Raw genomic sequence first — 44,447 nt, 5'->3', positions numbered from 1 at the left:
CATCGACGAAGGCGTCGTCGATATAGGCGCGGGTCTCGAGGCTCGCCTTCAGGGAGTCGGCCTCGTCCTGCCAGTCGGCCAGGCATTGGGGGCGGTTCATGCGGGCATCTCCTCGGTTGCGTGGATGGTTGCCCCTTGAGCCACGAGGCGACGCGCCGTCTCGTCGAGCGCCGCCCAGGCCAGGCGCACCAGTTCGTCGATCTCCTCGCGCGTGATGACCAGGGGGGGAGAGATGACCATGATATCGCCCACGGAGCGCATCACCAGCCCGGTCTCGAAACAGATATCGCGACACAGGTTGCCCGCCGACAGTGACTTGTCGAAGCGCTCGCCGCTGGCCTTGTCGGCGACGATCTCCAGGGCGCCGATTAGCCCCAACGAACGGGCCTCGCCGACCAAGGGATGCCGCGCCAGCTCCGCCCAGCGCTCGGCCAGGTAGGGGCCGACGTCGTCGCGCACGCGCTCCACCACGCCTTCGGCTTCCATCAGCCGCAGGTTCTTCAGCGCCACCGCCGCGCAGGCCGGATGGCCGGAGTAGGTGAAGCCGTGATAGAACTCGCCGCCATCCTCGATCAGCGTCTCGGCGACGCGATCCCCCACCAGTACGCCGCCGATCGGCAGGTATCCGGAAGAGAGCCCCTTGGCGACCGGCATCAGGTCCGGCTCGAGACCATAGTGAACACTGCCGAACCACTCGCCGAGGCGACCGAAGCCACAGATGACCTCATCGGCCACCAGCAGGATATCGTACTTGGCCAGCACCGCCTTGACCGCCGGCCAATAGCTCTCGGGCGGGATGATGGCCCCACCGGCACCCTGCACCGGCTCGGCGATGACCGCCGCCACGCGCTCTTCGCCGAGTTCGAGGATCTTCGCCTCGATGGCCTCGGCGCAGGCGCGTCCGAAGTCATCCCGGCTCATGTCGCGGCCTTCGCCGAACCAGTAGGGCTGGCGCACATGGGTGATGCCCGGCACGCAGGGGCCGCCCTGGTCATGCATGGGCGCCATGCCGCCCAGGCTCATGCCCGCCACGGTGGAGCCGTGGTAGCCGTTCTCGCGGCCGATGATCCACTGCTTCTCCGGCTTGCCCTTGAGCGCCCAATAGCGACGCACCATGCGCAGCATGGTGTCGTTGGCCTCGGATCCCGAGCCGGTGAAGAACACCCGGTTCATGTGGGCCGGCGCCAAGCGACACAGCGTCTCGGCCAGCTCCACCGCCGGTGGATGGGTGGTCTTGAAGAAGGTGTTATAGAAAGGCAGTTGCTGGAGCTGCTCGGTCGCCGCATCGACCAGCTCCTGGCGACCATAGCCCAGGTTCACGCACCACAGTCCGGCCATGCCATCGAGGATGCGATGGCCGTCGGCGTCCTCGATGTATACGCCCTGGGCCGCGGTGATGACCCGGCAACCTTCCTCGCCGAGCGCCTTGAAGTCGGTAAAAGGATGAAGGTGATGATCGCGATCCAGCGCGTTGAAGCGCGCGGAGACTGACTGAGTCATGGCCGTTTCCTCCCGTTAAGAACGCCAACCCGAAATGTTATTGTTTACTCAACATATAGGGTCTATCTCGATCTGCCAACCCCTTTCCCTTCCTCGTGCGCAAAACGCCAATAACCCCTTGATTAATATAAACCACCTAAATTAAAAATATCGACACTATAACAAAACAACAACAAAATCGTTGACACCTCACACCACAACGACCAAATTTCATTGACGCCGGAAGCGCCTCCACGGCGCCCGACCTCACCCTGCTCACCAACAACAATCCAGGGACACGCTCATGACACCCTACCTCCCCACCCTACGCCGGGCCCTGAGCCCTGCGTTGCTGCTGCTCTGGCTATGCGTCTCGGCCGCACAGGCTGCCCCCACTCTCTCGGTGCCGGACGTGATCCTCGCAGGCGTCGACACCGAGATCACCGTGGATGGCCTCACCCCGAAGCAGCGCGTTCGGGCCGAGCTGGACGGCCAACCCATCGCCTTGAGCCCGGTCGACGCGGGTAGCGCCACCCTGACGCTGACCCTGCCCGGCGAGCCGGCCCGTTTGCGCCTGATGGATGACGCCGACCGCATCGTGGCCGAACGAACCCTCGACGCCCTCCCCGCCTGGCTATCGCTGTTGCCGGCGCTGACCGCCATCACCTTGGCGCTGGCCTTCCGCCAGGTCATCATCGCCCTGTTCGCCGGCCTGCTGCTCGGCGGCTGGGTGCTGCACGGCATGAGCGCCGGCGCCCTGCTCAGCGCCTTCGGTGATTCGGTCAACGTCCACGTGCTCGAGGCCGCCAGCGACAGCGGCCACATGTCCATCGTGCTGTTCTGTCTGCTGATCGGCGGCATGGTCGGCATCATCTCGCGTAATGGCGGGACCCGCGGCATCGCCGAACGCATCGCTCGCCTCATCCGTGGCCGGCGCCAGGCCCAGAACTCCACCGCCCTGCTCGGCCTGGCGATCTTCTTCGACGATTACGCCAACGCCTTGATCGTCGGCAACACCATGCGCCACATCACCGATCGACTGAGGATTTCCCGCGCTAAGCTCGCCTACCTGGTGGACAGCACCGCCGCCCCGGTCTCGACGATCATGCTGGTCACCACCTGGATCGGCTTCCAGGTCGGCCTGATCAGCGAGGCCATGGCCGGCATCGAAGGCTGGTCCGAGTCGGCCTATTCGGTGTTCGTGAACGCCATCCCCTACAACGCCTATCCGCTGCTGGCGCTGGCCTTCGTATTCCTGGTGGCCTGGACCGGGCGCGACTTCGGCCCGATGCTCCAGGCCGAGCGACGCGCGCTCTCCGAGCCGGGGGAGCGCACCGGGCTGACCAACCGCGAGGCCATCGTCGAGGAGGCCGACATCCCGACCAAGGAGGGCATCCCCACTCGCGCCCTCAATGCCATCGTGCCCATGCTGGTACTGGTGGCCATCACCCTGGGCGGCATCTACACCACCGGCCTCGCGGCACTGGGCGGCGGCGAGCACGACCTGCGCGACATCTTCGGTGAAGGCGATTCCTTCAGCGCCATGATGTGGGGCTCTTTGGCTTCCTGCGTGGTGGCGGTGATCCTGACCCAGGCCCAGCGGCTGATGAGCATGACCGAGACCGCTCACTACTGGTTCGAGGGCGTCAAGTCGATGCTGCTGCCGATCACCATCCTGATGATGGCCTGGGCACTGGCCAACGTGAACGAGGCCCTGCATACCAGTGACTTCCTGGTCACCGCCCTCGGCGACAGCCTGTCGCCCCAATGGTTGCCGGCGGTGATCTTCGCCCTGGCGGGCTTCACCGCCTTCGCCACGGGCTCTTCCTGGGGCGTGATGGGCATCATGATGCCCCTGGTGGTGCCCCTGGCCTGGGCGGTGCTCAGCCATCATGGCCTCGCCGGCACGGCCGAGGGCATGCCGCTGCTGTATGCCTCGGTGGCCGGGGTGCTCGCCGGCGCCGTATGGGGCGATCATTGCTCTCCCCTGGCCGAGACGACCCTGCTCGCCGCCATGGCCAGCGGCTGCGACCTGATCGACCATGTGCGCACCCAGCTCCCCTATGCCCTGCTGGTAGGCCTGGTGGCGATGGTCTTCGGCAACATCGCGGTGGGCTATGGCATCAGCTGGTGGGTCGGGCTGGCCGGCGGTGCCGCGGCACTGACCGCCACCCTCTTCGTCTTCGGCCGACGGGCCACCGAGGGAGCGCCCCAGCCCCAACGCCTCGAGACGCAACCGCGCGCCTGAGACCCCAGCCAAGCCGCCGCCGGGACCGAGCCCGGCGGCGGCCTATGCGTCACACACCATGCCCCGCCTCGAGCCCTGCCCCCACCCCAAGCCCCTGTCTTCCATCGCCGGCGCCTCTTTCGCGAGGCTCCCGCCACGACACTTCGCCAACAGCACTCCACCGACGACCCTTCACCAACAGGAAGGGCCCGCTGCATGGCGGGCCCTTCTCGCGTTACGACACTATCAGCGGGGAATACGACATCCCTCGCGGCCGGCCTCAACCATGACAGGCCTCGGCGAAGCCACGGAAGATGGCGTCATAGAGTGCGTGCTCACGGGGCTGCCACTCGGGATGCCACTGCACCGCCAGGGCGAAGTTCGGGGCATCGGTCACCGAGAAGGCCTCGACCAGGCCGTCCGGCGCCACCGCCTCGACGCTCAAGCCCTCGCCCAGGCGATCGATGCCCTGTTGATGCAAGGAATTGATCCGAGCACTCGGCTCACCATGCAGCCGCGAGAGCCACCCGCCCGAGAGGATCTCCAGATCGTGGGTGGGGGCGTACTGCGCCGCCTTTTCGCCACCGGGTTCACGATGGTCCAGCTTTCCGGGCACGCCCTGTACCGCCTGGTAGAGACTCCCTCCGAAGGCCACGTTGAGCTCCTGGAAGCCACGGCAGATGCCCAATAGCGGCAGCCCGAGCTCCAGGGCCGCGGGCACCCAGGCCATGGCCGCGGCATCGCGGTCGAGGTCGCCCCGGGTATTTTCCGGCGCGCGCTCCGCGCCATAGCGGCCCGGCTCGACGTTGGTATAGCTGCCGGTTAGCACCAGGCCATCCAGCCGTGACAGCAGCGGCGCTACGCCGGCGGCATCGAGATCTTCCCAGACCGGCAGGATCACCGGCTCGAGCCCGTAATCCCGCAGGGCATTCAGATACTTGTCGGTGACCATGTGCGACGGGTGGCCTTCCACCTCGCGACGACAGGCGATCACCCCCACCAGGGGTCGGGTCTGCATGGCAGCCTCCTCGATCATGCACGAAACCAGATTCGTCATTCTTTGATCAACATACATGGGTCGATTTATCTTGCCAAGTCAGCCACGAAGCAGTCACGCCGAAAAACTGTTAACACACTACTTTAAAACATAAAAATCATGATTTTCCGAAAGCCCTTCATGCCTCTAACGGCCCAAAACTGTAAAAGATTTGACAACAACGACTGTTGATTAAATGATGTCACCATTGCCAACGATCACAATCCAACAGGTGCCCTCATGTCGCTCACCCCCTCCGATGAAGCCCGCGACTTCCTGGAACGACACCCCGATGTCGATAGCATCGACCTACTGATCAGCGACCTCAACGGCGTGCTGCGCGGCAAGCGCATTCCCCGCGACAATCTGGAGAAGGCCTTCCGCGACGGGGTCAATCTGCCTGCCTCGGTGTTCGCCCTGGACATCACCGGCAACACCATCGAGGAGACCGGCCTTGGCCTGTCCACTGGCGACAGCGATCGCGTCTGCCGTCCGGTGGCCGGCACGCTGATGCCCACCCCTTGGCTGCGGGGCGGCAAGCAGGCTCAGCTACTGATGGACATGCGCAACGGCGAGGACGGCCCCTTCTTCGCCGACCCCCGCCACGTGCTGACTCGCCAGGCCGAACGCCTCTCTGCCGTGGGGCTGACCCCCGTGGTCGCCCTGGAGCTGGAGTTCTACCTGATCGATCGCACCCGCGACGAGCTCGGTATGGCCCAGCCACCCCGCTCGCCGGCCACCGGCGAGCGCGCCACCGAGAGCCAGCTCTACTCGATCAACGAGCTCGACGAATACGCCGACTTCCTGGAAGAGGTCCAGGCCGCGGCCCAGGCCCAGCGACTGCCGCTGGACACCGCCCTCAAGGAGTGCGCGCCGGGCCAGTTCGAGATCAACCTGATCCACTGCGACGACGTGCTCAAGGCCTGCGACAGCGCCGTACTGCTCAAGCGCCTGATCAAGGGCGTGGCCATCCGCCACGGCTTCGAAGCCACCTTCATGGCCAAGCCCTACGGCGGCGAGGCCGGCAATGGCATGCACGTGCACATGAGCCTGCTCGACGGCGAAGGGCACAACGTCTTCTCCGCCGCCGACGAGCAGCCGCTGGGCACCGCGACCCTGCAGCATGCCATCGCCGGCCTGATGGCCCTGATGCCGGCGTCCATGGCGCTTTTCGCCCCTAACCTCAACTCCTTTCGTCGCTTCCAGCCGGGCCTCTACGTGCCCATGACCCCGACCTGGGGATACGACAACCGCTCGGTAGCCCTGCGCATCCCCTCGGGCCCCAACGTCGCCCGTCGGGTCGAGCATCGGGTCGCCGGCGCCGACGCCAACCCCTACCTGCTCCTGGCCACCCTGCTGGCCTCGGTGAACCATGGCATTCACCGCCAGCTATCACCGGGCGAGGCGGTCACCGGCAACGCCTACGACCAGTTCGCGCCGACCCTGACCAACAGCTGGCATCAGGCCCTGGACCTGCTGGAGGACAGCGAGGCGCTCACCGAGGCCCTGGGGCCAGAGTTCCTGCACGTCTTCATCGCCAACCGCCGGGCCGAGCGCACGGCGGCCATGCAGACGGTGAGCAAGCTGGAGTACGACTGGTACCTGCGCCACGTCTGAGCCACGACGCCAGGCCCGTCGACCGCGCCGCTTCCCCTGAGCGCCCCGTCATCGACGATCCCGGTGATTCACCGGCGGGCGTCCGGTCCGCCTCGTGCCCCTACCCCACCAAGGGAGCCCCGCAATGACAATGACAATCACAATGTCTGCTGCCCCGGTTCATACCGCGCGATCCACGACAACACACCACGGAGGTCACGCATGAACCAGCCCACTCACCCCTTCGCCCCCTCGCTGCCCACGCGACGCGGCACGGGCCGCACCCTACTGCTGATGCTGAGCGTGCTGGGCACGGTGGTCAGCCTGACACTGACCCACCAAGCTGGCACGGACTTCGGCTGGATCAGCCTGGTGCCCTCGCTGATCGTGCTGGTGGTGGCCATTGCCACCCACCGCACCCTCGAGGCCCTGGCGATCGGCGCCATCTCGGGCCTGATCCTGCTCCAGCCTCAGGACTTCATCGGTGAACTGGCCGACATCTCGCTCTCGGTGATGATGGACGAGACCATCGCCTGGCTGATCCTGGTCTGCGGCCTGATGGGCGGCTTCATCGCCATGCTGGAGAAATCGGGCTGCACCCTGAGCTTCAGCCATTTCATGACCCGCCTGGTCAAGACGCGCCGCCAGTCGCTGCTGAGCACCGCCGGCCTGGGCGTGATGATCTTCATCGACGACTACCTCAACGCCCTGGCCACCTCGGCGGCCATGAAGCGTCTCACCGACCGCTTCGGCGTCTCCCGCGAGAAGCTCGCCTATATCGTCGACTCCACGGCGGCGCCGATCTGCATCCTGGTGCCACTCTCTACCTGGGCGGTCTACTTCGCCGAATTGCTCGAGACCAACGGCGCGGTCGAGGGCTCGGGCATGTGGCTCTACATCCAGTCGATCCCCTTCATGCTCTACGGTTGGGTGGCCATGGGTCTGGTCGTGCTGGTGGCCATCGGCATCATGCCCGACATCGGGCCGATGAAGGCCGCCGAAGCGCGTGCCAAGAACGGCCAGCCGATCCCCGACGAGGCACCCGATGTCGCCCTCGGCGAGGACGATGTGCCCACGACCCAGCCGTGGGTCGGCGTGATCAACTTCCTGCTGCCGATGGCGGTGCTGATCGGCGCCAGCGCCTGGTTCGAGATCGACCTGCTCAAGGGCGTGATCGTGGCGATCATGTTCACCATCCTGCTCTACCTGATCCAGCGCCTGGCCACCTTCGCCACCCTGATGGATGCCATCATGGACGGCTTTCGCACCATGATGCTGCCGCTGGCCATCGTCGCGGTGGGCTTCGTGCTGCGCGAGATCAATGATCAGCTGGGCATGACCGCCTTCATGATCGACTCCCTGACGCCCCACCTGACGATAGCCCTGCTGCCGGCCATCGTGTTCCTGTCCATGGCCGTGGTGGTCTTCGCCACCGGCTCCTCCTGGGGGGTGTTCGTGATCTCGATCCCCATCGTGGTGCCCATCGCCCAGAGCATGGGCGCCCCGATGCCGCTGGTCGTCGGTGCATTGCTCTCCGCCTCGAGCTTCGGTAGCCATGCCTGCTTCTTCTCGGACTCCTCGGTGCTCTCGTCCCAGGGCAGCGGTTGCCAGCCGATGCAGCACGCCCTCACCCAGTTCCCCTACGCCCTGATCGGGGCCGGCGTCACCGCACTGGGGTTCCTGGCACTGGGCTATGCACTGAGCTAATTCCCATCACCACCGGTAGCGCGGCCCCGGAGCGCCGCGCTGCCGGGTTCATGACCCTTTTCCTGACAACAGCGCCTCGATGCCCTCCACCTCGCCGCAACGATCCGGCGTATATCCCGGCAGTTCGGCCACCGCCGCCTGGAAGGCCTCGCCGGCCAGCACCCGGCGCAGCGTCGTGAGCTTCGGCTCCGCCAGGCTGCGTCGATGTCCGATCAGCAGGTAGTCCTCCAGCGCCAGCGGCACGAAATCGAGTCCGAAGCGCCGGGCCGCCGCCTCGACCCCGAACCCCGCCTCCGCCATGCCCGCGGCGACATAGGCCGCCACCGCCGAGTGGGTATATTCCTCGATCTCGTAGCCACGAATACGCCGCCTCGACAGGCCTTGCCCCTCCAACAGGCCATCCAGCAGCGCCCGGGTGCCCGAGCCTGCCTGGCGATTGATGAAGCGCACGTCCGACCGCACCAGGTCCGCCAGGCCACCGATTCCCAACGGATTACCCGGCGCTACCATCACCCCTTGGCGCCGGGTAATGAAGCGTATGACCCGGTAGCTGCGCGGCTTGAGCAGATCGCGATAGCCATGGATCACCCGCTCGCCGACCTCGCCGCGCGGCAGGTGCAGGCCGGCCAGGTCACAGGCCCCACGTTGCAATGCCGCCAGCGCCTCACGAGAACTACAATATTGGAGGTCGAGGCCGAGTTCATCGAGATGCGCCGGCAACAGCTCGATGGCATAACCGTGGGTGGCATACAGCCGCAACACCGGCTTGACGCCCTCCAGGGTCTGCTGGATGGCCAGGTTGAGCTCGGAGCCGAGGCTTTCCAGCTGCGGGCCCAGCCGGGCGATCACACGCTGCTCGGCCCATAACAGCTTCTCGCCCAAGGGCGACAGCCGCGCGCCGCGACCGCGCTCGAGCTCGACCAGGGGGATACCGAAGAAGTCGCTCCACTTGTTGAGCAGGTTCCAGGCATGGCGATAGGAGATGCCCACCGATGCGGCGGCCCGGGTGAGCTTGCCATGCCGATGCACCGCCTCGAGCAGGCCGAACAGCTTGGGGTCGAGCTGGTGACCGGCCTCGTCGCTGAAGTGCCAGGCCGGCGTGATGTGGATGCGTTTCATGTGAAGTAAGTTTCATATTTTGCCATCGAGGCACCGATGCTAGCGTTATCTGGACCGTGGCGCACGCCCTACCCCACCTATGAACCAGCGTGCATATTCCACCAGAACGACAACGAAACAGGGGGACTCGATGCGTGATTCCCGAGAGTGGACGCCCCAGGCGATCCAAGCCGAGATCGACGCCTTGCAGCACAAGCCCGGCGCCCTGCTGCCGATCCTGCACGCCCTTCAGGACCGCTTCGGCCATGTCCCCGACGACGCGGTGCCGATCATCGCCGAATCGCTGGGCCAGACCCGTGCCGAGGTGCACGGCGTGATCAGCTTCTATCATCATTTCCGTACCTCGCCACCCGGGAGCCACGTGGTCCAGGTCTGCCGCGCCGAGGCCTGCCAGGCCCGGGGCGCCCGTACTCTGGAGGCCCACGCCAAGGCCAGCCTCGGCATCGACTACCACCAGACCACCGCCGACCGCGAGATCACCCTGGAGGCGGTCTACTGCCTGGGCAACTGCGCCTGCGGCCCCTCGGTGCGCATCGACGACCGTGTCCTCGGCCGGGTCTCCCCCGCGGCCTTCGACGTCCTGGTCGATGAACTGCGCACCCAGCCCCTGGAGGTGATCGGATGAGCGTTCGTGTCTTCGTTCCCCGTGACACCACCGCCCTCTCGTTGGGCGCCGACGCCGTGGCCGATCGGCTCGAGCGCGAGGCCAAGCAACGCGATCTCGAGCTGACCATGGTGCGTAACGGTTCCCGCGGTCTGGCCTGGCTGGAGCCGCTGGTCGAGGTCGAGACCCCCGCCGGCCGGGTCGCCTTCGGGCCGGTGACGCCCGACGATATCGCATCGCTGCTCGATGCCGGGCTGCTCGAGGGCCGCGACGACCATCCGCTGGCACAAGGGCTTACCGAGGCGATCCCGTATCTCGCCCGCCAGCAGCGTCTGACCTTCGCCCGCATCGGCGTCACCGAGCCGCTGTCGATCGACGACTACCGCGCCCACGACGGCTTCCGGGGCCTGGAGGCGGCGCTCACCCGCGAGCCCCAGGACATCGTCGAGGAACTCAAGGCCTCCGGCCTGCGCGGCCGCGGCGGCGCGGCCTTCCCCACCGGCATCAAGTGGCAGACGGTGCTCGATACCCCGGCGGATCAGAAGTACATCGTCTGCAACGCCGACGAAGGTGACTCCGGTACCTTCGCCGACCGCCTGATGATGGAGTGCGATCCCTATGGGCTGATCGAGGGCATGGCCATCGCCGGGCTCGCCGTGAACGCCACCCAGGGCTACATCTACCTGCGCTCCGAATACCCGTTGGCCAAGCAAGTTCTCGATGACGCCATCGCGCGTGCCGAGGCCGCCGGCTACCTGGGCGACGACATCCTCGGCCATGGCCGCGCCTTCCACCTGGAGGTTCGCCTGGGCGCCGGCGCCTATATCTGCGGCGAGGAGACCTCCCTGCTGGAGAGCCTCGAGGGCAAGCGCGGCATGGTGCGCTTCAAGCCGCCGCTTCCGGCCATCGAAGGACTGTTCGGCCGCCCGACCGTGGTCAACAACGTGCTGTCGCTGGCCGCCGTGCCCTTCATCCTCGCCGAAGGTGCCCAGGCCTACGCCGATCATGGCCTGGGGCGCTCGCGTGGCACCCTGGCCCTGCAGCTGGCCGGCAACGTCCAGCGCGGCGGGTTAGTCGAACTGGCCTTCGGCACCCCACTGCGCACGCTGATGGAAGACTTCGGCGGCGGCACCGCCAGCGGCCGGCCGCTGCGCGCGGTGCAGGTCGGCGGCCCGCTATGTGCCTACCTGCCCGAGAGTCAGTGGGACCTGCCGCTGGACTACGAGGCCTTCTCCGAGGTCGGCGCGGGAATCGGCCACGGCGGCGTGGTGATGTTCGACGAAACCGTCGACATGGCCGAGCAGGCACGCTTCTCGATGGAGTTCTGCAAGGTGGAATCCTGCGGCAAGTGCACCCCTTGTCGCATCGGCTCGACCCGCGGCGTGGAGGTCATCGACCGCATCCGCGCGGACGACAACCGCGAGGCCAACCTCGCGCTGCTCGGTGAACTCTGCGAGACCATGGAAGACGGTTCGCTGTGCGCCATGGGCGGCATGACACCCTTCCCGGTGCAGAGCGCCCTGCAACACTTCGCCGGCGACTTCCAGCGCGCGCCGCAAGGAGACCGCTCATGATTCAGCACTTCGATCCCCGCCAGCACGACAAGGCGCTTGCCAAAGATCTGGGCACGCCTCCTCCCGCGGCCGATGCGGCCCCGGTAAGCCTCGAGATCGACGGCGTCGAGATCCGCGTGCCCGAGGGCACCTCGCTGCTGCGTGCCGCGGCGCTGGCCGACATCAACATCCCCAAGCTGTGTGCCACCGACAGCCTGGAAGCCTTCGGCTCCTGCCGGCTGTGCGCCGTCCAGGTGGAAGGCAAGCGCGGCACACCGGCGGCCTGCACCACCCCGGTGGCCGAGGGCATGAGGGTCACCACTCAGAACGAGCGCCTGGCCCGGCTGCGCCGCAACATCATGGAGCTCTACATCTCCGACCACCCGCTGGACTGCCTGACCTGCCCCGCCAACGGCGACTGCGAGCTCCAGGACATGGCCGGCGCGGTAGGGTTGCGCGAGGTGCGCTACGGCTTCGAGGGCGAGAACCACCTGGCCGCCGAGAAGGATCATTCCAACCCCTACTTCAGCTTCGACCCCAGCAAGTGCATCGTCTGCTCGCGCTGCGTGCGCGCCTGCGAGGAGGTCCAGGGCACCTTCGCGCTGACCATCGATGGCCGCGGCTTCGATTCCAAGGTGGCGGCCGGCCAGGACGAGGCCTTCATGGACTCCGAGTGCGTGTCCTGCGGTGCCTGTGTCGAGGCCTGCCCGACCTCGACACTGATGGAGAAGAGCGTCATCGATGCCGGCCAGCCCGAGCACAGCGTGATCACCACCTGCGCCTACTGCGGCGTGGGCTGCTCCTTCGAGGCCCAGATGAAGGGCGATCAGCTGGTGCGCATGGTGCCCTACAAGGGCGGCGATGCGAACCACGGCCATTCCTGCGTCAAGGGCCGCTTCGCCTTCGGCTACGCGACCCATCCGGACCGCATCACCACGCCGATGATTCGTGAGTCCATCGACCAGCCCTGGCGCCCGGTCGGCTGGGAAGACGCCATCGCCTTCGCCGCCGAGCGACTCACGGCGATCCAGGCCGAGCACGGCCGCGAGAGCATCGGCGGCATCACCTCCTCGCGCTGTACCAACGAGGAGACCTACCTGGTACAGAAGCTGATCCGCGCGGCCTTCGGTAACAACAACACCGACACCTGCGCGCGGGTCTGCCACTCACCCACCGGCTATGGCCTCAAGACCACCCTGGGCGAATCCGCCGGCACCCAGACCTTCGACTCGGTGATGCAGGCCGACGCCATCATCGTGATCGGCGCCAACCCCACCGACGCTCACCCGGTATTCGGCTCGCTGATGCGCAAGCGGCTGCGCCAGGGCGCCTCGCTGATCGTCGCCGACCCGCGGCGCATCGACCTGCTCAAGACACCACACCTGAATGAGGCCCAGCACCTGCCGCTGCGCCCCGGCACCAACGTGGCGCTGATCAACGCCCTGGCCCATGTGGTGGTGACGGAAGGGCTCGAAGACCACGACTTCATCGCGGCCCGCTGCGACACCCAGGCCTATCGTGCCTGGCGCGAGTTCATCGCGCAGGAGCGTCACTCCCCCGAGGCCAGCGAGGCGATCACCGGGGTGGCCGCCGAGGCGGTGCGCCAGGCCGCTCGCACCTACGCCACCGCGGGCAACGGCGCCATCTACTACGGCCTGGGCGTCACCGAGCACAGCCAGGGCTCGACCATGGTGATGGGCATCGCCAACCTGGCGCTGGCCACCGGCAACATCGGCCGCGAGGGCGTGGGCGTGAACCCGCTGCGCGGGCAGAACAACGTGCAGGGCTCCTGCGACATGGGCTCTTTCCCCCATGAGCTGCCGGGCTATCAGCATGTCGCCGATGGCGCGGTCCGCGCTCGCTTCGAGTCCGCCTGGGGCGTGGCGCTCGACGACGAACCGGGGCTGCGCATCCCCAACATGTTCGACGCCGCCATCGAGGGCACCTTCAAGGCGCTCTACGTGCAGGGCGAGGACATCGCCCAGTCCGACCCCAACACCCATCATGTGGAAGCGGCGCTCGCGGCGCTGGACTGCCTGATCGTCCAGGACATCTTCCTCAACGAGACCGCCAAGTACGCCCATGTGCTGTTGCCGGGCTCGAGCTTCCTGGAGAAGGACGGCACCTTCACCAACGCCGAGCGACGCATCAACCGCGTGCGCAAGGTGATGCCGCCGCTGGCCGGCAAGGCCGACTGGGAGGTCACCGTCGAGCTGGCCCGGGCGCTGGGATACCCCATGGACTACGCTCACCCGTCCGAGATCATGGACGAGATCGCCCGTCTGACGCCGACCTTCACCGGCGTCAGCTATGCCAAGCTCGAGGAGCACGGCAGCCTGCAGTGGCCCTGCAACGCCGAGCATCCCGACGGCACGCCGACCCTGCATGAACTGGAGTTCCCGATCGGCCGTGGCCGCTTCGCGATCACCGAGTACGTGGCCAGCGAGGAACGCGCCAATCGGCGCTTCCCGCTGCTGCTGACCACCGGGCGGATCCTGTCTCAGTACAACGTCGGCGCCCAAACGCGACGCACCGACAACCAGGTGTGGCACGACGAGGACGTGATCGAGGTGCATCCTTCCGACGCCGAGGTCCGCGGCATCCGAGACGGCGATTGGCTGGGCATCACCAGCCGCGCCGGACAGACCGTGCTGCGGGCGCGGCTCAGCGAGCGCATGCAGCCCGGCGTGGTCTACACCACCTTCCACCATCCGGGCAGCGGCGCCAACGTGATCACCACCGACAGCTCCGACTGGGCCACCAACTGCCCCGAGTACAAGGTGACCGCGGTACAGGTCGAGAAGGTCAGTCGGCCCTCCGAGTGGCAACGGCGTTTCGATGCGGCCGACCGTCGGCAACGCCAACACCTGGAAACGGCCCGGGAATCGGCGCCATGAACCGGCACGCAGGCGCCCCCACGCCTGGCGACGGCCGCTCCTCCCTGGCGCATCAACGGGTGGAAGTGCATCGCGAGGCCTCGGGCTGGGCCGCTGACGCGGTGGACGACGCCCTGGCCCTCGAGGTGCCGGTGGCGCTGGTCTACAACGGCATCTCCCATGCGGTGATGATGGCGAGCCCCGCCGATCTCGAGGAGTTCGCGCTGGGCTTCAGCCTCACCGAGGGCATCCTCGCACACCCCCACGAGTGCTACGACCTGGAGGTCCGGGAGGAATCCCGAGGCATGGCGGTACATCTGACCATCGCCGCCCAACGGCTGGCGGAGCTCAAGGCGCGCCGTCGCAGCCTGGCCGGGCGCACCGGCTGCGGGTTGTGCGGTACCGAATCGCTGGAACAGGCGATTCGCCCGATCCCTCGGGTGCGGGCGCCGGCGCTCGGCGATGCCGCCATCCAGCACGCCCTCGGCGCGCTGGCCGAACACCAGCGGTTGCAGGCGGCCACCGGGGCCACCCATGCCGCCGCCTGGTGCGACGCCGACGGTCGAGTGCGACTAGCGCGCGAGGACGTGGGCCGCCATAACGCCCTGGACAAGCTGATCGGCGCCCTGGCCCGCGAGGGCGGCCCCGACGAAGACGGTTTCGTGCTGGTCTCTAGCCGCGCCAGTTACGAGATGGTGCACAAGAGCGCCTGCGCCGGCATCGGCGCCCTGGTGGCCGTCTCGGCGGCCACCGCGCTGGCGGTGGAACAGGCCCGGGAGGCTGGGCTACTGCTGGTCGGCTTCGCCCGGCCCGGCCGCCAACTGATCTATCATCGCCCTGTCGACATCCTGTCGGCCCGGGCCCATGACGGTTGAGGAAGAGAGCATGTCTCACGATCCAGGCGAAACCCTGGTGCAGATGGTCAACCAGATCGCCACCAACCTGAGCGGCGGCCGCACGGAAGACGAGACGGTGGCCGGCGTCTGCGGCCACCTCGAGAAGTTCTGGGCGCGCGCCATGAAACGGCGCATCATCGCCCGGCTCGACGAGCCGGACTCTGGCCTGATGCCGCTGGCCCGCCAGGCGGTGGAGCGGCTGGCCGAACGCCAGGCTCTACAGACCGATTGATGCCCGCGACAACGCGACGGGGCCGCCCTCAAGGGCGGCCCCGTTGTCATGCCGCATGCGCGAGTGCCATAGTCGATATCAACCCTCGGCCTTGGGCTCCCCCCACTGGGGCTCGCCATTCACCACCCGGACCGTCTCGCCCGCGGGGCGTTGATCCAGCTGGCTGGTATGCGACTCGCCGTCGTAGTGCCAGCTGACCTCGTAGCCGGTGGTTTCCTCACGGGAATCGGTCACGGTGTGGCAACGCTGCTCGGTGGTGGAGACGGTCTGGCCGGCCTCGACGCGTTGCTGCACCTCGCGGCCGGCGAAGCCGCCGCCGACGGCACCGGCCACGGTGGCGATCTTCTTGCCGCTGCCGCCGCCCACCTGGTTGCCGAGCAGCCCGCCGACGATGGCGCCGGCCGCCGTGCCGACCACGCTGTGCGGGTCGCGCGTCGGCGCCTGGCGCTGTACCACCACGTTCTCGCAGACCTCGCGTGGCGTCTCCACCGACCGGGTCAGGGTCTCTACGCCGGTGATGTCGGCGAACTCGGGCTGGCGGCTTTCCTGCACCTGCCAGGCGCCAAACGCCATGCCGCCAAGCCCCAGCACCGCCAGAACGCTCCCCACCACGATCGACTTGCTCATGTTATATACCTCTCGTCGAATGTTCGGTACGGCACGGAGACGGGCATTGCTCGCCGGCCTCCCGCTACGCGCTCCAGCGATGGCGATCGCCGCTGCCGGGCCTCCTGCCCGACACCGGCCCCTATATTATCGATCGTCCTCGCCCAGGGCTCCAGCCCGCTCGTAGAGGTTCCACACTTGCTGCGTCGCTGTCGGCGAGCGGCGACAGGCACAGAGGCCAGGTCTTCGCCAGACGACGCCATCGCGACGCGGACGGCGGCTCAGATGCCCAGGCGATCACGCGCCTCGTAATACCAGGCGCCCATCGCCGAAAGCGGCACACGCAGCATCCGGCCGCCGGGGAACGGCAGCTGCGGCAGCCCGGCGAAGGCATCGAAACGTTCCTCCCGCCCGGTCATGGCCTCAGCGATCAGGCGGCCGGCCAGGTGGGTACAGGTCACCCCGTGGCCCGAGTAGCCCTGGGCATAGTAGACGTTATCGTTGATCACGCCGAATTGCGGCAGTCGATTCAGCGTCATCAGGAAGGTGCCGCTCCAGGCATAGTCGACGCGCACGCCCTTGAGGCCCGGGAAGGTCTTCTCCATCTTGGGACGAATCACTGCCTCGATGTCGGCCGGGTCCTGACCACCATAGTTGACCCCACCCCCATAGATCAGGCGGTTGTCGGCGGTCAGCCGGAAATAGTCGAGCAGATAGTTGCAGTCCTCGACGGCCAGATTGTTAGGCAGCAGCGCTCGGGCGCGTGCCTCGTCCAAGGGCTCGGTGGTGATGATCTGGGTGCCGCAGGGCATCGACTTGCCCTCCAGCGCCGGCATGATGCCTTGATGATAGGCATTGCCGGCCATGACCACCCGCTCGGCGCTGACCGTGCCAGCGGGCGTGGACAAACGCACCGGCTGACCATGTTCGACGGCCGTCACCGGCGTGCACTCGTAGATCACGCCGCCCAAAGACTCGACCGCCGCGGCCTGGCCCAGCACCAGGTTGAGCGGGTGAATATGTCCGCCGGAATGATCGACCAGCGCCCCCACATAGCGGTCGCTGCCCACCTCGCGCTTCACGTCACGGCCTTCGAGAAGTTCCAGCTCACGATGACCGTAACGCTCCCACAACGCCTTGTGCTCCACCAGGCCCTTCATCTGACGCGCATTGCAGGCGGCGAAGAGGTTGCCATCACGCAGATCGCAATCGATGCCGTAGCGCTCGATCCGCTCACGAATGATGCGATTGCCCTCGAAGGCCATGTCTCCCAGCGCTTGCGCCATGCCGTCGCCGTACTTCTCCTCGATGACATCCATGTCGCGGCTGTAGCTGTTGACGATCTGGCCACCGTTGCGCCCGGAGGCCCCGAAGCCCACCCTTGCGGCTTCCAGCACCACCACCTTGAGCCCCTTCTCGGCCAGGTGGAGGGCCGCGGAAATGCCGGAAAAGCCCGCCCCCACCACGCAGACATCACAGCTCACCTCCCCCTCCAGGGCAGGCCGCTCGGACACCGGGTTGGCGGTGGCGGCGTACCAGGATCCGACGTGTTCGGTTTCGTTCGAGACGCGCATAGGGCCTCCAAAATGGTTTTTTTATTTAACACCAAGAGGCCGATATTACGGATTAATCGCTCAAAACTCCAACAACATGACATGCTTTTCTTGCCATCACGCCCCACCTGGCACCATAGCGCGTGAGATGGTGAGGCCTGCTACCGCGCCTGCACCTCGGACCACAGCTGCTGGAAGGTCTGCAGTGTGGCGCCGGAGAGCGTCGGGATGAATGTCAGACGCGCCAGGTCCTCATCGCTCGGCATGATCGGCGGTTGGGTCAGCACCTCGTCGAGGTAGGGCTCGGCCGCGGCATTGGGACTCGCGTAATAGGTGTAGCCGGACAGCTGGGCGCCGATCCGCGCATCGAGGATGAAGTCGATGAACTTGTGCGCCAGGCCCGGGTGCGGCGCCTCGGAGGGAATCATCATGGTGTCGACCCACTTCTCGGCGCCTTCCTCAGGAATCATGAACGCCAGGTTCTCGAAGGCCTGCGGGTTCTCGTCTTTCAGATAGAGATAGTCGCCGTTGAAGGACATACCGGCCTGGATCACCCCACGGGACAGCTGCTGCAACGCCGGCGTGCCATCGGTGAAGCCGCTGAAGGTATCGCGCCCCTTGGTCTCGATCATCAAGCGCGCCGCCTCGCGCCAGGCGTCAAGGCCGGTGCAGTCGTAGCCATGCCCCAGATAGGCGCAGGCGCCGCCCATGGTGACCTGGCCATCGCTGATCATGGCGATGGGATAGTCGTCGTTGACCTCGCGATCGAACATCAGCGACCAACTCTTGGGCGCCTCGGGGAAGGTCTCGGTGTTGTAGACGATGCCGGTGGTGCCCCACTGGTACGGCACCGAGTAGCGGCCACCGGGGTCGTAGGACGGATCCTGGAACTGCGCCATGACGTTGCCCAGGTTGTCGAGCCGGGACTCGTCCAGCGGCTGGACCAGCCCGGTCTCGATCAGCCGCGGCACATAATAGTTGGACGGCACGATGACGTCGTACTGGGAGGTGCCGCCGGCGTTGAGCTTGGCAAACATCTCCGGCAGCGAATTGAAGTAGTTCTGCACCACCTCGACGTCGTATGCCTCCTCGAAGGCCTCGATGATCGCCGGGTCCATATACTGGGTCCAGTTGAAGAGATAGAGCTTGTCTTCTTCGGCCTGTGCCTGCCCGGCGAGGGCGAGGCCGCCCAGCGACAGGGCCAGGGCGATGGTATTGCGCGTTATTGTTGCAGGCATGCTTGGTTCCCTTGAGGTGCTCGATAATAAGGACCGGCTCAGCGGGCACGGCGACGGCCGAAGGCCAGGCTCAGGAGGGCGGCGACGGCCACCGCGGCGATCATCAGCGCGGCGATGGCATTGATTTCCGGTGACACGCCCTTGCGGATCGCGCCCCAGATGTAGATCGGCAGGGTCGCGCTCTCCGGCCCGGCGGTGAAGAAGCTGATGACGAAATCATCGATCGACAGCGTAAAGGAAAGGAAGAAGGCGGCCATCAACGCCGGCTTGAAGGTCGGCAGCATGAAGTGCACCAGACGCTGTCGGGGCGTCGCATACAGGTCTCGCGCGGCCTCGAACAAGGCGGGGTCCAGACCCACCAGGCGCGAATAAATGATCAGCGCCACGAAGGGAATCTGGAAGGTCACGTGGGCGATGATCATGGTGGCGAGCCCCGGCGATAGCAGGCCGGTCCATTCGTGGACCTGCACGAAGAAGGCCATCTCGGAGATACCGAACACGATGTCGGGTAGCACCAGCGGCAGGTAGATCAGCAGGACCAATCCTCCCAGTCGGCGGCGACGGTGGCGGTACATGCCGTAGCCGAACACGCTACCGACGATCATCGCCAACAACGCAGAGACGATGGCCAGCACCAGGCTGTTGCCCAGGGCCGAGAGGATCGCCTCGTTCCCCATCAGCTGGTGATACCAGCGCAGCGAGAAGTCGGCGAAGCGCGCCGAGCTGTTGGCCGAATTGAAGGAGAACAGCACCACCACCGCTAGCGGCAGGTAGAGGAAGGCGAGCGTCAGCCACCAGAAGGCGGCCAGGCAACGCCGCAGCGTCTGCTTTTTCATATCACCACCTGCTCGCCACCGCCCAGGCGCTTGCCGAGGCGACGCATCACGTAGAGCCCGATGAAGGTCGCCAGGATCATCAGGATCGCCCCGGCGGCTCCCAGCGGCCAGTTGGCGCCACCGGCGAACTGGTTGGCCACCAGGTTACCGAGCATCATGCCCTTGCCGCCGCCGAGCAGTTCGGAGACGACATACATGCCGAAGGCCGGGATGGCCACCAGCACGATGCCCGCCAGCAATCCGGGCAGGGTCTGCGGGAAGATAGCATGGCGAAACGTGCGCAACGGGCTGGCGTAAAGGTCCTGGGCGGCTTCGACCTGCGCCACATCGAGCTTCTCGAAGGCACTGTAGAGCGGCAGCACCATGAAGGGCAGGAAGTTATAGACCAGCCCCAGGGTGACCGCGAAGTTGGAGGGGTAGAGGCCCAGGTGCGGCGAGATCAGACCCAGCGTCACGGCCAGCTCGGACAACGGGGTCCCCGGCGCCAGCAGGTTCATCCACCCGAAGGAACGTATCACCTGGTTGGTCCAGGAAGGCACCACGATCGCCAACAGCAGCAGCGGCCGCCAGCGAGCCCGGCAGGTGGTGATGTAGTAGGCGACAGGATAGGCGATCATCACCACCAGCACGGTGGACACCAGCGTCTGCCCCAGCGAGCGCAACAGGGTGTAGAGGTTGCCGGGGCTCCAGCCCAAAAAGCCGAAGCCGGCCAGTCGTTCGAAGGCGTCCAGCGACAGCGGCCTCTGCGGCAAGCCGTAGGGGCCGGTGGTCATGAAGGCCACACCGATCAGGTACACGCTGGGCAGCACCAGAAACAGCAGGATCCACAGCGCTCCCGGGGTCACCGTCAGCAGCAGATGGCGGGTCTCGCGCCCGAGGGCGCGCGTGGGGGCCTTGGCGGTCTTGTCGATCATGCGCTGTCTCATTCGCTCAGGGTCACCAGATCTTCCGGCGCCACCGTTACCGTCAGCGCCTCGCCCACCTCGGGCAGATGACGCCCGCGATTGCTGACCATCGCACGCAAATGCGTCTCGCCGACCGCCAGGCGAAACTCGGCATGGCTACCGCGGTAGAGCCGCTCGACGACCGTGGCCGGCAGGTGGTTACGACCCTCGACCGAGCCCGGCAGCAGGTCCAGGGTCTCGGGGCGAATCAGCAGCAGCGTGCCGTCGCCGGGCGCCTCGACCGAGAGCTCGCCGAGCGCCGTGGTCAACCGCCCGGCGTCGCGAGCGCTGACCGGGAAAAGATTGTCGTGGCCCATGAAGCCGGCCACGAAGGCGTTGACCGGACGCTCGTAGACCTCGCGTGGCGCCCCCACCTGCTGGATACTGCCACCATTGAGCACGGCGATGCGGTCGGACATGACCATCGCCTCGTCCTGGTCATGGGTGACGAACACGAAGGTCATGCCGAGGCGTTGCTGCACGCGTAGCAGCTCGACCTGGAGCTGGCCGCGCAGGCCGGCATCGAGCGCCGAGAGCGGCTCGTCGAGCAGCAGCACATCGGGTTCGCAGATCAACGCCCGCGCCAGGGCGATGCGCTGGCGTTGGCCGCCTGACAGCTGATCGACGCGACGCTCGACCAGGTCGCCCAGTTGGATGAAAGCGGCGATCTCCGCGACCCGGGCGTCACGTTCGGTGGATGGCAGGCCGCGCATCTTGAGACCGAAGGCCAGGTTGTCGCGCACCGAGAGGTGCGGGAAGAGCGCATAGGACTGGAAGACCGTATTGACGCTACGCCGATGAGGCGGCACCTCGGTGATGTCGCGACCGCCGACCGCCAGGGAGCCCGCATCCGGGGCCTCGAGGCCGGCAAGCACCCTCAACAGCGTCGTCTTGCCGCATCCGGACGGCCCCAGCAGGGTGAAGAACTCGCCGGCCTGGATGTTCAGGTCGATCCCGTCCAGGGCCACGGTGTCATGCCCGAAGCGTTTGTGCAGGCCCTGCATCTCGATCGACGATGCCTTGCGGGGTGCCTCGCTCCGGGCCGATTGCTCGGCGGCCGGATCGGTGTCCAGCCGCGCGGCGCTATCCGCCGTCATGGTCTCGCTCATGGGGTCATCTCTTCGCTTGTCGGCGGCCAATCGGCCTGCCTGGCATTCCTCGTGGGTCGCCGAACCACCGACCCATACGCCGCCTGCTCGACACGCGAAACGCCCCGCAAAGGGCACGAGCCTTTCCGGGGTTCGATATCGTGGCAGACAGCAACGCAGGGGGATTTTCTAAGGTCACGCGCCCCACGACAAGGGGCAAGCGACAAGCGGGCAGGAAAACCCGCCTCTCTACCGGCGAGAGACGGGCGAAAAGGAGGATCGAGCGTGACGAAATGCCGTTACTCGCCGCCGATCTCCAGGCGCGCCTTGACCCGCCCGAAGGCGGCCAGGGCGGCCTCGATATCCTCGCGGCTCAGGGCCGCCGATACCTGGGTGCGGATGCGCGCACGGCCCTTGGGCACCACCGGATAGGAGAAGGCGATCACGTAGATGCCCTCCTTCAGCATCTCCTCGGCGAAGCGCGACGCCAGGGCGGCGTCGTGGAGCATCACCGGCACGATGGGATGCTCGCCGGGCAACAGCTCGAAGCCCAGTTCCTCGAGCCCCTGTCGAAAGGCGACGGTATTGTCGCGCAGCCGATCGCGCAGCTCGCGGGACTCCGCCGCCAGCTCCAGGGCCTTGATCGCCCCGGCCACCACCGGCGGCGCCACGGTATTGGAGAACAGGTAGGGCCGCGAACGCTGACGCAGCAGCTCGACGATCTCGCGCCGGGCGCTGGTATAGCCGCCGCTGGCCCCGCCCAGTGCCTTGCCCAGGGTGCCGGTGAGGATATCGATCCGCCCCAGGCAGCCCCGATATTCATGGCTGCCGCGGCCACCCTCGCCCAAGAACCCGGTGGCATGGCAGTCGTCGACGTGCACCAGGGCGCCATAGCGCTCGGCCAAGTCACAGATCTCGTCGAGCCTGGCGATATAGCCATCCATCGAGAACACGCCGTCGGTGGTGATCAGCTTGAAACGCGCCCCTGCCGCATCGGCGGCCTGTAGCTGAGCCTCCAGGTCGGCCATGTCGCTGTTGCGATAGCGATAGCGGCTGGCCTTGCACAGCCGTACACCGTCGATGATGCTGGCATGGTTGAGCTCGTCGGAGATCACCGCGTCTTCGGGGCCTAACAGGGTCTCGAAGAGCCCACCGTTGGCATCGAAGCAGGACGGATAGAGGATGGTGTCCTCGGTGCCCAGGAATTCGCTGAGCCTGGCCTCGAGCGTCTTGTGCAGCGTCTGGGTGCCGCAGATGAAGCGCACCGAGGCCAAGCCGTAGCCCCACTCTTCCAGGCCGGCCATGGCGGCCGCCTGTACCTCGGGGTGCTGGGCAAGCCCCAGGTAGTTATTAGCGCAGAGGTTGAGCACCTCGCCTTCGGCGACGCCCACATGGGCGCCCTGTGGCGTCGCCAGTTCGCGTTCGTGCTTGGCCAGGCCGGCCTGCTCGATCGCCGCCAGCTCGTCGCGCAGATGCCGTTGAAAGTCGCCGTACATGATGTCGTTTCCCTTCTTTTCCGTTGACTCACCGGGGTTTGAGGCTTCACGGCGCGATGCGCCTGCCCGGCGACAAGCCTCCGCGAGGGCACGGTAACCCCATCCTCGGCGCTACCCACGCCAACCCTGGGCAGGCCCTCGCAGCATCTTGTCCCCGGCGCCCATCGCGCCCAAGACTTCTCACTCCCAGTTCAGGATCACCTTGCTGGCTTCTCCCGCCAGCATGGCGTCGAAGCCCTGCTGGAATTCGCTGTAGTGCAGGCGATGGGTGATCACCGACGAGATATCCATCCCCGATTCCACCATGACCGACATCTTGTACCAGGTCTCGTACATCTCCCGGCCATAGACGCCCTTGATGGTCAGCATGTTGAAGATCACCGTGTTCCAGTCGATGACCGTCTCCTCCGAGGGAATCCCGAGCATCGCCACATTGCCACCGTGGCACATGTTGGCGAGCAGGTCCTTGAAGGCCGTCGGATTGCCGGACATCTCGAGGCCCACGTCGAAGCCTTCCTGCATGCCCAATGACTGCTGCACCTCGGCGAGGCTCTCCTCGGTGACATTCACGGTGCGGGTGGCGCCCAGCCGCTTGGCCAGCGCCAGGCGCTGGGGATTCAAGTCGGTGATCACCACGTGACGCGCCCCGGCGTGGCGGCACACCGCCGCGGCCATGGCACCGATGGGGCCGGCCCCGGTGATCAACACGTCCTCGCCCAGCACGTCGAACTGCAACGCGGTGTGCACGGCATTGCCGAGCGGGTCGAACAGTGCCGCCACATCCAGATCGATCCCCGGGCGATGCTCCCAGACGTTGGACATCGGCAGCGCCACGTACTCGGCGAAGGCACCCTGCCGGTTGACGCCGATACCGCTCGTGGCGGCACACAGGTGGCGGCGGCCCGCCAGGCAGTTGCGACAGCGGCCACAGACCACATGCCCCTCTCCCGACACGATCTGCCCCGGATGGAAGTCATTGACGTTGGAGCCGACCTCGACGATCTCGCCGACGAACTCGTGCCCCACCACCATCGGCACCGGGATGGTCTGCTCGGCCCAGCTATCCCACTTGTAGATATGCAGATCGGTGCCGCAGATGGCGGTGCGCTTGACCTTCACCAGCACGTCATTGATGCCGATCTCCGGTTCGGGCACGTCCTCGAGCCACAGCCCGGGTGCCGCCTCTCGCTTGACCAACGCTTTCATGCGCATCTCCTATGATGAATGACTGCCTTGAATCGACGCCATGGCTGGAAATCCTCGCCGAGTCGATTACCATGAAGGAATTAATTCCAGCATAGTGGACAAAATCCTTTATGCAAGAAAAAATTCCACTATGGTGAACAAAGGAGCCACCGGATGACCACGACTCCCGTCATGCCGGAAACGGCAGACGCCCCACAGGGCGGCCAGCTACTCTGCGACCGCGTCATCGAGCTACGCAAGAAGCGTGGCTTGACCCTGGATCAGCTGGCCTCCGCCTGTGGCGTCAGCCGTTCGATGCTCAGCCAGATCGAGCGCGGCCGCGCCAATCCCACCTTGGCGGTGACTCTACGCATCGCCCAGGCCTTCGGGCTGAGCATCGGCGACCTGGTCAACCAGCCCTGGACCGCCTCGACCATCGAAGTCGTGCGCGGCGACGACGCCACCCACCTGTTTCGCGACGATCGGGAATGCCGCATCCGCACCCTCTCGCCGCTGCACCTCGAGAAGCACGTGGAATTCTATGAACTGCGTATCGCGCCACGCGCCAGCCTGCGCAGCGCCCCACATTTCGAGGGCACACGAGAATTATTGACCATCACCCGGGGCTGCGCCCGGGTCGTCGCCGGCGACAGCGACTGCCGGCTGGCGGAAGGCGATTCGGCGCACTACCACGCCGACCAGGATCACGATATCGAGAACGTCAGCGACGACGAACTGCTGGCCTTCCTGGTGGTGACCTACGAGTAGCTGGGGACAGGGGCACGACGCGAAATGGGCATAAAGCTGCTCGACGCGCCGTTCACCGGCCAACACGGTGGCGGAAAGCACCGGCGCAAGGCGCCCTCCCCACCATCGGCGATGCGTTTACCCGCGTCGCGCTCTCCTTGTCTCGCTTGTGAGGGGGCCTTCACCTCTTTCTCTTCATGAAATAAGCCACAACGCGATAGAGGGGATAAAGGTGATCAGCAACAGCCCCAGGATCATCACGGCGACCCAGGGGATGATCGCCCGAGACAAGGCCTCGAAGCGGATATTGCCGACCTGTGCCGCCATGAACAGGTTGGCACCCAGCGGCGGTGTGACGAAGCCGATGGCCAGGTTGACGATCATGACGATGCCGAAGTGCACTGGATTCACGCCCAGCTGAACCACCACCGGCAGCAGGATCGGAGTCAGGATCACGATCGCCGCCAGGGTCTCGAGGAAGGTCCCCACCACCAGCAACAACAGATTGATCATCAATAGGATCAATATCTTGTTGTCGGTCAGGCCGAGCGCGAACTCGGCGATGGTGGCCGGCACCTGCTCCAGGGCCATGATGCGCCCGAAGGCCACCGAGGCCCCCACGATGACCAGCACCGCCGACACCAGCAGCGCCGACTCGAGGATCACCTGAGGCACCCGAGAGAGCGGCAGATCCTTGTAGACGAAGACACTGAGCAACAGCCCGTACACGGCGGCGATGGCTGCCGACTCGGTAGGCGTCACCAGCCCGGAATAGATTCCCCCCAGCACCAATACCGGCAGCAACAACGCCAGCTTGGCCCGCCGAATGCTGTGCCATTTGGCCGACCAGGAAACATCCTCGCGGGCGGCGTCGAAGCCCTGGCGTCTCGATTGCCACACATTGAAGGCAATCAGTACCAAGGCCATCAGGATGCCAGGCAGGATGCCGGCGATGAACATCGAAGTCACCGATACTCCTGCCGTCACGGCATAGACGATCATCACCACGCTGGGGGGAATCATCACCCCCAACCCCCCTGCCGAGGCAACCATCGCCCCGGCATAGGCGCGATCGTAGCCATGCGCGCACATCGCCGGGATCATGGCCAGGCCGATGGCCGCCACGGTCGCCGAACCGGTTCCGGAAATGGCCGCGAAGAACAAGCAGGCGACGATGGTAACGGTGCCGATGCCCCCGGGCGTGTTACCGAAGAAGGCCTTGGCGACTCCCAGCAACCGCTCCGATATCCCCCCATGACTCATCAGGTTGCCGGCCAGGGTAAACAACACCACCGCCAGGAGCGTGTACGAATTCAGGCCGCTGACCAGCCCCAGCGCGAAGAACTTCAAGTCAAGGAAAGGCAAGGTGAAGATAGTCAGCACGCTGGCGGAACCCAAGGCGATACCGATCGGCACCCCCAGAACCATCAACAAGGCAAACCCACCAAACAAAACCGCTATGGTCATGACCGCATCTCCACCGGATCATCGCCAGCGAGCGTTGCGATGATATTCGCCAGTAATCGAAATACGCTCAGTACGCCTCCCACCAGAATCGAGGCATAGAGCACGCCCACGGAAATCTCCAGCGCTGGTGCTATCTGTCCCCGCGCCACTGCCTCCATGGTGATCAGATAACCGTAGTAGGCCACCAGCACCGAATAGACCAGGAAAATGACATCGGCCAACACCAGCGCCGCCTTCTGCCCTCGGCGCGGCAGCATCTTGAGGAACACCATGACCCGTAAGTGTCGATGTTCCTTGATGCAATAGCTGATGCCCAGATACACCATCCACACGAACAGATAACGCGATAGTTCACCGGCCCAGGGGAGCGTGGTATCGAATAGACGCAGCACCACATTGGTGAAAATCAAGGCGACGATCAGCGAGACCGCTGCCGTAATAAGCACGGGTTCGAACCTGCGCTCGATCCATCGAATAGCATTCATGATCCCCCCTACGGGACATGGTTTCATCAGCAGAACAAAGGCATGCGCCGAGCGTCAGATATGCGACATAAATTCGGTGTAGAACTCGTTCCCGACGCGCTCGATGATCGCCTCATCGACGGCACCATTGAGGGCCTCGCCGAGAGCCGACTTGACCTCGGCATCGACTTCATTGAACTCAAGCCCCTCTTCCTCCAGCAGAGCGACGGTGTCGCGATTCTGCTGTTGAGTCAGTTCCCGCTGTAGAGCGACCGTCTCTTCAGCGGCGGCATTGATGATGGCACGAGACTCGTCGTCCAGCTCTTCCCAGAACGACCGGTTGGCGTACCAGATTTCGGTGGTATAGATGTGACCGGTCAGAGACACATAGTCCTGAGCTTCGAAGAAGCGCTCGATATAAATGGAGGACAAGGCACTTTCCTGCCCATCGATCAGGCCCTGCTGCAGCGACGTATAGATCTCTCCCCAATCCAGGGGCATCGGCGCCGCGCCGACGGCTCTCCAGGCTTCGATTTGCGCAGGGTTTGAAGCAGAGCGCATGCGCAGGCCCTGAAAGCTCTCGAAAGAATCCAGCGGTTCGGTGCTGGTCGAGAAATGGCGAAAGCCACGTTCGAAGAAGCCGATGCTCTGTAACCCCTTGTCGGCCATGGCCTTGGACAGCATATCGCCACCCTCACCATCCAGCACCCGCCGGGCATGAGCCACGTCATCGAAAAGATAGAAATGGTCGAGCACGCTGAGCTCAGGCACAGCCGATGTCAGCAGTACCGACGCCCCCATCGTCATCTGCAGGTTCCCCGACTGCACCAACTCCGTCATTTCATTGACGCTGCCGATTTGGCCCCCGGGGTAGAGCTTGACCTCGATATCGCCCTCGGATGCCTCCTCGACGCTTTCTTGGAAATGCAACAAGGATTGATGGATAGGGGATGATTCAGGTGTGGCGTGGCCGATGCGGATCACCGTGTCGGCTAAAGCCGGCCCGGCACTTGCCATCAGGCAGGCGGTCAGCACGAGGCTCGAAGAGATGGCGGGTTTCATACCGTATCCTCAGCATTGGACATTTTTATGAATACGTATTCATTAAATGGCAAGCGTAGGCGGTTGCTCCCCTAGCCGCAACTCGACCATAGTCGGCTCTATGGTCTGGACAATGCTCGTGGTCACCGACGACGCACTGTCTGAACCAACACTGGCGCCATTCTCCTAGAAACCTCCACCGGTGCGTTCCCACCGACTACAGCTGCACGCCACGAGGCAACGAAAAGCAGCGCGACCTACCAGGCGCTGACCTAGAGCAGGCAGGCCTCACCTGTGTTAACCGCCACACACCGGGCAAGCCGGGTCCCGGGGCACACGGAAATGACGCCACTGCCCACGCAGGCCGTCGAAGGTGGACAACCCCCGGTGCACCTGACCGGCCCCCGCGACCAGCTTGAGCGCCTCGAGCGCCTGGAAGCAGCCGATCAAGCCGACCAGTGGCGCCACCACGCCGTTCTCGGCACAGCGCAGTTCCTCATCGCCGCCCGCTTCCGGCGGGTAGAGACAGGCGTAGCAGGGGGCATCGGCGCCACGCGGATCGAAGACCGCAAGCTGCCCGGAGAAACGTATCGCCGCCCCGGAGACCAGCGGCACGCCGGCTTCTCGGCAGGCGGCATTGATGGCATAGCGGCTCGCGAAACGATCGGTGCAATCGAGCACCACATCGGCCTCGGCCACCGCGGCGACCAGCGCCTCGCCCTCGAGGCGCTCGGTAAGCGCCCGGATATCGCACTCCGGGTTGACCGCCAGGGCGGCCTCACGCGCCGACTCGGCCTTGCCGCGGCCTAGATCCGCCGTGCCGTGAGCGATCTGGCGCTGCAGGTTAGAGAGCTCCACGGCATCGTCGTCGGCAAGCGTCAGCCGACCCATGCCCGCCGCGGCCAGGTAGAGCGCCACCGGCGAACCCAGGCCGCCGGCGCCGATCACCAGCGCATGGCCGGCGAGCAGGCGCTCCTGCCCGGCGATATCGATCTGCTCGAGCATGATCTGGCGGCTGTAGCGCAACAGCGCATCATCGTTCATGAGGCACCCTTGTCCTCGAATTCCTCGATGTCGGGCACATGCAGGGAGAATTCTTCCTTGACCTCCTCCATGACGACGTAACTCTTGGATTCCTTGACCCCGGGCAGGGTCAGCACGACCTCGCCGAGCAGCTGGCGATACGCCGACATCTCGGGAATCCGGCACTTGAGGATATAGTCGAACTGCCCCGACACCAGGTGGCACTCCTGGATCTGCGGCAGCTTGGCCACCGCCCGGCGGAACTCGTCGAACACCGAGGGCGATTGGGTCTCCAGGCTGATCTCGACGAACACCAGCAGATTGGCCTTGAGGGCCCTGGGGTCGAGCAGCGCCTTGTAGCCACGGATCACCCCGGCACGTTCGAGGCGCTTGACGCGCTCGAGGCAAGGCGTGGTGGACAGGCCGACCTGAGAGGCCAGGTCGACGTAGGAGATGCGGGCATTATCCTGCAGGCAACGCAGGATCTTTAAGTCGATGCGGTCGAGCGAACGGGTCTTGGTTTTCATTGTGGTCCTGGTACGTCGAACGGGCCACCGCCGAATCTTCCACTGAAAATCACCGTCAAACGGCACGCTTTCGGGGTTCACACATGAATAGCCAGCGATGAGTGGTGTTTTGTTCTGCCACAACATTTACCACAACGCCCAGGGGCGGCTCCACCCTTATCCTCGAGCCGATGCCATGGCCATCCCAACCGGGCCCTGCAGGCCTCCCCGACCATCGCCGGCGTGTCGGCCGAGGCCTCAGCGCCGGCCCAGGCTCACGCGTTCATGCCCGCCGAGGTCGCACCGGCTCGCCACCTCGCTATAACCCGCGGTGGTGAGGGCCTCGCGCACGGCTACGGCCTGTTCCGCGCCGTGTTCCAGCAGCAGCCAGCCATCGACGCACAGGTACGAGCGCGCCTCGACCACCAGGTGGCGCAGGTCGGCCAGGCCAGCGTCGCCCGCCACCAGGGCGCCGTGCGGTTCGAAGCGCACGTCGCCGCGCGCCAGGTGTGGATCATCGTCGGCGATATACGGAGGGTTGGCGACGATCAGCGCGAAGCGCTCGCCGTCGTCCTGGCGGCCGAGGGCGGAGAACCAGTCGCTGACCAGGAAGCGGACATCGTCGAAACCGTGACGCGCGGCGTTGCCGGCGGCCAGGGCGACCGCCGCGGGGCTCAGGTCGACGCCGGTTACCGCCCACCCCGACCGCTCGCTGGCGAACGCCAGGGCCACCGCGCCGGTGCCGGTGCCCAGGTCGAGCAGGCGCCCCGACTCGCCGGCCAGGGCCAGCGCCGCCTCCACCAGGGTCTCGGTATCGGGGCGCGGGATCAGGGTCGCCGGCGACGTGGCCAGCCGCAGCCCCCAGAACTCGCGTTCCCCGGTCAGATGGGCCACCGGATGGCCCGCCTCGCGCTCGGCGATCAGCGCCTCGAAGCTCGCCTCGGCCTCGGCGGAGGCCTCGCGGTCGCCCCAGGTATAGAGCCAGGTGCGATCGACGCCCAGCACGTGGCACAGCAGCACGTCGGCATCGAGCCGGGCGCTCGGTGAGCCGGCGTCGGCGAGCCGCCGAGCGGCCTGCGCCAGCAGCAGATCGAGGGGCATCAGGCCTCCTGCTGCAGGGCGGCGAGCTGGTCGGCCTGATGCTCCTGGATCAGCGGCTCGACCACCTCATCGAGCTGCTCGCCGCCGATCACCTCGCCGAGCTTGTAGAGGGTCAGGTTGATACGGTGGTCGGTCACCCGCCCCTGGGGAAAGTTATACGTACGGATACGCTCGCTGCGGTCGCCGGAGCCCACCAGCGAGCGACGCTCGTCGGCCTGCTGCTGACGCTGGCTGTCCTGGGCCGCCTGCTTGAGGCGGGCGGCGAGCAGCGACATGGCCTTGGCGCGGTTCTTGTGCTGGCTACGCTCTTCCTGGCACTCCACCACCACGCCGGTGGGCAGGTGGGTGAGGCGGATGGCGGAATCGGTAGTGTTGACGTGCTGACCACCGGCGCCGCTGGCACGAAAGGTATCGACGCGCAGGTCATTCTGGCTGATCTCGACGTCGCCGACCGTGTCGGCCTCGGCCATCACCGCCACGGTGCAGGCCGAGGTATGGATGCGGCCCTGAGACTCGGTGGCCGGCACGCGCTGCACGCGGTGGGCGCCGGACTCGAACTTGAGTCGTGCGTAGACGCCCTCGCCCTTGATGCGCGAGATGATCTCCTTGTAGCCGCCCATGTCGCCGTGGCTGGCGCTGATCACCTCGACCTTCCAGCCGTGCTGCTCGGCATAGCGGGAGTACATGCGGAACAGGTCGCCGGCGAACAACGCCGCCTCGTCGCCGCCGGTGCCGGCACGCACCTCCAGGAAGACGTTGCCGGCATCGTCCGGGTCGCGAGGAATCAGCAGCTGCTTGAGGCTCGCCTCGAGCTCGACCAGCCGCTCCCGACCGGCCTCCCGCTCCATCTCGGCCAGTTCACGCATCTCAGAATCGGCGTCGTCGGCCATGGCCACGGCGGCCTCGATGTCGCCCTCCACGCCGCGATACTCGTGCCAGGCCTCCACCAGGGGCTCGAGCTCGGCGTATTCACGCGAATAATCGCGGAAGCGAGCCTGCTCGGTGATGACCTCGGGGTCTGCCAACAAGGCGGCGAGCTCCTCGAAGCGCTCGGCAAAGGCCTCGAGACGCTGGCGCAGGGAAGCTTTCATCAAGGGTGTCCTATCGAGAAGTGTCGGAAGAGTCGTCGAGCAGCAGCGACGCGGCGGCCTCCAGCAGCTCGTGCTGTTCGTCGGCGGCGGCATCGCGCAGCGTCACGGTGGGCCGGTGCAGCAGGCGATTGGTGAGCTGGTGCGCCAGGCGCGCCACCACCTCGTCGGGGTTCTCGCCCCGGGCCAGTCGCGCCAGCGCCTGGTCGCGGGCCTCGTCACGCAGGGCCTGGCCCCGGGCGCGCACATCGCGGATCAGCTCGCCGCCGCTACGCAACCGGCGGTCGTGCTGCCAGCCGCTTACGCCGCTCTCGATCAGCGCTTCGGCCTGATCGGCGGCGACCTGCCGATGACGGCGGTTCTCCTCGATGACCTCCTCCAGGTCGTCGACCGTATAGAGGAAGACATCGGCGAGCTCGCCGACCTCGGGTTCGATATCGCGGGGCACGGCGATGTCGACCATGAACACCGGTCGATGGCGACGCTGCTTGAGCGCGCGTTCCATCATGCCCTTGCCGAGGATCGGCAGCGCCGCCGCGGTCGAGGTGATCACGATATCGGCCTCGACCAGCGCCGCGGGGATCTCGTCGAGCGCGATGGCTTCACCGCCGAGTGGCGCGGCCAGCTGCTCGGCGCGCTCGCGGGTGCGGTTGGCCACCGTCAGCCGGCTCACGCCGGCCTCGTGCAGGTGGCGGGCCACCAGCTCGATGGTCTCGCCGGCACCGATCAGCAGCGCCGAGGAGCGCGAGAAGTCATCGAAGATGCGGCTGGCCAGGCTGACCGAGGCATAGGCGACCGACACCGGGTTCCTGCCGATGCCGGTCTCGGTGCGCACCCGCTTGGCCACCGCGAAGGTCTGCTGAAAGAGCCCCTCCAGTTCGCCCCCCATGCCCCCGGCCTCACGCGCGGCCTGATAGGCATCCTTGAGCTGACCGAGGATCTGCGGCTCGCCGAGCACCATCGAGTCGAGCCCGACCGCCACCCGCATCAGGTGGCGAGCCGCCTCGTCGTCGAGATAGTGATAGGCGCAGCGAGTCAGCTCCTCTACCGCGAGCCCATGGAAGCGTCCCAGCCAGTCGAGCACCGCCCGCTCTCCCGCCTCACCGGTGACACAATACAGCTCGGTCCGGTTGCAGGTGGACAGCACCGCGGCCTCATGCACGCCGGGCAGACCGCGCAGTTCGACCAACGCGGTCTCAAGCTGCGTGGGCGTGAAGGCGACCTGCTCGCGCACCTCGACGGCGGCGGTCCGATGATTGATTCCCAGGGCAAGAAGCGTCATGCGTGTCGGCGTCTTCGCGATAATGTACGGCGGCATCGAGAGGCAGGACGGCGCGGCGGCGCCTGCCACTCTACGGCGCCACATTCTATCACAGGCCATGCTGGCGCGGCGCCCGCCGCGACTATCGAACGCATCGACACAGATCATCGACACGCCGTGGCGCCGACACCTTTTGCAACTTTGCCCCACGCGGCCAAGCCGTTATGCTGTCGACTCGCCCGACATCATGAGACTGGCATGCCCTGCGGACCCTCCAAGACGCTCCTCCGTCGACGCCCACTCGCCGCCTTCGGCCTGGCCCTGGTGCTCGGCGGCTGCCAGAGCCTGACTGCCGGGCCGGCCTCGCCGCCGGAGGACCCGTTGGCCGATGCACCACCGATCACCCGCGGCCTGGATGCCGAGGGCCTCTCGGCCCTGCTGGTCGCGGAAATCGCCGGCCAGCGCGGTGATTTTCGTCGCGCCACCCGCGGCTACCTGGCCACCGCCGAACGCTACCAGGCCCCCGAACTCGCCGAACGCGCCGCCCTGGCGGCGCGCTCCGATGATGACCCGTCACTGCTCGAGGAGGCCGCCCGTCGCTGGCAGGCACTGGCGCCCGGCGACGACGCACCGGCCCGCCTGCTCACGAGCCTGGCCGTGCAGCGTAACGACTGGACGGGCGCCCTGGAGCAACGCTTGGCATGGCGCGACGATACCTCGAACGGCAAGCTGCTGGACTTCGTCGAACAGGCCCTGGATGCCGGGGCGCCTCCCGCCCCGCTGCTCGATCGCCTGCAGGAGCAACACGCCACATCGGCCGATCCCGTCGACCGCGAGCTGGCCCTGGCGCGGCTGGAGGCCGCCACGGGCGCGACGTCATCGGCCCGGGAGCGCCTCGAGCGGCTGACCGCCGAGTATCCCGAACGCCCCGCGGTACAGCGCATCGACGCCAGCCTGGCCCTGGAGATGAACGCCCCTGAGCGTGCCGCCAAGGCCGCCCGGCATGGGCTGGCGGCCAGCCCCGGCGACCCACGCCTGATGCTGCTACTGGCTCGCGCCCAGATTCGCCTCGGCCGGCTCGACGCCGCCGAAGCCAGCACCACCGCCCTGCTCGAGGATCAGGGCGACCGTCCGTCGCTGCGCCTGGCGCTGGCACGCCTGTACCTCGAAGAGCAACACCCGCAGCCGGCCCGCCGCCTGTTGCAGCCGTTGCTCGATGACGACGACACGCCCGCCCTGGCCTTGCTGCTGCTCGGCAGCATCGCCGAGCAACAAGGCGCCGTCGACAACGCCCTGCTTTATTACCGCCAGATCCCCGAAGGCGACCATTTCCTGCTCGCCCGCCTGAGCGCCGCCCGCATGCTGATCGAGGGCGACCGGCTGGTCGACGCCCGCGCCTTCCTGCGCAACGAGCGCCTGGTACATCCCGACGCGGCCTCCCGGCTCATCGGGCTGGAAGTCGAATTACTCGACGAAGCCGACGCCAGCGCCCAGGCCGACGCCCTGCTCGACAGCCATCTCGACCGCCACCCCGGCGATGCCCAACGGCGCTATCAGCGAGCCATGCGGGCCTACGGCAATGGCCATATGGCCGCCATGGAACGCGACCTGCGCCGCCTCATCGAGCGTGACCCCGACAACGCCAACGCCCTGAACGCGCTGGGCTACACGCTGGCAGACGAGAATATAGAAGGACGACTCGAGGAGGCTCGGGCGCTGATCGAACGAGCGCTCACACTGGAGCCGAACAATCCGGTGATCCTCGACAGCCGCGGCTGGGTCGCCTATCGACTCGGCAACGTCGATGCCGCCCTGCCCTGGCTGGAGCGTGCCTGGTCGACCATGCCCGATCAGGAAATCGCCGCCCACCTGATCGAGGCGCTATGGACGGCCGGCGAACGCCAGCGAGCACGCTCGCTGGCGGCCAGCGCCGTGAAACGATTCTCGCCGCGCCCGCGGATTGACGAGCTGCTCGAGCGCCGCCCCGCGCTCGCCCCCTGACGCCTCGCCATACAGAAGGACCCTGCCCATGCGACGCCCGACCCCCGCCCTGCTGCCGACCCTGGCCTTCACCCTGCTGCTCGGCGGCTGCGCCACCCAGGGCCCGACACCCGACGCGCCCCGCGCCGCCGATGACTGGCAGGCCCAGAAGCCTCGCCTGGAGGCCATGCAGAGCTGGGAGCTGACCGGCAAGGCCGGCCTGCGCACCCCCGAGGACAGCACCAGCGCCAATCTCGATTGGAACCAGACGCCTTACCACTTCCGCCTGCTGCTCAGCGGCCCCTTCGGCAGCGGGCGCAGCGTGCTCGAAGGCCGCGAGGGGCGCGTCTCGCTGACCACCGGCGAGGGTCGCTTCGAGGCCGAGAGCCCCGAGGCACTGATGCAGCAACGTCTCGGTTGGTCGTTGCCGGTCGCCGCCCTCAGCGACTGGGTGCGCGGCCTGCCCGCCGACGCCAGCCCGCATCGCCTGAGCCGCGATGAACGCGGCTTCCCCGCGCACCTGGAACAGGATGGCTGGAAGATCGACTACCGCGACTGGATGCGTGAGGACGACCTGTGGCTGCCGCGCCGGCTGACCATGCGCTACGACGACCTGCGCGTCACCCTGGTGGTGACCCGCTGGGAGCCGGGCACCACCGATGCCTGATCCCGGCCGCCTGACCCTGCCCGCGCCGGCCAAGCTCAACCGCATGCTGCATGTCACCGGGCGACGCACCGATGGCTATCACGAGCTACAGACGCTGTTTCAGTTCCTCGACCACGGCGACACCCTGACGCTTAGCCGGCGCGACGATGGCGAGCTGCGCCTGACGCCGTCTCTGGAGAGCATCGACGACGGCGATAACCTGATCCTGCGCGCCGCGCTGGCGCTGCGCGACGCCACCGGCTGTCGGCTCGGGGCCGACCTGCATCTCGACAAGCGCCTGCCGTTGGGCGGTGGCCTGGGCGGCGGCAGCAGCGACGCCGCCACCGCCCTGCTCGGCCTGAACCGGCTGTGGGAGCTGGCGCTGCCTCTCGACACCCTGGCCGAGCTGGGCCTTTCCCTGGGGGCCGACGTGCCGGTCTTCGTGCGCGGCCACGCCGCCTGGGCCGAAGGCATCGGCGAACGACTGACGCCGGTCGAGCTCGAGACACCCTGGTTCGTGGTCGTGCACCCCGGCGTCAGCGTCTCGACGCCGGCGGTGTTCCGGGCACCAGAATTGACACGCGACACCCCCCCCATTACTATGGCGCGCGCACTTCAGGGGGAAACGGCGAGCTGGCGCAACGATTGCGAGCTCACGGTCCGGGAGCTTTATCCCGCGGTCGCGAGTGTGCTCGACTGGCTGAGCGACAGGGCACCGGCCATGCTGACCGGCACCGGCGCCTGTATCTTCGCCCGCCTGGACCACGAAGCCGATGCCACGGCGCTGCTGGCCGACATGCCCAGCCGCTGGACATCCTTCAAGGCCCAGGGGCTGAATCGTTCACCTCTCCATGATGCACTGGATCGATGATCGCCAACGCCATGGCAACATCATGCATCGATCCGGCACGGCAAAGGTTACTGGGGTATAGCCAAGCGGTAAGGCACCGGTTTTTGGTATCGGCATGCGCAGGTTCGAATCCTGCTACCCCAGCCATTTCCCTTCCGGAACCTCCGATCCAAACCCTGATGTCCCAACACTGCAAAGGTGGCTGCACGTGTCAAAATTGATGGTTTTCGCCGGGAACGCCAATCCCGAACTCGCCCAGAAAGTTGCCGAGAGCCTGGATACCCGGCTGGGCAATGCTACGGTCGGCCAGTTCAGTGACGGCGAAGTTGCGGTCGAGATCAACGAGAACGTGCGCGGCAAGGACGTCTTCGTCCTGCAGCCCACCTGTGCCCCGACCAACGATAACCTGATGGAACTGGTGCTGATGGTGGACGCCCTGCGCCGGGCCTCCGCCACTCGTGTCACCGCCGTGGTGCCCTACTTCGGCTATGCCCGTCAGGACCGTCGCGTGCGCTCTGCCCGCGTGCCGATCTCGGCCAAGCTGGTCGCCGACATCATGGTCAAGGCCGGCGTCGACCGGGTGATGACCATGGACCTGCACGCCGACCAGATCCAGGGCTTCTTCGACGTGCCGGTGGACAACGTCTACGGCTCGCCGATCCTGCTCGACGACATCGAGCGTCAGAACTACGACGACCTGGTGGTGGTCTCCCCCGACGTGGGCGGCGTGGTACGGGCCCGCGCCATCGCCAAGCAGCTCAATGCCGACCTGGCGATCATCGACAAGCGCCGCCCCTCGGCCAACCAGGCCCAGGTGATGCACATCATCGGCGAGATCGAGAACCGCACCTGCGTGGTGGTCGACGACATGATCGATACCGCCGGCACCCTGTGCAAGGCCGGCGAGGCCCTCAAGGAACGCGGCGCGCGCCGCGTGGTGGCCTACGCCACCCACCCGATCCTGTCCGGCCCGGCCGTCGACAACATCGCCGGCTCGGTGCTCGATGAGCTGGTCGTCACCGACACCATCCCGTTGACCGAAGCCGCACGCCGCAGCGGCAAGATCCGCCAGTTGAGCGTGGCCGGCCTGATCGCCGAGGCGATCCGCCGCGTCAGCAACGAAGAATCCGTCAGCGCGATGTTCCACTGACGACGACGTCGTCATCGGCACATCGTGCGGATAACGAGTCCCGGTTCGCCGGGGCGCTTGGGAACCACCGTCAGCCTGGTCGCGGGTGCCGGTGGCTCCCTGACTTTTGACCAAGAGGCAACATCATGTCCGACTACACTCTTACAGCCAATGCCCGCAACGACCTGGGGAAAGGTGCGAGCCGCCGCCTGCGTCGTGCGAACGAGCAGGTACCGGCCATCATCTATGGTGGTGAGCAGGCGCCGCAGCCGATCTCCGTCGACAAGACCGCCTTCTACAAGGCGCTCGAAGACGAGGCGTTCTTCGCCTCCGTGATCAACCTCGAGCTGGATGGCAAGCCGCTGCAGGTCGTGGTCCGCGATCTCCAGCGTCACCCCTACAAGCCGCTGGTGACTCACGCCGACTTCATGCGTATCGATGCCACTCACGCTATCACCATGCGCGTGCCGCTGCACGTGGTGAACGCCGAGACCGCACCGAGCATCAAGGACGAAGACGGCGAACTGCACGTCCTCTCCAACGAGGTCGAAGTCAGCTGCCTGCCGAAGGACCTGCCGGACTACCTGGAAGTCGACGTCGCCAACGTCGCCCTGGGCACGACCCTGCACCTGTCCGACCTGAGCCTGCCGGCCGGCGTGACCCTGGTCGAGCTGTCTCACGGCGAAGACCATGACCAGCCGATCCTGAACATCACCCAGGCCAAGGTCAGCGGTAATGCCGAAGAAGGCGAAGAAGGCGAAGAAGGCGACTCCGCCGAAGGCGAGAACAGCGCCGAGTAAGCTCGGTCCTGTCAGGGCCGCGCCGCCTGGCGCGGCCCACGTCATCTCGATCAAGCGCCCCGGCGCTTGATTTTTTTTGTGGTCCGCCGCCCTGGCGGCCACCTGGGGATCGCCGCTGGCACGACGCCCAGCATCGTTCCAGAGGATTGTTTGGAGGCAGTGAAGATGAGTCAGGTCAAAGCCATCATCGGACTCGCCAACCCCGGCAACGAGTACGAGGCCACCCGTCACAATGCCGGCGCCTGGCTGCTCGAAGCCCTGCTGCGCCAGGCCGGTGGCGAGCTGCGCAGCGAGAAGAAGTTCCTCGGCCGCTACACCCGCATCCAGCTCGACGGACAGGAGCTGCATCTGCTCGAGCCCACCACCTTCATGAACCGCAGCGGCGGCGCCGTGGCGGCGCTGGCGAAGTTCTTCAAACTGGCTCCCGACGAGCTGCTGGTGGCCCACGACGAGCTCGACCTCGACCCGGGCACCGCCCGCTACAAGACCGGCGGTGGCCACGGCGGCCACAACGGCCTGCGCGACATCGTCCAGGCGCTGGGCAACGACAAGGGCTTTCACCGCCTGCGCCTCGGCATCGGCCATCCCGGCGATGCCCGCCAGGTGACCCACTACGTGCTGAGCCGCCCCGGCAAGGCCGAGCGAGGCGCCATCGACGCCGCCATCGACGAATGCCTGGCCACCCTGCCCCAGGCCACGGCCGGCGACTGGACCCGCGCCATGCAGCGGCTGCACAGCTTCAAGCCCTGACGGATGCCACCGGGCCGCGAGCTCGTAGCTCGTAGCTCGTAGCTCGTAGCTCGTAGCTCGTAGCTCGTAGCTCGTAGCTCGTAGCTCGTAGCTCGTAGCGACTGTAGAATACCGGCCAATCGCCACCATCGAATTCTCTTTCCAGGAAGATCCCATGGGTTTCAACTGCGGTATCGTCGGCCTGCCCAACGTCGGCAAGTCCACCCTCTTCAATGCCCTGACCAAGTCGGGCATCGACGCCGAAAACTTCCCCTTCTGCACCATCGAGCCCAATGTCGGCATCGTGCCGATGCCGGACCCGCGACTCGACCGGCTGGCCGAGATCGTGAAGCCCCAGAAGGTCATCCCCACCACCATGGAGTTCGTCGACATCGCCGGACTGGTGGCGGGCGCCTCCAAGGGCGAGGGCCTCGGCAACCAGTTCCTCGCCAACATCCGCGAGACTCAGGCCATCGCCCACGTGGTGCGCTGCTTCGATAACGACAACGTCATCCACGTCTCCAACGAGGTCGACCCGCGGGCCGATATCGAGACCATCAATCTCGAGCTGGCCCTGGCGGACCTGGACACCGTCGAGCGCGCCATCCAGCGCCTGGCACGCGTGGTGAAGGGCGGCGACAAGGAAGCCATCGCCACCAAGGCGATCCTCGACCGCATCCAGCCGCACCTGGCCGAGGGCCAGCCGCTGAGAAGCTTCGACCTGGACGACGACGAGAAGCGCCAGCTCAAGAGCTTCGGCTTCTTGACCCTCAAGCCGACCATGTACATCGCTAACGTCAACGAGGATGGGTTCGACGACAACCCCTACCTCGACGTGGTCAAGGCGATCGCCGCCGAGGAAAACGCCGTGGTGGTGCCGGTGTGCAACCAGATCGAGGCCGAGATCGCCGAACTCGACGACGAGGAACGCGCCATGTTCCTCGACGAGATGGGCATGGAGGAGCCGGGACTGGACCGCGTGATCCGCGCCGGCTATGAACTGCTGGGCCTGCAAACCTACTTCACCGCCGGCGTGAAGGAGGTCCGCGCCTGGACCGTCAAGATCGGCGCCACGGCTCCCGAAGGCGCCGGCGCGATCCATACCGACTTCCAGAAAGGCTTCATCCGGGCCGAAGTGGTGGCCTTCGACGACTTCGTCTCGCTGAACGGCGAACAGGGCGCCAAGGATGCCGGCAAGTGGCGCCTGGAAGGCAAGGAGTACATCCTCAAGGACGGCGATGTGGTGCACTTCCGCTTCAACGTCTAAGCCAAAAGGCTTGACGAAAGGGGGCGTTATCCGTATTATTCGCCCCCGTTGTCCGGCTACGTAGCTCAGTTGGTTAGAGCACATCACTCATAATGATGGGGTCCCCTGTTCGAGTCAGGGCGTAGCCACCAGATATCGAAAAGCCCGCCTGGTTCGCCAGGCGGGCTTTTTGCGTTTCGCGGTTCGTCGAATAGCTTCGATGATGCGGATGGAGCGAGCCAAGGGGCTCCTTGCGTCTCGCTCCTTGTTCCTTGCCCTTCCCCTGACCTCAGGGCAGCTCGCGACGATCGACGAAGGCGGTCAGCACCCGGGTCAGGTGCTCCACATCCCGGGCGCCCGCGGTCTCGCGGATCGAGTGCATGGCCCACTGAGGCACGCCGACGTCCAGGGTCGGCACCCCGAGCTCGGTGGCGGTAATCGGCCCGATGGTGCTGCCACAGCCCATGTCGGCACGCGTCACGAAGGTCTGCACGGGCGCCTCGACCTCCTGGCACAGCGTGCGGAACAACGCCGCGGTGGCGCTGTTGGTGGCATAGCGCTGGTTGGCGTTGACCTTGATCACCGGCCCTTCATTGAGCGCCGGGCCATGGGCGGCATCGTGTTTCTCGGGGAAGTTCGGATGCAGCGCGTGGGCGTTGTCGCAGGAGATCATCCGCGAGGCCTGAATCAACCGCACATGCCCCTCCTCGCTGGCATCGCCCAGCTGGGCGTTGACCCGACGCAGCACGTCACCCAGGAAGGGCCCCTGGGCACCGCAGGCGCTGGCACTGCCCACCTCTTCATGATCGTTGGCGACCAGCACCGCCCCCTGGCTGCCGTCGCTCTCCAGCAAGGCTTCCAGGCCGATGAAGCACGACAACAGGTTGTCGAGCCGCGCCGAGGCGATCAACTCGCCCTCGACCCCGACCCGAGACGGCGGCTGCATGTCGTGGAAGCCCAGCTCGAAGTCGACGATCTCGACACCATCGAGGCCATGCTCGGCCGCCAGCCAGCCGCGCAGCAGCCGATCCAGGTCGGCCGACTCCCCACCCTGCAGGAAGACCGGCGCCATCTGGGTCTGGGCATTGATCGCCCGGCCATTGTTGGCCTCGCGGTCAAGATGGATCGCCAGGCTCGGAATGATCGCCACGGCGCGATCGACGTTGAGCAGCACGCCTTCCAGGCGGCCATCGGCATGACGCACATGGACCCGCCCGGCGAGCCCCAGGTCACGGTCATACCAGGGCGTCAGCAGCGCGCCACCATAGACCTCGACGCCGAGCTGCAGCCAACCGGCCGAGGTCTGCGGGGCATGCGGCTTGAGCCGCAGCCCGGGGCTATCGGTATGGGCGCCGATCATGCGCAGCGCCGTCAGCGGCTCACGGGGTAGCTGCAGGGCGATGATCGAGGAATCGTTGCGCGTCACATAGACCCGCTCGCCCGGCGTCAGCTGCCAGGCGTGCGTCTCGTCGAGGCGCCGGAATCCGGCGGCTTCCAGGCGCTCGGCCATGTTGGCCGTGGCGTGCCAGGGGGTGGGCGAACGGCGCAGGAAGTCGAGCAGTCGCTCGAGCGGGGCATCCTGGGGCATGGAACTCCTCTCGGTGTCGCATCTTGGGGGCATGTCACTCGGCCGAGCTGCTACAATGGCGCCTCTGTCCGTGCAACTCGTGAGCCGAATCACGGTCTGGACGCTAGAGTGTACATGAATCCGGGAGTGCTTCATTGATGAGCCTGTTTGTGACCCTGGGTCGTACCACGGCCCTGGCCCTGCTGCTGGGCGCCGCCCCGGCCCAGGCGGCTATCACCGCCACCGACGCCCAGCGTGAAGCCGCCACGGAGGTCGCCGAGTCGATGAACTCCGGCCACTACGCGGACATCCGCTTCGACGACGACTGGTCACAGCGGGCCTTCGAGCGCTACCTGGACCTGCTCGACGGCCAGCGCGCCTATCTGCTCGACGGCGATGTCGACGACTTCGCGGACCTATCGACCGCCATGGACGAGGCCATCCTCGAGGGTGACCTGACGCGCCCCTATGCCCTCTATCAGCGCTATCACGAACGCGCCGAAGCCCGCCTGGAATGGCTTCTCGAGCGCGTCGATGCGGGCCTCGACTTCGACTTCAGCGGCGACCAACGCATGACCACGGACCGCGAGGACGTCGCCTGGCCACAACGTGAATCGGCACTGGACGAGCTTTGGCGCAAGCGCCTCGAGAACGCCGCCCTGACGCTATCGATCGGCGACCAAGAGCCCGAGGAGATCGAGGAGACGCTGCAGCAGCGCTACGAGAATCAGCTGAGCCGCCTGCGCCAGACCAACGCCGAGGACGTCTTCGGCCTGATGATGGCGGCCGTGACCGGCAGCCTCGATCCGCACAGCAATTACCTGTCACCGCGCCAGAGCGAGTCCTTCGACATTCAGATGCGTCTGTCGCTGGAAGGCATCGGCGCCCTGCTGCAGGCCGATGGCGAATACGTCAAGGTCGCAAGCCTGGTCCCCGGCGGCCCCGCCGAGAAAGCCGGCATGCTCAAGCCCGCCGACCGCATCGTCGGCGTCGGCCAGGAAGGCGAGGAAATGGTCAACGTGGTCGGCATGCGCCTCGACGACGTGGTCGACATGATCCGCGGCCCCAAGGGCTCGGTGGTGCGTCTCGACGTTGTTCCCTCTCAGGCCGTCGACACCACCCGCTCCAAGGTCATCGAGATCACCCGCAACACCGTCAACCTCGAGGACCAGGCGGCCCAGAGCGAGATCGTCGACATCGAGCGTGACGATGGCACGCATCGCCTGGGCGTGATCGAGATCCCCGCCTTCTATGTCGACTTCGACGCCTGGCAGGCCGGAGAAGAAGACTATCGCAGCACCACCCGCGATGTGGCCAAGGAGATCGAGCGGCTCAAGGACGAAGATGTGGAAGGTATCGTGCTCGACCTGCGCAACAACGGTGGCGGCGCCCTGCAGGAAGCCAATTCACTGATCGGCCTGTTCATCGATCGCGGCCCCACCGTTCAGGTTCGCGACGCCCAGGGCCGCATCAGCCTGTACGGCGACACCGACAGCGGCACCCTCTACGACGGCCCGTTGGCGGTGCTGGTCAACCGCCTCTCGGCCTCGGCTTCAGAGATCTTCGCCGGCGCCGTCCAGGACTACGGTCGCGGCCTGATCGTCGGTGGCGACACCTTCGGCAAAGGCACCGTCCAAACCCTCGATGAGCTCAACCACGGGCAGCTCAAACTGACCCGTGCCAAGTTCTATCGCATCTCCGGGGAGAGCACCCAGCATCGTGGCGTCACGCCCGACATCGCCTTCCCGAGCCTGATCGATCCCGAGACCATCGGTGAGAGCAGCCTCGACAACGCCCTGCCCTGGGACCAGGTGCGCAAGGTCCAGTATCGTCGTTACGGCGACCCGGAACGCTACCTGGACACCCTGCGCCAACGCCATCAGCAGCGTGCCGAGACGCACCCCGACTTCCACTACCTGGAACGCGAGGCCGAGCTTGCCGACCGACTACGCGAGCAATACACCAGCGTCAGCCTCAATCGCGAGCAACGCCAGCGCGAAGCCGAGGCCCAGGAGGCCGAGCAGCTGGCCCTGGAGAACGAGCGCCGCGAAGCGCAGGGGCTAAAACCGCTGGAAGAGTGGGTCGACGCCCGCGACGAGGACACCGAGCAGACGCAACCCATCGACCGAGCCCAGGTCATGGAAAGCGCCGAGATCCTGATCGACTATGCCCATCTGGAGCACGGCCATCGGCTCGCCGAATACGGCGACTGAAACGCCTCTCCCCCAACACGATGCCGGGCCATGCGCCCGGCATCGTCGTTTGTAGCCGCCGACTCCATACACGATGCGATCACGCCCGTGCGGCGACACACTCACATCGCCATAGGGGAGCGCCTGAAAACACCGCGCGGCACGCGAGAACATCGATCATTACGAGGGAAGACGCACCATAGGGGCGGCACGAGGCATCAAGCCACGAACGGGCGAGAGCGGGAAAAACGATGAAAGACATTGGCTCCCCGAACAGGACTCGAACCTGTGACCCAATGATTAACAGTCATTTGCTCTACCAACTGAGCTATCGGGGAA

The 44,447-nt window shown here is 66.2% G+C and carries 37 protein-coding genes and 3 tRNA genes; 19 read left to right on the top strand and 21 right to left on the bottom strand.

What is annotated here, in order from left to right; translation table 11 throughout:
- Nucleotides 1-96 precede the first annotated feature (96 nt).
- The gene (locus ETC07_RS14310) at nt 97-1,500 is read right to left on the bottom strand and encodes an aspartate aminotransferase family protein (protein WP_136249199.1); all 1,404 of its coding nucleotides are present in this window, start codon (nt 1,498-1,500) and stop codon (nt 97-99) included.
- 283 nt (nt 1,501-1,783) lie between these two features.
- Here ETC07_RS14310 and ETC07_RS14305 point away from each other — a divergent pair, with 283 nt between their 5' ends.
- Nucleotides 1,784-3,727: a Na+/H+ antiporter NhaC family protein gene (locus tag ETC07_RS14305; protein WP_136249198.1), complete on the top strand. Its 1,944-nt coding sequence runs from the start codon at nt 1,784-1,786 to the stop codon at nt 3,725-3,727.
- Between the two features lie 259 nt (nt 3,728-3,986).
- Here the strand turns inward: ETC07_RS14305 and ETC07_RS14300 are convergent, their stop codons facing one another.
- Complete coding sequence (locus tag ETC07_RS14300; protein ID WP_136249197.1) at nt 3,987-4,724, bottom strand: gamma-glutamyl-gamma-aminobutyrate hydrolase family protein; 738 nt, start codon at nt 4,722-4,724, stop codon at nt 3,987-3,989.
- A gap of 258 nt (nt 4,725-4,982) precedes the next feature.
- Here ETC07_RS14300 and ETC07_RS14295 point away from each other — a divergent pair, with 258 nt between their 5' ends.
- Both ETC07_RS14295 and ETC07_RS14290 read left to right on the top strand, forming a co-directional pair.
- Nucleotides 4,983-6,359 carry a glutamine synthetase family protein gene (locus ETC07_RS14295; protein ID WP_136249196.1) on the top strand — a complete coding sequence of 459 codons (1,377 nt, stop codon included), beginning with the start codon at nt 4,983-4,985 and terminating at the stop codon, nt 6,357-6,359.
- Between the two features lie 201 nt (nt 6,360-6,560).
- The gene (locus ETC07_RS14290) at nt 6,561-8,045 is read left to right on the top strand and encodes a Na+/H+ antiporter NhaC family protein (protein ID WP_136249195.1); all 1,485 of its coding nucleotides are present in this window, start codon (nt 6,561-6,563) and stop codon (nt 8,043-8,045) included.
- A gap of 48 nt (nt 8,046-8,093) precedes the next feature.
- Here ETC07_RS14290 and ETC07_RS14285 read toward each other — a convergent pair whose 3' ends face one another.
- Nucleotides 8,094-9,164 carry a substrate-binding domain-containing protein gene (locus tag ETC07_RS14285; protein WP_136249194.1) on the bottom strand — a complete coding sequence of 357 codons (1,071 nt, stop codon included), beginning with the start codon at nt 9,162-9,164 and terminating at the stop codon, nt 8,094-8,096.
- Between the two features lie 130 nt (nt 9,165-9,294).
- Between ETC07_RS14285 and ETC07_RS14280 the strand changes: the two genes are divergently transcribed.
- Genes ETC07_RS14280 through ETC07_RS14260 form a run of 5 tightly spaced genes read left to right on the top strand, consistent with a single transcriptional unit; the run spans nt 9,295 to nt 15,325 of the window.
- Nucleotides 9,295-9,789, top strand: coding sequence for a formate dehydrogenase subunit gamma (locus tag ETC07_RS14280; RefSeq protein WP_136249193.1), 495 nt, complete (start codon nt 9,295-9,297; stop codon nt 9,787-9,789).
- Nucleotides 9,786-11,342 (top strand): formate dehydrogenase beta subunit, encoded by a 1,557-nt coding sequence (locus ETC07_RS14275; RefSeq protein WP_136249192.1) that lies wholly within the window; start codon nt 9,786-9,788, stop codon nt 11,340-11,342. Before ETC07_RS14280 ends, ETC07_RS14275 begins: the two co-directional genes overlap by 4 nt.
- Complete coding sequence (fdhF, locus tag ETC07_RS14270) at nt 11,339-14,218, top strand: formate dehydrogenase subunit alpha (protein ID WP_136249191.1); 2,880 nt, start codon at nt 11,339-11,341, stop codon at nt 14,216-14,218. Before ETC07_RS14275 ends, fdhF begins: the two co-directional genes overlap by 4 nt.
- Nucleotides 14,215-15,072 (top strand): formate dehydrogenase accessory sulfurtransferase FdhD, encoded by an 858-nt coding sequence (fdhD, locus tag ETC07_RS14265; protein WP_136249190.1) that lies wholly within the window; start codon nt 14,215-14,217, stop codon nt 15,070-15,072. The genes fdhF and fdhD overlap by 4 nt, the downstream gene beginning before the upstream one ends.
- 10 nt (nt 15,073-15,082) lie before the next feature.
- Complete coding sequence (locus ETC07_RS14260) at nt 15,083-15,325, top strand: formate dehydrogenase subunit delta (protein WP_136249189.1); 243 nt, start codon at nt 15,083-15,085, stop codon at nt 15,323-15,325.
- A 78-nt stretch (nt 15,326-15,403) separates the two neighbouring features.
- Here the strand turns inward: ETC07_RS14260 and ETC07_RS14255 are convergent, their stop codons facing one another.
- The 8 genes from ETC07_RS14255 to tdh form a co-directional block, all read right to left on the bottom strand.
- Nucleotides 15,404-15,952: a glycine zipper 2TM domain-containing protein gene (locus ETC07_RS14255; protein WP_136249188.1), complete on the bottom strand. Its 549-nt coding sequence runs from the start codon at nt 15,950-15,952 to the stop codon at nt 15,404-15,406.
- A 260-nt stretch (nt 15,953-16,212) separates the two neighbouring features.
- Nucleotides 16,213-17,505, bottom strand: a complete 1,293-nt coding sequence (locus tag ETC07_RS14250; RefSeq protein ID WP_136249187.1) for an NAD(P)/FAD-dependent oxidoreductase — start codon at nt 17,503-17,505, stop codon at nt 16,213-16,215.
- Between the two features lie 140 nt (nt 17,506-17,645).
- A complete protein-coding gene (locus ETC07_RS14245; protein WP_136249186.1) occupies nt 17,646-18,722 on the bottom strand; it encodes an ABC transporter substrate-binding protein in 1,077 nt (358 codons plus the stop codon).
- A gap of 38 nt (nt 18,723-18,760) precedes the next feature.
- On the bottom strand, nt 18,761-19,558 hold the full coding sequence (locus tag ETC07_RS14240) for an ABC transporter permease (protein WP_136249185.1): 798 nt from the start codon (nt 19,556-19,558) through the stop codon (nt 18,761-18,763).
- Nucleotides 19,555-20,472: an ABC transporter permease gene (locus ETC07_RS14235; RefSeq protein WP_136249184.1), complete on the bottom strand. Its 918-nt coding sequence runs from the start codon at nt 20,470-20,472 to the stop codon at nt 19,555-19,557. Before ETC07_RS14235 ends, ETC07_RS14240 begins: the two co-directional genes overlap by 4 nt.
- Nucleotides 20,473-20,480: 8 nt before the next feature.
- The gene (locus ETC07_RS14230) at nt 20,481-21,611 is read right to left on the bottom strand and encodes an ABC transporter ATP-binding protein (protein ID WP_136249183.1); all 1,131 of its coding nucleotides are present in this window, start codon (nt 21,609-21,611) and stop codon (nt 20,481-20,483) included.
- A gap of 278 nt (nt 21,612-21,889) precedes the next feature.
- On the bottom strand, nt 21,890-23,086 hold the full coding sequence (kbl, locus tag ETC07_RS14225) for a glycine C-acetyltransferase (protein ID WP_136249182.1): 1,197 nt from the start codon (nt 23,084-23,086) through the stop codon (nt 21,890-21,892).
- Nucleotides 23,087-23,266: 180 nt separating this feature from the next.
- Complete coding sequence (tdh, locus tag ETC07_RS14220; protein WP_136249181.1) at nt 23,267-24,292, bottom strand: L-threonine 3-dehydrogenase; 1,026 nt, start codon at nt 24,290-24,292, stop codon at nt 23,267-23,269.
- Between the two features lie 153 nt (nt 24,293-24,445).
- On the opposite strand from tdh, the gene ETC07_RS14215 reads away from it, so the two are divergent.
- Nucleotides 24,446-25,039, top strand: a complete 594-nt coding sequence (locus ETC07_RS14215; protein WP_240724678.1) for a helix-turn-helix domain-containing protein — start codon at nt 24,446-24,448, stop codon at nt 25,037-25,039.
- Between the two features lie 174 nt (nt 25,040-25,213).
- Here ETC07_RS14215 and ETC07_RS14210 read toward each other — a convergent pair whose 3' ends face one another.
- The 8 genes from ETC07_RS14210 to hemA all read right to left on the bottom strand — a co-directional run bounded on the left by ETC07_RS14210 (nt 25,214) and on the right by hemA (nt 32,990).
- Nucleotides 25,214-26,485, bottom strand: coding sequence for a TRAP transporter large permease (locus tag ETC07_RS14210; RefSeq protein WP_136249180.1), 1,272 nt, complete (start codon nt 26,483-26,485; stop codon nt 25,214-25,216).
- On the bottom strand, nt 26,482-26,970 hold the full coding sequence (locus ETC07_RS14205; RefSeq protein WP_168709229.1) for a TRAP transporter small permease: 489 nt from the start codon (nt 26,968-26,970) through the stop codon (nt 26,482-26,484). Before ETC07_RS14205 ends, ETC07_RS14210 begins: the two co-directional genes overlap by 4 nt.
- A gap of 54 nt (nt 26,971-27,024) precedes the next feature.
- Nucleotides 27,025-28,011, bottom strand: coding sequence for a TRAP transporter substrate-binding protein (locus ETC07_RS14200; RefSeq protein ID WP_136249178.1), 987 nt, complete (start codon nt 28,009-28,011; stop codon nt 27,025-27,027).
- Between the two features lie 276 nt (nt 28,012-28,287).
- The gene (locus ETC07_RS14195) at nt 28,288-29,034 is read right to left on the bottom strand and encodes a HesA/MoeB/ThiF family protein (RefSeq protein ID WP_136249177.1); all 747 of its coding nucleotides are present in this window, start codon (nt 29,032-29,034) and stop codon (nt 28,288-28,290) included.
- Nucleotides 29,031-29,540 (bottom strand): Lrp/AsnC ligand binding domain-containing protein, encoded by a 510-nt coding sequence (locus tag ETC07_RS14190; RefSeq protein ID WP_136249176.1) that lies wholly within the window; start codon nt 29,538-29,540, stop codon nt 29,031-29,033. The genes ETC07_RS14195 and ETC07_RS14190 overlap by 4 nt, the downstream gene beginning before the upstream one ends.
- A gap of 237 nt (nt 29,541-29,777) precedes the next feature.
- Nucleotides 29,778-30,620 (bottom strand): peptide chain release factor N(5)-glutamine methyltransferase, encoded by an 843-nt coding sequence (gene prmC / locus ETC07_RS14185; protein WP_136249175.1) that lies wholly within the window; start codon nt 30,618-30,620, stop codon nt 29,778-29,780.
- On the bottom strand, nt 30,620-31,711 hold the full coding sequence (gene prfA, locus ETC07_RS14180; protein WP_136249174.1) for a peptide chain release factor 1: 1,092 nt from the start codon (nt 31,709-31,711) through the stop codon (nt 30,620-30,622). Before prfA ends, prmC begins: the two co-directional genes overlap by 1 nt.
- A 10-nt stretch (nt 31,712-31,721) precedes the next feature.
- Complete coding sequence (gene hemA / locus ETC07_RS14175; RefSeq protein WP_136249173.1) at nt 31,722-32,990, bottom strand: glutamyl-tRNA reductase; 1,269 nt, start codon at nt 32,988-32,990, stop codon at nt 31,722-31,724.
- Between the two features lie 237 nt (nt 32,991-33,227).
- Between hemA and ETC07_RS14170 the strand changes: the two genes are divergently transcribed.
- From ETC07_RS14170 to ETC07_RS14130, 9 genes are all read left to right on the top strand, one after another.
- Nucleotides 33,228-34,970 carry a tetratricopeptide repeat protein gene (locus tag ETC07_RS14170; protein ID WP_136249172.1) on the top strand — a complete coding sequence of 581 codons (1,743 nt, stop codon included), beginning with the start codon at nt 33,228-33,230 and terminating at the stop codon, nt 34,968-34,970.
- A gap of 28 nt (nt 34,971-34,998) precedes the next feature.
- Nucleotides 34,999-35,616 (top strand): lipoprotein insertase outer membrane protein LolB, encoded by a 618-nt coding sequence (lolB, locus tag ETC07_RS14165; protein WP_136249171.1) that lies wholly within the window; start codon nt 34,999-35,001, stop codon nt 35,614-35,616.
- Nucleotides 35,609-36,466, top strand: coding sequence for a 4-(cytidine 5'-diphospho)-2-C-methyl-D-erythritol kinase (gene ispE, locus ETC07_RS14160; RefSeq protein ID WP_136249170.1), 858 nt, complete (start codon nt 35,609-35,611; stop codon nt 36,464-36,466). The genes lolB and ispE overlap by 8 nt, the downstream gene beginning before the upstream one ends.
- Nucleotides 36,467-36,517: 51 nt before the next feature.
- Nucleotides 36,518-36,592 (top strand) — tRNA-Gln (locus ETC07_RS14155).
- Nucleotides 36,593-36,653: 61 nt separating this feature from the next.
- Nucleotides 36,654-37,595 carry a ribose-phosphate pyrophosphokinase gene (locus tag ETC07_RS14150; RefSeq protein WP_205742558.1) on the top strand — a complete coding sequence of 314 codons (942 nt, stop codon included), beginning with the start codon at nt 36,654-36,656 and terminating at the stop codon, nt 37,593-37,595.
- A gap of 125 nt (nt 37,596-37,720) precedes the next feature.
- Entirely contained in the window at nt 37,721-38,374 is a 654-nt protein-coding gene (locus ETC07_RS14145) for a 50S ribosomal protein L25/general stress protein Ctc (RefSeq protein WP_136249169.1), read from the top strand.
- A 165-nt stretch (nt 38,375-38,539) separates the two neighbouring features.
- Nucleotides 38,540-39,124, top strand: coding sequence for an aminoacyl-tRNA hydrolase (gene pth, locus ETC07_RS14140; RefSeq protein WP_136249168.1), 585 nt, complete (start codon nt 38,540-38,542; stop codon nt 39,122-39,124).
- A 154-nt stretch (nt 39,125-39,278) separates the two neighbouring features.
- Nucleotides 39,279-40,370, top strand: a complete 1,092-nt coding sequence (gene ychF / locus ETC07_RS14135; RefSeq protein WP_136249167.1) for a redox-regulated ATPase YchF — start codon at nt 39,279-39,281, stop codon at nt 40,368-40,370.
- Between the two features lie 54 nt (nt 40,371-40,424).
- Nucleotides 40,425-40,501, top strand: a tRNA-Met gene (locus ETC07_RS14130).
- A gap of 137 nt (nt 40,502-40,638) precedes the next feature.
- On the opposite strand, the gene ETC07_RS14125 is transcribed toward ETC07_RS14130, so the two are convergent.
- Complete coding sequence (locus ETC07_RS14125; RefSeq protein WP_136249166.1) at nt 40,639-41,937, bottom strand: M18 family aminopeptidase; 1,299 nt, start codon at nt 41,935-41,937, stop codon at nt 40,639-40,641.
- A gap of 137 nt (nt 41,938-42,074) precedes the next feature.
- Between ETC07_RS14125 and ETC07_RS14120 the strand changes: the two genes are divergently transcribed.
- On the top strand, nt 42,075-44,129 hold the full coding sequence (locus tag ETC07_RS14120; RefSeq protein ID WP_136249165.1) for a carboxy terminal-processing peptidase: 2,055 nt from the start codon (nt 42,075-42,077) through the stop codon (nt 44,127-44,129).
- Between the two features lie 241 nt (nt 44,130-44,370).
- On the opposite strand, the gene ETC07_RS14115 is transcribed toward ETC07_RS14120, so the two are convergent.
- A tRNA-Asn gene (locus tag ETC07_RS14115) sits at nt 44,371-44,446 on the bottom strand.
- Between the last annotated feature and the right edge of the window lies 1 nt (nt 44,447).

The organism is Halomonas borealis (genome assembly GCF_004798905.1).
GTDB lineage: Bacteria > Pseudomonadota > Gammaproteobacteria > Pseudomonadales > Halomonadaceae > Halomonas > Halomonas borealis.
The sequence above is the reverse complement of the archived record's forward strand: the minus strand, read 5'-3'. Positions and strand labels throughout refer to the sequence as shown.

Coding starts and splice junctions, on each gene's coding strand:
- ETC07_RS14310 (WP_136249199.1), bottom strand. CDS start 1,500: ATGACTCAGTCAGTCTCCGCGCGCTTCAACGCGCTGGATCGCGATCAT.
- ETC07_RS14305 (WP_136249198.1), top strand. CDS start 1,784: ATGACACCCTACCTCCCCACCCTACGCCGGGCCCTGAGCCCTGCGTTG.
- ETC07_RS14300 (WP_136249197.1), bottom strand. CDS start 4,724: ATGCAGACCCGACCCCTGGTGGGGGTGATCGCCTGTCGTCGCGAGGTG.
- ETC07_RS14295 (WP_136249196.1), top strand. CDS start 4,983: ATGTCGCTCACCCCCTCCGATGAAGCCCGCGACTTCCTGGAACGACAC.
- ETC07_RS14290 (WP_136249195.1), top strand. CDS start 6,561: ATGAACCAGCCCACTCACCCCTTCGCCCCCTCGCTGCCCACGCGACGC.
- ETC07_RS14285 (WP_136249194.1), bottom strand. CDS start 9,164: ATGAAACGCATCCACATCACGCCGGCCTGGCACTTCAGCGACGAGGCC.
- ETC07_RS14280 (WP_136249193.1), top strand. CDS start 9,295: ATGCGTGATTCCCGAGAGTGGACGCCCCAGGCGATCCAAGCCGAGATC.
- ETC07_RS14275 (WP_136249192.1), top strand. CDS start 9,786: ATGAGCGTTCGTGTCTTCGTTCCCCGTGACACCACCGCCCTCTCGTTG.
- fdhF (WP_136249191.1), top strand. CDS start 11,339: ATGATTCAGCACTTCGATCCCCGCCAGCACGACAAGGCGCTTGCCAAA.
- fdhD (WP_136249190.1), top strand. CDS start 14,215: ATGAACCGGCACGCAGGCGCCCCCACGCCTGGCGACGGCCGCTCCTCC.
- ETC07_RS14260 (WP_136249189.1), top strand. CDS start 15,083: ATGTCTCACGATCCAGGCGAAACCCTGGTGCAGATGGTCAACCAGATC.
- ETC07_RS14255 (WP_136249188.1), bottom strand. CDS start 15,952: ATGAGCAAGTCGATCGTGGTGGGGAGCGTTCTGGCGGTGCTGGGGCTT.
- ETC07_RS14250 (WP_136249187.1), bottom strand. CDS start 17,505: ATGCGCGTCTCGAACGAAACCGAACACGTCGGATCCTGGTACGCCGCC.
- ETC07_RS14245 (WP_136249186.1), bottom strand. CDS start 18,722: ATGCCTGCAACAATAACGCGCAATACCATCGCCCTGGCCCTGTCGCTG.
- ETC07_RS14240 (WP_136249185.1), bottom strand. CDS start 19,558: ATGAAAAAGCAGACGCTGCGGCGTTGCCTGGCCGCCTTCTGGTGGCTG.
- ETC07_RS14235 (WP_136249184.1), bottom strand. CDS start 20,472: ATGATCGACAAGACCGCCAAGGCCCCCACGCGCGCCCTCGGGCGCGAG.
- ETC07_RS14230 (WP_136249183.1), bottom strand. CDS start 21,611: ATGAGCGAGACCATGACGGCGGATAGCGCCGCGCGGCTGGACACCGAT.
- kbl (WP_136249182.1), bottom strand. CDS start 23,086: ATGTACGGCGACTTTCAACGGCATCTGCGCGACGAGCTGGCGGCGATC.
- tdh (WP_136249181.1), bottom strand. CDS start 24,292: ATGAAAGCGTTGGTCAAGCGAGAGGCGGCACCCGGGCTGTGGCTCGAG.
- ETC07_RS14215 (WP_240724678.1), top strand. CDS start 24,446: ATGACCACGACTCCCGTCATGCCGGAAACGGCAGACGCCCCACAGGGC.
- ETC07_RS14210 (WP_136249180.1), bottom strand. CDS start 26,485: ATGACCATAGCGGTTTTGTTTGGTGGGTTTGCCTTGTTGATGGTTCTG.
- ETC07_RS14205 (WP_168709229.1), bottom strand. CDS start 26,970: ATGAATGCTATTCGATGGATCGAGCGCAGGTTCGAACCCGTGCTTATT.
- ETC07_RS14200 (WP_136249178.1), bottom strand. CDS start 28,011: ATGAAACCCGCCATCTCTTCGAGCCTCGTGCTGACCGCCTGCCTGATG.
- ETC07_RS14195 (WP_136249177.1), bottom strand. CDS start 29,034: ATGAACGATGATGCGCTGTTGCGCTACAGCCGCCAGATCATGCTCGAG.
- ETC07_RS14190 (WP_136249176.1), bottom strand. CDS start 29,540: ATGAAAACCAAGACCCGTTCGCTCGACCGCATCGACTTAAAGATCCTG.
- prmC (WP_136249175.1), bottom strand. CDS start 30,620: ATGCCCCTCGATCTGCTGCTGGCGCAGGCCGCTCGGCGGCTCGCCGAC.
- prfA (WP_136249174.1), bottom strand. CDS start 31,711: ATGAAAGCTTCCCTGCGCCAGCGTCTCGAGGCCTTTGCCGAGCGCTTC.
- hemA (WP_136249173.1), bottom strand. CDS start 32,990: ATGACGCTTCTTGCCCTGGGAATCAATCATCGGACCGCCGCCGTCGAG.
- ETC07_RS14170 (WP_136249172.1), top strand. CDS start 33,228: ATGCCCTGCGGACCCTCCAAGACGCTCCTCCGTCGACGCCCACTCGCC.
- lolB (WP_136249171.1), top strand. CDS start 34,999: ATGCGACGCCCGACCCCCGCCCTGCTGCCGACCCTGGCCTTCACCCTG.
- ispE (WP_136249170.1), top strand. CDS start 35,609: ATGCCTGATCCCGGCCGCCTGACCCTGCCCGCGCCGGCCAAGCTCAAC.
- ETC07_RS14145 (WP_136249169.1), top strand. CDS start 37,721: ATGTCCGACTACACTCTTACAGCCAATGCCCGCAACGACCTGGGGAAA.
- pth (WP_136249168.1), top strand. CDS start 38,540: ATGAGTCAGGTCAAAGCCATCATCGGACTCGCCAACCCCGGCAACGAG.
- ychF (WP_136249167.1), top strand. CDS start 39,279: ATGGGTTTCAACTGCGGTATCGTCGGCCTGCCCAACGTCGGCAAGTCC.
- ETC07_RS14125 (WP_136249166.1), bottom strand. CDS start 41,937: ATGCCCCAGGATGCCCCGCTCGAGCGACTGCTCGACTTCCTGCGCCGT.
- ETC07_RS14120 (WP_136249165.1), top strand. CDS start 42,075: ATGAGCCTGTTTGTGACCCTGGGTCGTACCACGGCCCTGGCCCTGCTG.